Below are 57,671 nucleotides of genomic sequence, written 5' to 3'. Positions count from 1 at the left end.
GCCCTTCAGCAGAAGGGCACGGAGATCAGGCAGAACCTCTCCGCGGTTCTCGGCAAATTCGGACATGTGTTGCCGGACTATCTCGGCCACATGCAGGAGAAGCTCCGGATCGGCGTCGGCTCGGGCGGACTTTTGCTCGTTGTCGGTACGATCGTCGGGCTGTCGCTCGCTGGTGCGGTGCTTGAGTTTCTGTATCGCTTGGCGACCCGCTCCATGGTCGCGCGCTACGAGGCGGCCCCGATCGAAACCGTGCGCCAGAAGCTCACCCGCGCCCTCGGTCAGCTCGGTCACGGGTTGGGCGCGATCGCGGCTTTCGCGGTGGGCTATGCCGCTGCTTTCTTCGTGATCTGGCAAGGTGATGTCCCGCGACGCGACTTCGTGATCGTGGTTCTGCTCGCCATTCTGATCACGCGCGTGGCCGAGGCCGTCGTGCGTTTCGTGTTCCTGCCGAAGCATCCCGGCTGGCGGATCATGCCCGTCGACGACGAGGCGGCCGCCCATTTCGTCCGCGGCACCCGCCGGCAGGTGGCGCTTGGCATCGCGCTGCTCTTGTTCGGCACGCTGGGGCGCATGTGGGGCGTCGATCACGACACCTGGCGTCTTGGCGCGCTCCTGAGCGGTATCCTGTTCACGCTCTCCTATTGCTTCTTTCTCTGGCGCTATCGCCGCCACGCCGTGCGCTCCGTTCAGAATGCCATCGAGGACGGTTCCATGCCCCGCTGGGCGGAAGGGGCCGCAGGTTGGGCCTGGTACGCGTTCGCGGTCGCCTACGTGCTGGTGGCCTTCCTGGTCGGCATCTATGCCTTGCTCTTGAACCGGTCGTTCGATCCGCTCAGCGCGGCTCTGGGCTTCTTCGTGCTGTTCGTCTTCAATCCGTACCTGACAGCCGTCCTGAAGATGCTGTTCAAGGTCGACGATCACTCCGTGGTCGAGGAAGAGGGCCCGACCCCGATCTATGTCACCGACCACGACGATGGCGAGCAGGTCGAGGTGACAGAGACGGCGTCCGCCGGCGCGTCGTCCGCGGTCGTTCGCGACAAGCGCGTGCTCGGCCGGGTGATTTCGATCGCGGTTCTGGTCGTTTCCATTGCGTTGTTCGCCCTGACGATCGGCGTCGACGTGTTTTCCTCCAGTCGGGAATATCCGCTCGCCCAATACGTCCTGGGGGTGCTGATGGATATCGGCCTGATCCTTCTGGTCGGCTATGTCTGCTGGTCGTTCATCGCCGCCTGGATCGACCGCAAGCTCGCCAGCGAAAAGTCGGCAAGCGGGCACGACGACCATGGCGACGAGGGGCCGGCGCTTTCGGCTGGAACCCGGCTCCAGACGATCCTGCCGATCTTCCGCCGCGCGGTTCAGATCATGCTCGCGGTGATCGTGGTCATGGTGGCGCTTTCCTCCATGGGGGTGAACATCGCGCCGTTGATCGCTGGTGCCGGCGTGTTCGGCCTGGCCGTCGGGTTCGGCGCGCAGACGCTGGTGAAGGACCTGATCTCGGGCATGTTCTTCCTGATGGACGATGCCTTCCGCATCGGCGAGTACATCGACGCGGGCGGGACGGCCGGCGCGGTGGAGAAGTTTAACGCCCGCTCCATCGTGCTGCGCTCGACCCTCGGCGCGGTCTACACGATCCCCTACGGCGATATCGGTAAGGTCACCAACTTCAGTCGCGACTGGGTGATCATGAAGCTGCGCTTCCGGGTGCCGTACGACACCGACATCGATAAGGTGCGCAAGATCTTCAAGAAAATCGGCCAGGAGATGATGGACGACCCCGATCTCGGTCCCGACTTCATCCAGCCCTTCAAGTCCCAGGGTGTGGTGAAGATGGACGATTCCGCCTTCATCGTGTCCGGCAAGTTCATGGCCAAGCCGAACAAGCAGTGGGGCATCCGCAAGGCGGTCTATCAGAAGGTCCAGGAAGCCTTCCGGGCGAACGGGATCAATTTCGCGCCCAAGCGCGTGATCGTGGACGTTCCGAACTTCCACGACGATGACGAGGATGGCGAGGGCCATGGCCACAAGTCGCCCACGCGCGAGGAGGTGGCCAGGGCCGCGGCCGGCGCCGCCGTCGCATCGGAGGACGTTCCGCCGGAGAAGGGAAACTGAAGCAATTCCAGGAAAAGTGGGAACCGGTTTTCCGTCCGGAATTGCGTAGAAAAGATCCCCTCACGCCGAATTCGCTTCGCGAACCGGCTCCGGGTGGGCGGCCCCCGGCCGGCGCGCAGTCGCGCGCTGGTGGGAGAGCAATTCCAGGAAAAGTGGAAACCGGTTTTCCGGCCGGATTTGCGTAGAAAAGATCCCCCTCACGCCGAATTCGCTTCGCGAACCGGCTCCGGGTGGGCGGCCCCCGGCCGGCGCGCAGTCGCGCGCTGGTGGGAGAGCAATTCCAGGAAAAGTGGGAATCGGTCAGCCGGCGGCAAACGCGTCGAAACAATAACTTAGACCCGACAGATCTCGTTCAGAAAGTCGATGAAGGCCCGCGCTTTCGGGGACATCAGGCGCCGGCTCGGATAGACGACTGAAAGCACCGAGGCGGAGAGGTCGAAGCTCACCGGTTTCGCCACCTCCACTAGGCTGCCGTTGGCGATCTGTCGGCGGCAATAAAGTTCCGGCAGGAACGACACGCCGGCCCCGTTCAACACCGCCTGACGGACCGACAGCGGGTCGTTCACATGGGTCACGCCATGGGAGAGGTCGATGTCGGCGGCCTCGCCGCCATAGTGCACCGGCATGCGCTTGAGGCCGTAGCGGGTCTCGCACACCTGAATGTGGGCGACGAGGTTCGCCGGACTGTCGCCGAGCCGATTCGCGGCGAGGTAGTTGGGGCTGGCGACCCAGACAAGCCGGCCGGAATAGAGCGTCCTTGAAATCAGATCGGAATCGCTCTGCGGGCCGACGACGACGGCGATGTCGACCTGGTCGCGCAGGATGTCGATCCCCCGGCTTGTGATGATCAGCTCCAGTTCGATCGCCGGATAGGCATTTCTGAATGCCGCAAGCTGGGGGGCAACGATTTCCTGGCAGAGCGCGAGCGGAAGGGCGGCGACCAGCCGGCCGGACGGGACGGCCGTGAGCCCCGCCATCGTCGCGTCGGCCTCGCGGACCTGCTCCAGGATCAAGAGCGCCTGTCGGTAGAATGTCTCGCCTTCGCTGGTGATCCGGAGATTGCGGGAGTTGCGGTCGAGCAGGCGCAGGCCGAGGCCGTCTTCCAACCGGCGGACTGCCTGGCTGACGGTGGACTTCGGCATGCCGAGCGCGTCGGCGGCGGCGGTAAAGCCGTTGGCCTCCACCACTGCGACGAAGATCGGTACGTCGTCGACGTTCCAGTTCATGGCGACCAATCGTTCAGAAAACAGAACGATATGTCTATGTGTGTCTGATTGTCCAGAATGACGGATTAGCTATCGTCGCATCGGCACACGCCCCGGCGGCGACGGTCATCCGTCGGCCGAAGCAGCGGATGCGATCAACAGAATAAGGCGCAGCGCGCGACTGGAAGGAACCCACGGCATGGCACGCATCATTGGAGGCATCGGCGCCTCGCATTCGCCGACCATCGGCTTCGCCAAGGACACCCACAAGGAGAACGATCCGGCTTGGGCGCCGATCTTCGAGGGCTTTGCCCATGTACGCGACTGGGTGAAGGCCAAAGAGGTCGACGTCCTGTTCATGATCTACAACGATCACATCACGTCCTTCTTCTTCGACCATTATTCCGCGTTCGCGTTGGGTGTGGACGACACCTATGTGGCGGCCGACGAGGGCGGCGGGGCGCGCGATGTGCCGCCGGCCAGGGGCCACGCCGCGCTCGCTCGCCATATCGGGGCGGCGCTGGTTGCCGACGAGTTCGACATGTCCTTCTTCCAGGGCAAGCCGTTGGACCATGGCTGTCTGTCGCCGCTGTCCATGCTCGGCGATGAGACGGGGCCATGGCAAGGTGCGATCGTCCCGCTGCAGGTGGGCGTGCTGCAGCTTCCGATCCCCAATGCGCGCCGCTGCTACAAGCTCGGCAAGTCGTTGCGCAAGGCGATCCAGAGCTATCCCGACGAGGATCTCAAGGTCGCGGTCATGGCGACCGGCGGCCTCTCCCATCAGGTGCACGGCGAACGCGCCGGCTTCCTCAACGAGGAGTGGGACAACGAATTCCTGTCGCTTCTGGAGACGGCACCTCAGAAGCTGGTGGAAAAGCGGCTTGCGGAATACGCCACCCTCGGCGGCATGGAAGGGGCGGAGGTCATCATGTGGCTGATCATGCGCGGTGCGCTTTCCGACAGCGTGCGCAAGGTCCATTCCTCCACCTACGCGCCGTCGGTCACCAACATCGCGACCTTGATCTTCGAGGATCTGGGTGGCGATCCGGATCCGGCCGAGATGGACGCCTATCGCCGGCATATCGGCTACGAGTTGGAAGGGGCGGAGACGCTCGCCGGCACTTACCCGTTCACGCTGGAGCGCAGCCTCGACGCGTTCCGGATGAACGATTTCCTGCACCGTCTGATCGAGCCTGAGCACCGCGAGCGGTTTCTAACCGATTTCGATGCGCTGGCCGACGACTACGGCCTCACGGCAGAAGAGCGGGCGTTGATCCGCGAGCGGCGTTGGATCGAGATGATCCGCCGTGGGGTTAGCTTCTTCGTTTTGGAAAAGATGGCCGCCGTGGTCGGCGTGTCGAACCCGCAAGTCTATGCCAGCATGCGCGGCGAGAGTCTTGAGGACTTCCTGAAGACCCGCAAGGCGCCCATCAACTATTCCGTCGCCGGCGGCGAAAAGGCGATGGCAATGGACAGGACCTAACCGGCAGCGGGGCGCATCGGTTCACCCATTCGGTCCATAGCCGATCATCCGGATGCGGGCGCGCTCCAGATGGTTGCGCATGGCCCGCCGGGCGCCTTCGGAATCCTGGTCCCGGATCAGGCGCAGGATGTCGCGATGCTCGGCCAAAACGGCGCGGCCTCGGTCGCGCGGGTGGAAGTGCAGCCGGTGGCGCATGAGAAGCTCCGCCGGGCTGCGCTCGCTTTCCAGCGCGTCGAGCGCGACCACGAAGCGGGCGTTACCGGTGGCTTCGGCGATGGCGCGATGGAACATGCGGTCGAAATGGCGGGCAACCCGACCCTCCTCGAGGGCTGCGGCGAACGCGTCGAGGGCTTCCTCCATGGCTTTTAGATCGTCCTGGCCGCGGCGCTGGGCTGCGAGATAGGCGGTCTCCGCCTCGATTACCATGCGGAATTCCAGCTCCGCCAGCGCATCGCGCACGGCGGCGAGATCGAGCGCCTCGGGTGGCTCTACGTTCTCTTCCATCTCTGGCACCGTCTCGGCGACATAGGTGCCGGAGCCTCGGCGCGAAGCGACCAGCCCATCGGTCCTGAGCCGCCCGATCGCTTCGCGCACCACCGGCCGCGAGACCTGAAACACCCTGGCGAGTTTGATCTCGCCGGGCAGGTTTGCGCCCGGTGCGATCTCGCCTTGAAGGATGGAGCGGCGGAGCTGGCGATAGACTTGGTCGGCCAGCCGCGCCGGCCGTTCGGTGCCGTCGTTGAGCGTGCGAAGCAAATCGTCGGATGCGCGCCGTCCGGCCATGTCAGGGCAGCAGATCGACGAGCCCGACAGAGACCGCGGGCACGTAGGTGACGATCATCAGGCAGGTGATCACGATCAGGAGGAAGGGCAACAACCGTGGCACGATCCGTTCGAATCCGATTCCAGCGACCTGACAGGCGGCGAATAGATTGACGCCGAAGGGCGGCGTGATCATGCCCATTGCCAAGTTTACCACCATGATCAAGCCGAAATGAACCGGGTCGACCCCGAAACGCATCGCGACCGGCGCCAGGATCGGCGCGAGCACCACGATAGCCGCCGACGTTTCGATGAACATGCCCACGATGAAGAGCGCGATGTTGACGCCCAAGAGAAAGGCCCAGGGACTGTCGACGGCAGAGGCGATCCAGGCGCCGATCGCCGCCGGTACGCCGGCTCGGGTGAGCAGGAAGGAGAACAGGCCGGCAGCCGCGATCGTGAACATGATAACCGCCGACGAGATCACCGAGCGGCGCAGCACGGAGGCCAGCTCCTTGAACCCGATGGTGCGATAGAACACCACCCCGATCAGGAGCGCGTAGAAGACGGCGACCGCGCTCGCCTCCGTGGGCGTGAAGACGCCGGTGTAGATGCCGCCGATCACCACCACGGGCATCAGGAGTGCCAGCGCGGCGCGCTCGAACGCGCGCACGAAGCTGAGGCGTCCCCGGCCGTCTTCCCTGCCCCAGCCGTTGATCTTGCACATGACGTAGACGCCGAGCGTCAGTGCCCCCGCGATCAGGAGGCCGGGACCGATGCCGGCGATGAAGAGGTCGCCGATGGAGGTGTCGGCCGAGACGCCGTACAGGATCAGCGGGATCGACGGCGGCACCACGACGCCGAGTTCGGCGGAGGTCGCCTGCAGAGCGGCGGCGAAGGGACGGGGATAGCCGTGGGCCGCCATCGCCGGAATGATGATCGCGCCGATCGCGAACGTGGTGGCGATGCTGGAGCCGGAGACGGCGGCGAAGATCATGCAGGTCAGCACGCAGGAGCAGGCAAGCCCGCCCTGGATGTTGCCGAGGATCGATTTCGCGAAATCCACCAGCCGGGCCGATATCCCGCCGGATTCCATCAGATTGCCGGCGAGGATGAAGAAGGGAACCGCCATCAGCGGGAAGGAATCGATCGAGGTGACGAGCTTCTGTCCGACCACGATCAGCGGCGCGTCGTCGAACAGCACCAGTCCGCCGATCGAGGCGGCGGTGATCGCGATCGCGACTGGAACGGACAGCGCAAACAGCGCCACCAGGATCAGGAGCATTCCGCCGGCCATCACCGGGTCTCCTTGCGGGTGCGCGCCATCAGCTCGGCCGTGCGGGCGGCCAGCGCCACGATCGAAAGCACCGCGCCGATCGGCAGCGCCGCATAAAGCCAGGAGATCGAAACCCGCGCCCCGGTGAAGGGATCGACCAGACCGGCGATCTTCTGGAAGCGGACCCGGTGGGCGATCTCCCAGCCGGTCCAGGCCATCACCAGGAGCACGCCGAGCGAGAGGCCGGCGATCACCGCGGTGAGGACCAGCCGTCTGGTGCCGCGGCTTTTCTCAAACAGGAATTCCACGGTCATCAGCGCGCCGGTGCGCACGGCGACGGCGACGCCGAGATAGACCATCCAGACGATGAGCGTGCGTGCGGCGACTTCCGACCAGGTAGACGGGTCCTCGAGGGCGAAGCGGGTGATCACCTGCCACATCGAAACGCAGGCGGCGAGCGACAATAGCGTCGCCGCCATCACCAGGACCGCCTGCATCAAAAGGCGATCGGCGCGTTGCAGGAAAGATAGCATCCGCTCGGTCTCAATCGGGGCGGGATGGGACGCGGCGGGTCTGAACCGTCGCGACCCGTCGCGTTTGCATCTATCGGCCAGGATTTAGAGCGACTTGTTCGCGCGCGTTCAGACGCAGCCAGGTCGCTCTATGCGTCCCCTGGTGAGAAGGCTCTCGGATGGAAGCCTATTCCTGGTAGTTGCGGATGCGGTCGATGTTGTCCTTGCCGAACTGCTTGGCATATTCGGCGTAGGCCGGCTCGAGCGCCTCCTGGAAGGCCTCCACATCGACGTCTTCGACCACGGTCATGCCCTGCTCCTTGAGCTGGGCGACGCCGTCGGCGGCATCGGCTTCCGCCTTGTCGCGCATGGCCTGGGCGCCGACCTTGGCGGCTTCCTTGAACCAACCCTTCTCCTCGTCGGAGAGGTCGTTCCAGACCGCCGGCGACATGATGATCAGGGCCGGCGAATAGACGTGCTGGGTCAGGCTCAGATAGTCCTGCACCTCGGAGAATTTGGCGTTCAGGATCACGCCGATCGGGTTCTCCTGGCCGTCCACGGTGCCCTGCTGCAGCGCGGTGAAGAGCTCCGGAAAGGCCATTGGGGTCGGCAGGGCGCCGAGCGTCTCAAAAGCCTCCATGTGCACCGGGTTTTCCATCGTGCGGATCTTCAGGCCCTTGGCGTCCTCCGGCTCCTTCACCGGCCGCACCGAATTGGTCAGGTTGCGAAAGCCGTTCTCGCCCCAGGCCAGCGCAATCAGCCCGTTGTCGGGGAACTTGGCCAGGATCTCCTCGCCGATCGGACCGTCGAGCACGGCGTGGGCGTGGTCGTAGCTCTTGAACAGGAACGGAATGTCGGTGATCAGCGTCTCCGGCACGAAGTTGCCGATCGGGCCGGTGGAGGTGACCACCAGGTCGACGGTGCCGATCTGCGCGCCTTCGACCATCTCGCGTTCACCGCCGAGGGCGTTGGCCGGAAACTCCTTGATCGTCCACTTGCCGTCCGACAGCTCGGCGAGCTTGTCGGCCATGGCGTGGGCGGATTGGCCGTAGTGCGAATCCGGCCCGAGCGAATAGCCGAGCTTGAGCTCGTCGGCATTGGCGCCGGCGGCCGCGAGCGACAGGCCGAAGCCGAGCGCCGTAGCGGCAAGAAGCGTCTTGGTGGTCATGGATGTCCCTCCCTTTTGGATTGTAGCCGCCAGCAAAGGCTAGCGGTTTCGTTGAAATGTCTTTTTCTCAGACGCAGCGTCCGCCGTCGACCTCCAACGCGACGCCGGTGATGAAAGCGGCATCGTCTGAGGCGAGGTAGAGGGCGGCATTGGCGATGTCGCGAGGGGTGGAAAGCCGCCCGAGCGGAACCGAAGCGCGGAATTTTGCCCGGTTCTCCGGCGTGTCGGCGCCCATGAAGGTAGCAAGCAGGGGCGTTTCGCCGGCAACGGGGCAGAGCGCGTTGACGCGGATATTTTCCGGCGCGAACTCCACCGCCATCGATTTCGTCAACGTGATCGCCGCGCCCTTGGAGGCGTTGTAGACGGTGAGGCCCGGTCGCGGGCGCAGCCCGGCGGTGGAGGCGTTGTTGATGATGACGCCGCCACCGACCTTGCGCAAATGCGGGATCGCGTGGCGCGCGGCGATCCAGATCGCCTTCACGTTCACGTCGAAGATCTTGTCGACCATCTCCTCCGGCACGTCGAGCATCGGCATGTTGACGTGAGAGATGCCGGCATTGTTGACCAGAATGTCGAGCCTGCCGAACCGGTCCACCGCCGTCTCGACCATCGCCTTCACGGCCGCATCGTCGGTCACGTCCGCCTGCACGAAGATCGCGGTGCCGTCGCCGTGGTGCGCGTTCAGCGCGGCGGCGACCTTCTTTCCGTTCTCCGCGTTCACGTCGTTGACGACGACCTTGCAGCCTTCCTCGGCGAAGCGCTCCACAATGCCTTCGCCAAAGCCCGAACCCGCCCCGGTGACGATCGCCACCTTGTCCTTCAGTCGCATTCCAGGTCCCTAGATCTGAGTTGAATGTCGGTTTTAGCCGTGCCGATAGGCGATGGTCTTGGTGACGGAGAAGCCGTAAAGTGCTTCGAAGCCCTTCTCGCGGCCGTGGCCGCTGGCCTTCACGCCGCCGAACGGCAGCTCGATGCCGCCGCCTGCGCCGTAGTTGTTGATGAAGACCTGACCGACCCGGATCTTGCGGGCGAGCCGCATGGCGCGCCCGCCGTCGCGGGTCCATACCCCGGCGACGAGCCCGTAGGCGGTGCCGTTGGCGATCTCAAGCGCATGCGCTTCGTCGCGGGCGCGGATGACCGACAACACCGGGCCGAAGATCTCCTTCTGGGCAAGCTCATGCTCCGCCGGCACGTCGCCGACGACGGTCGGGGCGATATAGTAGCCTCCCTCCGGCAGGCCGTCGGGCAGGGCGGCCTCGGCCACGATCTGCAGACCGTCGGCGCGCGCCTGCTCCAGGAACCCCTTCACCATGGCGTGCTGCTTGGCGTTCACCAACGGGCCGACATCGGGATCGTCTGCGGCGGGCCCCACCTTCAGCGTCCCGAACGCCTCCGACAGACGGTTTACGACCTCTTCGTAGATCGCCTCTTCCACCACGATCCGGCTCCCGGCGGAGCAGGTCTGGCCGGCATTCTGGATCACGGCGTTGACCAGGAAGGGCAGCGCCTGATCGAGGTCGGCATCGGCGAACACGAGCTGGGGCGACTTGCCGCCAAGCTCCAGCGTCACCGGAATGGTGTTCTGGGCGCCGGCCGTCTGCACCAGTTTGCCGACCTGGTTGGAGCCGGTGAAGGAGATGTGGTCGATGCCGGGATGAGCGGCGAGCACGGCTCCCGCTTCCTCGCCGGTTCCGGTGACGACGTTGATGGCGCCGGCGGGAAATCCGGCCTCGACCGCAAGCTCCGCGACTTTGAGGGCCGTCAGCGAGGCGTCCTCGGCCGGCTTGACCACGCAGGCATTGCCCATGGCGAGCGCACCGGCGACGGAGCGCCCGATAATCTGCATGGGATAGTTCCAAGGCACGATGTGGCCGGTGACGCCGTGGGGCTCGCGCACGGTCATCACGGTGTAGCCGTCCTGGTAGGGAATGGTTTCCCCGTGCACCTTGTCGGCGGCCTCGCCGTAGAACTCGAAATAGCGCGCGCAAGCGAAGGCGTCAGCGCGGGCCTGGCGCACCGGCTTGCCGACGTCGCGGACTTCCAGCGCGGTCAGCTCCTCCGCGTGGTCGCGCACGAGGGCGGCGAGACGAATCATCAGCCGGCCGCGCTCAGTTGCGGTCAGCTTGCCCCACCCTCCCTCAAGCGCGGCGCGGGCGGCCGCCACCGCGGCGTCGATCTCCGCCCGTCCGCCGCGCGCGATCATCGCGAACGTTTCCCCGGTGCTCGGGTCGATGACGGGAAGGGTCGCGTCCGCCTGCGCAGGCACGAAATCCCGGCCGATGAGATGGCCGCACGGCTTGTTCACGAGGATCCTCCCCATCGATCGCGCGCTGGCACGATATCGATCGTGTGATTTTCCCGCATGGAACCGCGCTGTTGTCATGTGGTCAAGCAGCTATCGGCCTGAGTGCGCAGAAAATTCCGGCGTGGCCGTTGAAAAGTTGTCATAAAAATCGACAAATTCAGTTTTAGGGAAGGGTGCGGCGGTTTGGGCCCATGTGGCGGGCCTTGCGGCCGGGCCCGACGATTTTCCTGGCCTCGTTCTTGTATCCGCCCTTGTGTTGGTAAGGCGCGTTTGGCTACCACCCTTATGGACCGTCTCTCCGGACGGAATCTAAAGGGATTGATCTGGAGCTGGGTGGCGCAAAAGGGGGACCGGTTTTCCGCCGGCATCCCGCACCTTCTTATTGTGATTTGGGACGGACAGGCGGGACGAGAACATGGCAGCAGCGAAATCGACGGGCGTGCTTGCCCTTGCGCGCAAGGAAGGCCCCTTCTTCGCGGGCGTACTCACCACCGCCTTTTTCCTGCTCTATGGAAAGACCTGGCTCGCCGAACTCTCCAACCCGATCGTCGCGGCCGCTCTGTTCGCATGGATTTTTTTGGCGATGCTCTGGGCCGCGTTCGGGGTCGTGCGCCATGCCGACTGCCTGGCCGAGATCCTGGGGGAGCCCTACGGCACGTTGGTGCTGACGGTGTCGGTGATCACGATCGAGGTCGCGCTGATCTCGGCGATCATGCTGACCGGAAACGACAATCCGACGCTCGCCCGCGATACGATGCTGGCGGTGATCATGATCGTGCTCAATCTGGTCGCCGGTCTGTCGCTCTTGATCGGCGGCCTGCGCCACGGCGAGCAGGAATACAATCTGCAAGGTGCCCGCGCTTACATCAACGTGCTTCTGCCGTTGGCGACCATGTCGCTGATCCTGCCGCGCTTCACCACCTCCACCGAGGCGCCGACGCTGACGCCGCTTCAGGCGGCGCTGTTCGCGTTTCTGACGATCATGCTCTACGCGGTGTTCCTGGCGATCCAGACGAGACGGCACAGCAACTTCTTCGTCGAGCCGGGCAAGCTGCGCGAGGAGGAGCATGCCGAGGAAGGTCTCATCCACGAAGCGCATGAGACCGTTTCGGTGGGCTACCACGCGATCATGCTGGTGCTGACGCTGGTTCCGATCGTGATTCTCTCCAAGAAGCTCGCGATCATCGTGGATTTCGGCACCGAGAGTCTGGGCGTGCCGCCCGAGCTGGGCGGCATTCTGGTGGCGATCCTGGTGCTGGCGCCGGAGGGGCTTGCCGCGCTGGAGGCCGCCAGCCACAACCGGCTGCAGCGTGCGGTTAACATCTGTCTGGGATCGGCGCTCGCCACGATCAGCCTGACGGTGCCTGCCGTGCTTCTGGTCGGGCTGCTGGTCGGCGATTCCGTCGTGCTCGGCCTCGACCCGACCGAGATGGTGCTGCTCCTGCTCACCTTGATCATGAGCATGCTGACCTTCGGCGGTCTGCGCACCAGCATGCTGCAGGGCATGACGCACCTGGTCGTGTTCGTCGCCTATATGGTGCTGATCTTTAATCCATAACGCGTCAGTCTGTGGCGCGTGTCTTTCCCCGCCTCAGGGCGTCGGTCGGCATTGGCCGGTCGACAACCGAGCGCAACGCGAAGCTCGACTGCAGCCGTGCCACATGCGGCAGCCGGGAGAGTTCCACGGTGTGGATGCGCTCGTAGTCGGCGATGTCGCGAACCGACACGATGACGATATAGTCGTCCGCGGCCGCCATCAGGTAACATTTGAGCACCGAGGGGCACTTGGCGATCGCGGCCTCGAACGTCGTCAGCGCTTCTTCCGCCTGACTGTCGAGGGCAATGCGCACGATTACGGTGTTGCCGAGCCCAAGCGCCTTGAGGCCGACCGTCGCCCGGTACCCCTCGATGAAGCCGATATCTTCCAGATGGCGTTGGCGCCGGGCCACTGCGGACGGGGACAGACCGATCCGCTCGCCGAGCTCCACATGGCTCGCGCGCCCATCCTGGGCCAGCGCCTCGATCAGCTTCAGATCCAGTCGGTCCAGGGCGATGTTCATCATGATTCTGTCGTTATTGATCGAAAACGCGATGGTATCGCGCAAAATTCGCGACGGCAAAATCCAAAATTGCACGGAAAATGCGTGCTTTCGAGCCTAAATCGAAAGCATCCAGAAACGCTCGAAAGAGGGGAGCGAACTCATGCGTGTCGGGGTGCCGAAAGAGATCAAGCCACAGGAGTATCGGGTCGGCCTGACGCCTGCGGCGGTGCGCGAATATGTGGCGGCCGGTCACAGCGTTTTGGTGGAGACCGGGGCAGGCAATGGCATTCATGCCGATGACCTGGCCTACCAGGCGGCCGGAGCGGAGATCGCCGCGGATGCGGCAACGGTGTTCGCCGAGGCCGACATGATCGTGAAGGTGAAGGAGCCTCAGCCGTCCGAGTGGGTCCGGCTGCGCGAAGGCCAGATCCTGTTCACCTACCTTCACCTTGCCCCCGATCCGGAGCAGACCCAGGGTCTGCTTGCCTCCAAAGTCACCGGAATTGCCTACGAGACGGTGAGCGACGCCCATGGCGGATGTCCGCTGCTGGCGCCCATGAGCGAGGTCGCCGGACGGCTCGCGATCGAGGCGGCCTGCTCGTCGCTGCGGCGCAATTTGGGCGGCCGCGGGCTTCTGCTCGGCGGTGTGCCCGGCGTGGCGCCGGCGCGCGTGGTGGTGATCGGCGGCGGCGTTGTCGGCACCCATGCCGCGCGCATGGCCGTGGGGCTCGGGGCCGATGTGGCCATTCTCGATAAGTCGCTGCCGCGCCTACGCGACCTGGACGAGTTGTTCGAGGGGCGTGCGCGCACCCTGTTTGCGACCCGCGAAGCCCTCGAAGCGGAGGTGATGGAGGCCGATGTCGTGATCGGCGCGGTCCTCGTTCCGGGTGCGGCGGCGCCGAAGCTGGTCTCGCGGGCGATGTTGAAAGACATGAAGCCCGGCGCGGTGGTCGTCGACGTCGCGATCGACCAGGGCGGTTGCTTCGAAACTTCTCACGCCACCACCCACGAAGACCCGATTTACGAGGTAGACGGCGTGATCCACTATTGCGTCGCCAATATGCCGGGCGCGGTGCCGATCACGTCTGCGGCGGCCCTCAACCACGCGACGCTCCCGTTCGGCCTCGCGCTCGCCGGCAAGGGGCTGAAGGCACTCACCGACGATCCGCACCTGTTGAACGGGCTGAACGTCCACCGTGGGCAGGTCACCAACCGCGCCGTCGCCGACAGCCTCGGCCTGGCCTTCGTCGACCCGAAAGTGGCGTTGGGCTAGCAAAGCCAGGAAAAGTGGGAACCGGTTTTCCGTCCGGCTTTGCGGAGGGACAAACCAAGCCAGGAAAAGTGGGAACCGGTTTTCCGCCCGGCTTTGCGGAGGGACAAACCAAGCCAGGAAAAGTGGGAACCGGTTTGGCTTTCTCTCACGCCGAGTTCGCTTCGCTCACCGTCTCCGGGGGGCGGCCGGACCGGCCGGCGCGCGGTCGAGCACTGGCTTCGCAAAGTACGGGAAAAGTGGCAGGCTGCTTTCCCGGCCGGCTTTGAGGCTGGAAAATAGGCCTGTCTTCGACCTCCGCTCTCTCCCACGCACACGGGAGTCCATCGGGCGGCGATGCGTTTCCGGACAGCCACCAGCTTCCACTTGGCCTAAAGCCTTTTCCGCTCAGATGGAAACATCAGAGCGATAAGAAATGGATCCGGATCCAATAACTTGAGCAGGTCCCGTTCAAGGGACCTGGCAGTGTGGACAATGGGCTGCCAGGTTAGCCGTCCTGACCCTGCTTCTGGGCCGCGTCGATCGCGGCCCAGACCCGGTCCGGCGTCAGCGGCATATCCAGATGGCGGATGCCGAAAGGGGCCAGCGCGTCTGTCACCGCGCTGACCAGCGCCGGCAGCGAGCCCACCACGCCGGCCTCTCCGGCACCCTTGACGCCGAGCCGGTTCGTCTTGGTCGGCACCGGGTGACACGTTACGTCGAACATCGGGAACATATCGGCGCGCGGCATGGCGTAGTCGAGGAAGGAGGCCGTTAGCGGCTGGCCGCTTTCCCGGTCGTATACCATTCGCTCCACCAGGGCCTGACCGGCCCCCTGGACGATGCCGCCGTGAAGCTGGCCCTCGACCAGGCTCTGGTTCATCACCGTGCCGACATCGTCCACCACGGTGTAGCGGCGCAGTGCGATGTCTCCGGTCTCCGGATCCACCTCGACCTCGCAGACATGGCAGCCGTTCGGGAAGGTGGCGTTGTCTGCGGCGGAAAAGTCGTCGGCTTCTAGGTCGACACCGACGGTCCGGGCAACCTCGGGGATCGTCATGCGCCGGTCGGTGCCGACGACGGTGAAGGCCCCGTCGACGAATTCAAGGTCGGCGGCCGCGACCTCCAGCGCATCGGCGGCATGGGCACGGGTTCGCTCCACCAGAAGGTCGAACGCGCGCAGCATCACCGTGGAGGCCGCCGCCGACGTGCGCGAGCCGAACGATCCGACGCCACGGGCAACCGTGTCGGTGTCGCCCGAAAGAAAGCGGATCTTATCCGGGGCCACCTTGATGCGATCGGCGAGAAGGCGGGCATAGGTGGTGCGATGGCCCATTCCAGTGTCGCCGGCGCCGAGACCGAGCGTCACCGCTCCATCGGAGGCTACGGAGATGGCGGCATATTCCGGGCCCGGCGTCGGTTGCGGACCGCCGGCGATCTCGATCGCATAGGCGAGGCCGATGCCGGCAAGCCGGCCACGGGCCTCCGCGTCGGCGCGGCGCTTCGAAAACCCGGCCCAGTCGGCCCGCGTCAGGGCCTCGTCGAGGATCGCCGGGAAGTCGCCGCTGTCGTAGGTGAAGACGAAGCCGGTATCGTAGGGCATGTCCTCGGGGCGGATCATGTTCTTGCGCCGGATCTCGGCCGGATCCATTCTCAGTTCGCGCGCCGCGATATCGACGATCCGCTCGATGATATAGATCGCTTCCGGCCGGCCGGCGCCACGATAGGGCGACATGTTCTGGGTATTGGTGAACATGCCGTCGACGGTCGCGGAGATCGCCGGCGTGCGGTAGACGCCCGCGATCGAGCCGATGTTGGCAGCCATCGGGTGCGGCGTCATCGGCGCCAGATAGGCGCCGAGGGCAGCCGTGACCTCGACGTCGAGGGCCAGGAAATGGCCGTCCGCATCCAGGGCGAGGGCCGTCTCCACCACCTGCTCGCGGCAATGGCTGTCGGCGAGCAGAGATTCCGTGCGCGCCGGCTCCCAGCGTACCGGCCGGCCGATGAGCCGCGCGGCAAGCAGCGCCACCGGGTATTCCGGGTAGGGGCTGTTCTTCATGCCGAACGAGCCGCCGGTGTCCCGGCTGATTACATGGACCCGGCCGGGTTCGATGCCCATGATGTTGGCCACACCTTCACCGAGCCGGTGGGCGGCCTGGGTGCCGACCCGCAGCGTATAGCGGTCGCTTTCGGGATCGAAACTGGCGAGCGCGCCGCGCACCTCCATCGGGGCGGCGGTCACGCGGGTGATCTCGAACCGGTCGCGGACCACGACGGGCGCGTTGGCAATCCTGGCGCGGACGTCCTCGTGGTCGCCTTTCACCACCCGGAAGCAGATATTGTCCGGGCAATCGGGCCAGACCGGCGGCCCGCTTTGGTCTTTGGCGGCGAGCGGATCGATCAGCGCGTCCTCTGCATCGATATCGAGCTCGATCAGCTCCAGCGCATTTTCTGCGTCCGCGAGGGTCTCCGCGATGACGGCGGCGACCATGTCGCCGACATAGCGAACCCGGTCGCCGGTCAGCACCGGGTAGGGCGGCACGTGCATGTCGCGCCCGTCCGGTCCGGGATGGACGAGGGCTGGGACGATCGGGCCGAACTCCGGCGGAAGGTCCGCCGCCGTCAGCACCGCGAGCACGCCGGGCGCTTCGCGTGCCGCGGACACGTCGAGGGTCTGGATCGTCCCGCTCGCGATCGGCGAGCGCAGGATCGCCATGGCGGTTTCGTTCGCGAGCCGGTCGTCGGCGGTGTAGGAGCCTGCGCCCGTAATCAGCGGCTGGTCTTCCAGGCGCACTTCCGAACGGCCGATATTGATCGACATGCTCGTCTCCCCTCGCTCAGTCAATTGGAATTCAGCTCTTGCGGCGGAGCTCCACGATCCGCTGCAGGCTGCCGGCGAAATCCTCTGCGTCGACATCTTCCATCGGCAGGTCGCCCATCATCTGCTGAATGTCCGCGACCGCTTCGCCGAGCGCGCCGTGCAGGCCGAGCTCACGCACGGTGGCGGCACTCTCGCGCATTTCGGCGGCGCGGCGGACGCCGTGCTTCAGCGTCCGTTCGAAGTGGTAGGGCGCAAGCTTGGGAAGATCGAGCCCCGGATAGGAGGCCGACAGGGATTTCATGACGTAGTCTAGGCAACCACTGGCGGATGCCGCAAGCAGAGCTTCGACGGTGATTGCCTCCAGCCCCTTCACGAACTGGCTGCGGACCATCTTGATCGCCGTCGCCGCGCCGATCTCGTCGCCGACGATTTCGTAGGAAAAGCCAAGCCGATCGACCGTCTCGATGAACGCCGGGGCGAGGGCACCGGCCAAGAGCACCGGGGTCTTGTGGCCGCGCGGGTGCACCGGCGCCATCACCGCCATGTCGGCATAGGCCGCCCCTTTGGCCGCAAGCAGGGCGGCCGTCGCCTGCTTGCGGCCGGGCGAGACGGAGTTGATGTCGACGAAGGTCTGTCCCGGCTGGATGGCGTCGACCACCTCCTCCGCCGCCGCCAAGCTGGAGCTGGCGGTCACGGCCGAGACGATCCAGTCGGCACCCTTGATGGCGTCGGCCGGATCGGCTTGTGGTGCGACGGACGCGGCGCGGGCTGTCTCTGCCGTCTTTCCTTCCATCCCTTCGCTGTCGAACAGGATGTCGTAGGTGGAAAAGCGCAGGCTCGGATCGCTCTCCGCGAGGCTCGCCCGGAAGGCTCGAGCGGCCTCGCCAAAGCCGATAAAAGCGATCTTCATAGGGATTACTCCGCCGCCTCCCCGATCGGCGGGGTGCCGTGGGTGTGGAAGCTCTCGATGGTCTTCAGCCCCCAGGCCTGACCCTTCTTGCGCTCCGCTTCCGTCCAGGTGACCGGCGTCCAATCGGGATCGAGGATCAGCCGGGCGCCCGCGTTCGCCACCTCGACGCGGTTTCCGGCCGGCTCGTAGACATAGAGGAAGAACGTTCCCTGGATCGCGTGCTTGTGCGGCCCGGTTTCGATGAAGACGCCGTTCTCCAGGAAGATATCGGCGGCCCGCAGGATGTCGTCGCGGTGGTCGGCGGCGTAGGTGATGTGGTGGAAGCGGCCACGGGCGCCGGAATGGTCTTCCGTGCAGGCCATGTCGTAGCCCTTGTTGTTGACCGTGAACCAGCAGCCGCCGAGCCGGCCGTTATCGAGCTGGATCTGCTCGGTGACGCGGCTGCCCATGGCTTCCACCATGAAGTCGCGGATCTTGGAAACGTCGCTGGCGAGCAGGTTGAAGTGATCGATCCGACGCGGCGCCACCCCGCGGGCATGATAGCGCTGGGCAATGTTTTTCAGCGCGGGGCGCTCGCTTTCCGGCGCCTGATATTTGTTGGTTTCCCAGTAGAGTTCGAAGACGTGCCCGTCCGGGCTGTTGAAGCGATAGGAGGGCCCGTGGCCCATGTCGCCGTCGGTCCAGCCGATGCCGAGCCCCATTTTCTCGATCACCTTGACCCGGCGCTCCAGCGCCTCGCGCGAGGAGGTGCGGTAGCCGCAATGGGCCATGCCGGTGGTGTCGGAGGCGGTCAGCTTCAGCGAATGGAACTCGTAGTCGTCCCAAGCGCGCAGGTAGATGGACTCACCTTCACGACCGCTCTCGGTAAGGCCGTAGACGTTGACGAAGAAGTCGAGGCTTTCCTCCGGCTTGTTCGTCAAAAGCTCCACGTGGCCGAGATGCGCGACATCGAAACACGGTTCGCTCATGGCAGATCTCCCTGTGGTGCGTCAAAACAATGATTTAGAGCCGGTCTGCGATTCAGCGAGAAGCGGAGCGGCTCCAACATAAAGAGGAGAACCGGCATGCACCCGTTCTCCTCCCGCTTTTGTCTATCGTGGTGGTGATCACGGTGATTTCGAGCCTCAGAGGCCCGAAATCCGGAAATGTGACTAGCCGATCATGGAATCGGGCAGGAACAGCGCGATTTGCGGGAACATGATCAAAAGCACCAGCGCCACCACCATCATGGCCCAGAACGGCAGCACGCCGACGAAGACGTCGGAGAGCTTCACGTTCGGTGCGACGGACTTCACGATGAAGCAGTTCACCCCGACCGGCGGGCTGATAAGCCCCATTTCCAGGCTAAGCACCACCAGCACGCCGAACCAGATCGGGTCGAAGCCGAGCTGAGTGATCACGGGAAAGAAGATCGGCATGGTGAGGACCAGCATCGCGAAGCCCTCGAGGAAGCAGCCGAGCACGATGTAGCACAACAGGATCAGCGCGAGCACGCCGTAGGGGCCGACATCGAGACCGGTCAGGAAGTCGCCGACGAGCTGAGGGATGTGGCTCAACGCCAGGAACGGATTCAGCAGATGCGCGGCGATCAGGATCAGCATCACTGTCGCCGTCGTCGTCACCGAATCTCGAACCGCGATCCAGAAGTCCCCAAGCGACAGCGTACGGCTGATGAGGCCGGAGAGGATCACCAGCGCCGCGCCGACGGCCGCGGCCTCCACCGGCGAGAAGATGCCGCCATAAATGCCGCCGATGGTGATCAGAATGATCAGAATGATCGGCAGTGCGCCCACCAGCGCGCCGACCTTCTCTGACATCGTGGTCGAGGGACCGGCAGGCCCCATGCTCGGTCGGAACGTGCAGACGATCGTGATCAACAAGATGAACAAGAGCGACAGCAGGATGCCCGGCAGGACGCCCGCCAGGAACAGCCGGCCTATCGATTGCTGAGTCAGGATGGCGTAGACCACGAAGCCGGTTGACGGCGGGATCAGGATGCCGAGCGTGCCGCCGGCCGCGACCGATCCGGTCGACAGGCGTGGCGAGTAGGAGAAGCGCTCCATCTCCGCCAGCGACACCTTGCCCATGGTCAGCGCGGAGGCGACGGAGGAGCCGCACAGCGCGGCGAAACCGCCGCAGCCGACGACGGTGGCCGAGGCCAGCCCGCCGCGAACCTGGCCGACGATGGCGTAGGCGGCGTCGTAGAGCTTGCGCGAGAGGCCGGTCACCGTGGCGATGTTGCCCATCAGGATGAACAGCGGGACCACGACGAGCTCGGCGCTCGACGACAGGGTGAAGGTCTCGCTCGCGAGCAGGCTGGTCGCGGAACTCAGGCTTCCGAGAGACCACACGCCAACGAAGCCGACGGCGAACATGGAAAAGGCGACCGGTACGCGCAGAACAAGCAAAATGACGAGGGCGACGAGGCCCAGGGCGCCAGTGAGCTCAGGGCTCATAGGACCTCCTCGGTGTGCTCAGGGGCCTCGTCGGCAGGTGCGAGCGCAAGCCGGATCGACCGCAGGAGCATCGACACCGCCGTCAGTGCGGCGAACGCCGAAAGCGCCCATTGGAAATAGGCCTTGGGAAGCTGGATGATGTTGGTCGCGAGGTTCAGCATCAACGAAAGCTTGGACGACTCGTAGACCGTCCACGCAATGCCGGCGAAGATCACCGCGCCGATCAGGGCGGAGATCGCATCGAGCCAGGCATTCATGCGCTTGGGGAACCAGGGCTCGAACACGTCCATGGAAACGTGTCCGCCGTGGCGGTCGCACAGCGCCATGCCGCCGAACACGATCAGCACCATCAGCATCTGGGAAATGTCCTGCGCACCGGCAAGCGGCGCGCCGAACAGGCGTCCGATCACGTCGGTCAGGATGTTGAGCGCGACCAGCACCAGGGCTGCGGCGCCGAACGCCGTGGACAGGCGGATCAGCCCGTCCACGACCTTTTGGAGGAGTGTCATTGGCGGGGGCCTGGCGCGGCGACTAGTTGCCGCCCTTCATAGCGGCGTAGACGTCTTCCGCCCCCATGTCCTCGATCAGGGCGTCACGGGTCTGCGTGGCGACCTTGTCGAACGGTGCGATCTCTTCCTCGGTCAGATAGATGACCGTGTTGTTGGGGTCGGCCTCGACCTTCTCCAGCGTTTCCTCCGCGCGGGCGTTCCAGCCTTCCTCGCCCTTCTGGGAAAGGCCGCGGCCGGAATTCTTGTCGAGCGCCGCCTTCTGCGCGTCGGAGAGGCTGTCATAGGAATTCTGGTTCATCACCAGATAGAACATGATGTGGCCGAGCGGCGCGCCCACCGTGTAGGAGTTCGCGACCTCGTCGAGCTTGAAGTCGTTGACCGCGCTCATGCCCGTCACGACGCCGTCGATCAGCCCGGTCTGCAGCGCGTTGTAGATCTCGCCGGCCGGCATCTGCACCGGCGTGGCGCCAAGTGCGGTCATCAGCTTGCCGGGCACGGTTCCGGACACGCGCACCTTCAGGCCCTTCAGGTCGTCCGGCGAGCGGATCTCGTGATCCTTCATGATGAACACGCTCGGCTCCGACGCCCAGATCGCGAGCGGCTTGGTGCCGGGGAACTCGTTGCTCAGCTTGCCGGCGTCATAGGCGTTCCAGAGCATGTCGTAGCCGGTCATTCCGTCGGGAATGGCGTTCGGCATTTCCACGATCATCGACTTCGGGAACTGCGACGAGGTGTAGCCCGGCAGACCCCAGGTGATGTCGGCGACGCCCTGCAGCGCGCGGACATATTGCTCCATCGGGCCGGCGCCCAGCTCGCCGCCGGGATAGACCTGGATGGTGAGATCGCCGTCGGAATCGGCAGCGACGCCCTCCACCAGCGGCTCCACGACCGAGCTGGTGACCACGTGCGCAGGCGGCACGAAGTGGGCGAGCTTCAGCGTTTCGGCAAGGCTCGGAGCGGCGGTCGCCGCGACGAGGGCACAAGCAGCACCGGCGACCAGCGCCGGCTTTTTCAATCCAAGCATAGGTGTCCTCCCTTCAGACAATTCCGCGGTTCGGACCCACCCCACGATGGTTCGTGTCGATTGGCCGATGCGGCATCACCATTTACGCACTCGCATGTATACACAAGCGGTTCAATTCGTCACGTGGTCCAACGACGGACGAGACGAAATTTCGCGGTTAAAGTGCGCGCTCCGCAGGGGAGGGCGCCCGCGATCCGCTGGCAAGGCGGTATACAATCGCAGCGCAACCCAAAAGGCCAGCGATTCGTGCCGCCAGGCTCGCAGGGTCCGTGGCGACCACGTCGCTCGGCCAGAGAACCAGGAGTGACGCCAAGATCAAGCCCATCCGTTCGGCGAAAGCCAAAGATCGGACGCACCAGCCGGCAAAGCCAATGGTAATGCCGACCACGCCGATCGATCCGAACAGGATGGACAGGGTGATCTGCAGCGAGCTGCCGATCATCAACAGCCCCGGCATGGTGACGAACAGGAACGGCACCAGCAGCTTCACGAAACCGAGCCGGACGGCTTCCACGGCTGTCTTGTTGGCGTCGCCGCCGGAAATCGAGGCGGCGGCGTAGGCGGCGAGCGCGACCGGTGGCGTGATCGCGGAGACCAGGCCGTAATAGAAGATGAACATGTGGGCGGAGATCACCGGCAGGCCGAGCTCGGTCAGCGCGGGGGCGACCAGGACGGCCAGCAGCAGATAGGCGGCCGAAGTCGGTAGGCCCATGCCGAGCACGAAGGAGGCAAGCGCCGTCAGAAGCAGGATCGCCCAGATCTGGTTGTTGCCGGTCTCCACGATCAGGCTCGACAGCATCAGTCCGAGACCGGTCAGGTTGAGAACGCCGATCACCGTTCCCGCGGCCGCCACCGCCGCCACGATCGGCAAGGTCGCGACGAAGGTGTCGCGACACACCGTGATCAGCGCGATCGGACCGACCCGGGTAACCCGACGCCAAGGCGAGATCGCCAGTGCGAACACGATGCAGATGACGGCGGCCTGGGTGGGCGTGTAGCCGGATGCGAGAAAGCCGATCAGCGCGATCAACGGGATCAGCAGGTAGCCGCGTTTCACCAGCGTCTCGCGCAGAAGGCCGAGGCCCGCTTCGGTGTCGCGGGCGAGGCCCAGCTTGCCGGCCTCCAGACGAACCGCGACCATGAGCGCCACCACATAGAGGACGCCCGGGACCAGGGCGGCAAGCGCGATCTGCCCGTAAGGCACGCCGATGATCTCCGCCATCAGGAAGGCGGCCGCCCCCATTACCGGCGGCAGGATCTGGCCGGCCGAGGAGGCCGCCGCTTCGATCGCGCCCGCCAGGGTCGGTGTGTAGCCGACGCGCTTCATCAGTGGGATGGTAAAGGTGCCGGTGGTCACCACGTTTGCAACGGCGCTGCCGTTGATGGTGCCGAGCAGGGACGAGGACAGCGCGGCGGAGAGCCCGGGGCCGCCCTGGACGCGGCCGGTGAGGCCGCGGGCGAGATCCACGAACACCTCGCCGGTGCCGATCCGCATCAAGAGGCCGCCCAACAGCGCGAACAGGAAGATATATTCGACCGCCACTCCCATCGGCAGGCCGTAGATCCCCTCGGTGGAAAGCATCAGCGTGGAGGTAAGCCGGCGGAGATCGTAGCCGCCGTGGCCGTATTTGCCGGGGATCAGGTCGCCGAACCAGGCATAGGCGAGGGCGACCAGAACCAGGATCACCAGCGTCCAGCCGAGCGTGAGCCGGGTGAGAATGAGGATCACGGCCATCAGGCCGACGAAGATCCAAAGATCGGGCGGCGTGGCCATCGCCCCGCGCATGATGATGTCGATATAGGATTGCCACAGATGGGCGCCCGGCACGACGGCGACGATGGCGAGGGCATAACAAAGCGCGCGCAGCAGGCCGGACTGGGCCTTGAGGCCGACATAGAGCAGACCTGCCGACGCGATCAGCGAAAAGAACAGCGAGCGCAGCAGAAGGGCGGTGATCAGCCCGAAATAGGCGCCGTAGATCACAAGGGCCGTCGCCGCGACGGAGAGCGCGGCGACGAGGGTGGACACGATCACAATCTCCGCCCCCGATCGGTCGACCGGAGGCTGGATGCGGAGTTGGCTCAGGGCTTTGAGCATGCGAGGCGTGTCCGTCCGTGTTGGGGTCGCTTCGAGGCGTTATTTCGTTTCGTCGAAATAGCGCTGGGCGCCGGGATGCAGCGCGATCGGCGTGTTGGTGGCGGTTTCTTTGTTGATCGCCTTGGCCTGGGGATGGACCTTGCCGAGTTCGTCGAGGTTGTCGAACAGCGTCTTGGTGATCAGGTAGATCTCTTCCTCGTCCGCATCCTCCTTGGTGAAGAGCGTCGCGGGATCATTGATCACGGCCACCGGCTCGCTTTGATCGGGATAGGTGCCCGCCGGGATCTCGTAGATCTGATAGAAGGGGTAGGTCTCCAGCATGCCGGCGACTTTTTCCTCCTCCAGCGGGAGCAGGACCATGTCGCGCTGGGCGTCGAGATCGATCAGGGCGGCGGTCGGCGCGCCGGCCAGCACCACGGTGGCGTCGACGGTGCCGTTCATGAGCGCGTTGGTGCCTTCCGTGTAGGACAGGAACTCCACGTTGCCCGGATCGAACACGTCGTAGGCCTCCAGCAGCCGGCGCGACAGCACCGAGGCGTTGGAGCCGGGCGGGCCGAGATTGACGCGTTTGCCCTTGAGGTCCGCGATCGAGGTTATGCCGGTATCCTCGGTGGTCGCAAGCTGCAGCACCGCCGGATAGAGGTAGGCCATCGCGGCCACCGGCTGGGCATCGCCGTCAAAGGCGCCTTCGCCGTTCTTCGCCTCGTAGAGGGTCGAGGACGACGAGAAGCCGAAATTCATCTGGTCGGCCGAGACACGGCGGATATTCTCCACCGAGGCGCCCGTCACCTCTGCGCGGGCGGTGCTGTTGTCCATGTGCTTGTTCAGCACGTCGGCCATGCCGGCGCCGATGACATAGAACAGGCCGCCGGTGCCGCCGGTGCCGATGGCGATGCGCTCCTGCGCGGCGGCCGGCGCCGCCGAGGCGACGACTGCGGCCACTGCGGCGGCCGTAAAGGCGTGGATCAGCTTCATCACTTTGCCTCCCTTGCTGTTTCGCTGCCGCGGGTGCGGTCAGGCGGTTTGAAAAGTCGTGGATTCGGAGTGCCGGACCGGACCGGCCAGCGCGCGCAGGCTCGCGACAAAGGCGGCGACGAGCTCGTCGATGGCGCGCTCGTGATCGTCGCCTTGCGAGCGCCCGTCGGACAGGCGCGTGATCCGTTCCGGATTGATCAGGGTGTAGTAGAGCGACCCCAGCAGGAACTGCGAGCGCCAGACGATGGTGTCCCGGTCCGCGCCGGGCAGGCAGTCCGCGATTGCGTCGATGAAGGCGCGGGTCGTCGTGTCGAACGCCCTGGCGATGATCTGGCGCGCTTCTGCGTTGCCTTCCGCCGACAAAACCGCCCGCATGCGCGTGAAACGGGCGCCGCCGCCGGCCTCGGCATGGGATGAGGTGAAGGCGGGCAGCACGTAGGCGCGCAGCACGGCAACGAGCCGCTGCTCGTCGTCGCGGATCCGCATGGCTTCGCCGATCAGCTCCAGACGGCGGGCGTTCATGGGCTGCGTATGGGTGGTGTAGATCGCCTCCAGCACGCCGAGCTTGTCGCCGAAATGATAGCTGACACTGCCGACATGAACGCCGGCGACCCGGGCGATTTCCCGCAGCGGCACGGAGCCGAATCCGCGCTCGGCAAACAGCGCCTCGGCGGTTTCCAGAATGGTCTGGCGCGTGTCGTTTCGCGACAAGACGGGGTCCCCCGATGGTTCCGCTCCGACTGGGCAGCGTGGGGTTACCTATCGCGATCTAGAAAGGTTGTCCACGCGATTTGGACGGTTGTCGAAATTTCTCGGTCGAGCCGTCCGATCCGCTTGTTGACGCGGGCGTGAGCGTCGGCTGACTGCGAAAAACCGGAATCTGCGCAAATTCACCGCATTTGTTGTGTTGCAACGAAAGGGCCTGCGCGGACCGTTTGCGCAGAGTGCGCAAACGGTCCGCGCAACGGGGTGCGCGAACGTGCGCAAGCAACGCGTGCACAGCGGCCATGCGCAGGACGGCGAACCGACATCGGAAAGCAAGGGTGAGCTCATGACGACTGGTGGTGTGGGACTGAACCGACGGCATGTTCTGAGTGGGGCCACGGCATTGCTGGCGGCTCTGGGCGCGCCGCCGCTGGCCCGGATGGCCTTGGCCGCCGACGGCGAACTGCCGTTGGGAACGCCGGCATCCTACAGTTTCGAGGCTCTTCAGACTCGCGCCCGGCGCCTGGCCGCCCAGCCCTATGTGGCCGAGACCGTGGCCCACGCCGACCTGTTGGAAACGGTCGACTTCGACGCCTACCAGTCGATCACCTTCAAGCCGGAAAACACGCTCGGCTCGGAGGGCGAAACCACCGTACCGGTCCGTCTGTTCCATCTCGGGCGCTACTTCAAGCAGCCGGTCGACCTCTACCTGGTGGACCAGGGCCAGGCCCGGAAGATCGGCTACGAGCACGACGTCTTCGCCTATAAGGACAAGACGCTGGAGGCGAAGCTTCCCGACGATCTCGGCTACGCCGGCTTCCGCCTGATGAACCCGGACTCCGAGACCGACTGGCTCGCCTTTCTGGGCGCGAGCTATTTCCGCTCGTCCGGTCCGGATGGGCAGTACGGCCTGTCGGCGCGCGGGCTCGCCATCGACACCGGACTGACCAAGCCGGAAGAGTTTCCGCGCTTTTCCGCCTTCTGGCTGCATGGCAAGGCCGACGATCCGGACGCGATGATCATCGATGCGCTGCTGGAGAGCGAAAGCTGCACCGGCGCCTATCGGTTTGTGATCACCCGCCCGGATGCGATCGTGATGGACATCGACGCCCATATCTACGTCCGCAAGCCGATCGAGCGGCTTGGCATTGCGCCGCTGACCTCCATGTTCTGGTATTCCGAAACCAATCGGCATCAGTCGACAGACTGGCGCCCGGAGGTTCACGACAGCGACGGCCTCGCCCTTTGGACCGGTTCAGGCGAGCGCATCTGGCGGCCCCTCAACAATCCGCGCGCAGTGCGCACCAGCGCCTTTCTTGACGACAATCCGCGCGGGTTCGGCCTTTTGCAACGCGATCGCGACTTCGAGAACTACGAGGACGACGGCGCGTTCTACGACAAGCGGCCCGGCGTGTGGATCGAGCCGCGGTCCGACTGGGGCGAGGGCGAGGTCCAGCTCGTCGAGATCCCGACAGACGACGAGATCTACGACAACATCGCGGCCTATTGGAAACCGACGAAGCCGGTGCGCGCCGGCGACGCGCTGCATTTCCCCTATCGTCTCTATTGGGTGTCGGAGGAGCCGTTCCCGCCGAAATCGGTGGCGCGCGTGGTCTCCACCCGGATCGGTCGCGCGGGCGTTCCCGGCCAGCACCGGGCGAGCGACGGCAAGAAATTCGTCATCGACTTTTCCGGCGGGCCACTGGCCGATCTGGAGCAGCGCTACGACATCGAGCCGGTCGTGGATGCCTCCCGCGGAAAGGTGTCGGGCCGCTACGTCGTCAAGGTCGTCGGCACCGATCGCTGGCGCGCTGTCTTCGATCTGGACGTCGATGGCCAGGAGCCGGTCGAACTCAGGTGCTATCTCAAGCTCGGCGACAGCGTTCTGAGCGAGACCTGGATGCAGCAATATCTGCCGTTCGACTATCCGTCATAATCGGGGCGAAGGCCTGGTTTCTGCGACAAGTCGGCTTTGCGGCGGCCGAAGTTCGGCCGCCGGAGCCCGACCGCCCTCGGCTGCGTGGCCACCAGCGCCTTCCCCTGAAAATTTGGGGAGGCCGGACCTTGTTTCCGGTCCTATTGTTGCGCCGCAATGTCGTCATAATTCGGATCGGCACAGGGTGTGTTCGACCCTGGCGATTGGGGTGGCTTCGGAGGGGCAGGAAAAAAATCACCACCTGAAAAGCATTTAACCGCCATAAGACGGTCACGATGGCCCCGCCAATATTCGACCGGTGGTAGGGAACCCGATCGTCCCTGGTCGGTTAGACCCGTGTGCCATGAATCGCGGTGTGGGGAGATATGGCGGTGCACAATAAGGCGGGCGCGGAACGCCCGGCGGCGCGATGCTGACACGTCGAACAATGCTTGGGGGGCTTTCGGGCCTTGTTGCCACGAGCACGATGGTCCGGTCAGCATCGGCACAAGAGCAGGATGCGGCAACGCAAGGCGAAGCCGATGCGGCAGGCGGGGCGGAGCCCGCGCCTTTTTCTTTCGAGGCGTTGACCGAGCGGATGCGGGCAAAGGCCGGCGAGCCGTTCGAACAACCGTCCTTCGACGTTCCCGAGCCGGTACGTCAGCTCGATTACGAAGCCTACAAGCAGATCGCCTTTCGGCCCGACCGGGCGGTTTGGCGCGACACGGATTCGCCGTTTCGCATCCATGCCTTCCATCTGGGTTGGCTCTTCAACGAGCCGGTGAAGATTTTCGAGCTGGTCGACGGCCAGCCGCACGAACTGACCTTCTCGCCTGGGGATTTCGATTATCGCGACCCGCTGAACCCGGCCGATTTCGAGTCCCTCCCGATGCCGGGCGTGGCGGGCTTTCGCCTGCATTTTCCGCTCAATCGGCCGGACGTCTTCGACGAAGTGATCGCGTTCCAGGGAGCAAGCTATTTTCGTGCCGTCGGTTACGGCAACGTCTACGGCATCAGCGCGCGGGGACTGGCGATCGACACGGCCGCCGGGCGCGAGGAGGAGTTTCCGCGCTTCACGGAATTCTATCTGGAACGTCCCGGCCCGCGGGCGACGGAGATTCGCGTCTATGCGGCGCTGGAAAGCGCAAGCGTGACCGGGGCCTATGCCTTCACCATCCGGCCGGGGCTCTCCACCGTCACCGACATCGTCGCCAATCTCTTCTTCCGCGAGGACGTGCGCCGTCTCGGGATCGCCCCGATGACGTCGATGTTCCTGTTCGGGGAGAACAATCGGGCGGTGTTCGACGATTTTCGCGCGCGGGTGCACGACAGCGAAGGCCTGCGGATCATCCGCCAGAATGGGGACGAGGTCTGGCGCCATCTCAACAATCCGAGTGTGCTGGCGAACTCCTTTTTCGGCGAGGACAGCCCCTTGTCGTTCGCGCTCAATCAGCGCCATCGGGCGTTCGCCGACTACGAGGATGCCGAGGCGCACTACGAAAAGCGCCCCTCGCTGAGGGTGGAACCCCACGCCGGCTTCGGGAAGGGTCACATCCAGCTCGTCGAGATTCCCGCCGATGCCGATCATATGGACAATGTGGTGGCGTTCTGGACCCCGGAAGAGCCGGTTCAGGCCGGGACGGAACGTCATCTCGACTATCGGATGGTGTGGGGCGTGCCCGGCTCGGAAGAAAGCGTTCTCGGTCTTGCCGTGACCACCCGAACCGGCGCCGGCGGTCCGCCCGGATCGCGTCGCGACGATGGCCTGCGCAAATTCGTGGTCGATTTCGGCGGTGGCATGCTGCGCGGCTTGCCGGCGGACTCGCCGCTGAGCGCGGATTTTTCGGTCAACGGAGGGCAGACCGAAGCGACGGCGCTGTTCCGGATCGAGGATGGCCTGTGGCGATTTGCGTTCGATGTGCTTCCCGATGGGGAACGTCCTGTCGAGCTAACCGTTCGTCTCATGTTGGCCGACCGGCCTTTGACGGAAACCTGGCTTTATCAATGGAGACCTGGCGATGAGACACGACGTGTCTAATCCGGATGCGCTCGAGACGATCGACGCGCATTCGTCCGGAGCGGCTTCGATCGAAGCGTTCGCCCCTCCGCGCGCCCCGATGGCGATGCCGGTTCAAGTGCTGGAGGTGAGCTGGTCGGAGCGACTGGGGCTTGCATCCCTGTTCGCACCGCTCGCGGCTCGCCGTTAGCCGCTTGCCGCCTAGCCCTATCGCCAATCCGGCGGGAAGCTGATCTATGGTCTACTACTACCGCGTGTTGACGATCGCGGCGAGCTTGATCCTGACGTTCGTCGCCACGTCGTTGTTTTTCGATTTTGTGGCCTCGGACGATCTCGACGCGCTCGATCTCTTCCGCGTGGGGCTGCTCGCGATCACCTCCTTCGGCATCTCGCTGGGTGCGACGCTCGCCTTTACGGGACTGTTCGTGCCCGACCGCAAGCGGCCGCCGAGCGCGGAGCCGGCATCGTCGCGACGGACAGCGATCCTCGTGCCGATCTACAACGAAGATCCGGTGGCGACCTTCTCTCGCGTTTCGGCGATGCATCAGAGCCTGGAGGCGACCGGCGCAGCGCAGAATTTCCATTTCGTGATCCTGTCGGACACCCGCGACGAGACCATTGCGGAGGACGAAGAGCGCTGGTTCCTGCGCATGGTGGAGGAGAGCGGCCAAGACGGGCGCATGTTCTACCGCCGTCGCTCGGTCAATCACGGCCGCAAGGCGGGCAATGTGGCCGACTTCGTCCGTCGCTCCGGCGGCCACTACGACTTTCTCCTCATTCTCGATGCCGACAGTTTGATGGACGGCGAGACCATCGTGGAAATGGCGCGGCGCATGGAGGCGGATCCGAAGCTCGGCCTTCTGCAGACGTTGCCGAAGGTGATCAACGCCAAGTCCTGGTTCGGACGGTCGATGCAGTTCGCGTCGTGGTTTTTCGCGCCGTCGTTCGCGCGCGGCCTGGCGGCCGTGCAGGGCAGCTACGGCACCTTCTGGGGCCACAACGCGATGCTGCGCACGGAGGCGTTCGCGGCGTGTTGTGGCCTGCCGAAACTGTCCGGCAAGCCTCCGTTCGGCGGTGATATTCTGAGCCACGACTATGTTGAGGCGGCCTTGCTGGCCCGCGGTGGCTGGCGCCTGCGGCTCGATACCGATCTGGAAGGCTCGTTCGAGGAGGCGCCCGACGACCTGATGGCCTATGCCAAGCGCGACCGGCGCTGGTGCCAGGGCAATCTGCAGCATACGCGGCTTCTGTTCTCTCCGGGATTCTCGCCCTGGGCCCGGTTCAGCCTGGTGCAGGGGATCATGGCCTACCTGGCCTCCCCGCTCTGGCTCGCCTTCCTGGTGACCAGTCTGATGGCGCCGATCTTCGCGACCGACCCGGTCTATTTCCCCGAGCCAGGGATGCTGTTTCCGCGCTTTCCGCACGTGGACACCACCAAGGCGCTGATCCTGCTGGCAACGGTGGCGGCTCTCCTGGTGCTGCCCCGGCTTCTCATTCTGGCGAGGGTCTCCGGCAAGGCCTCTGATCGCGGCTTTTCCAGCGCGGCGGCGGTTGCCGGCTCCACCATCGTGGAGGTGCTGTGGTCGAGCGTGATGGCGCCGATCATGCTGCTGTTCCAGAGCCGGGCGGTGTTCCAGATCGTCACCGGTGCCGATGGCGGCTGGCCCGTCTCCAACCGCGACGAGGGCGTTTCGGCGACCGAGGCCTGGGCCGGAAGCTGGTGGATGTCGGTCGTGGGCATCCTGGCACTCGGCGTGACCGTGGCGTTTTCGCCGGACCTGTTGCCCTGGCTGCTTCCGGTCGGTGTGCCGATGATGCTGGCGCCGATCGTGATCTATCTGAGCTCGACCCCGGCTAGCGGGCGGGCGGGCCGACGGCTGGGCCTGTTCGTGACGCCGGTGGAACGGCGGGCGCCGTCGGTGGTGCGTCAGTTCCGCGGCGTGCTTGGCCGCTGGCGTGGCGAGCCGGTTCTGCCCGACGCTTTGGACGAGACCGCCGGGCCGGTGCGGGCCGAAGCCGACGTCGTTGGCTGAACGACTGCCGGGAGCCGGAACCGTTCGACCGCTCCGGCATTATTTTGCCGTCGCCGCAAAAGGCGCTCCCATGGCCGCTCATTCCGGTGCAAGCCGGGGTGAGCGGGGCGGAGACATAGCAAAGTTCCCAGCCTTCCCGACGGTGCGTCACATATCGAAGCGGGCGGAGAGCGGGGCGTGCAGCGAGCCGAGAAAGCCCGCCGGCACCCGCAGATCGTCCACCACCGCCTCGTTGTCCAGGCGCACATCGATCAACCGATCGGCAAGCGCGCGGCTCGCCAGAATATGGTCGGGCAGGTGCCGGCGCGCGCCGTGCCTGGCGCTGAAGCGAAGCGGTTCGGGCAACCGCTCCTCCAAGGCGTGGAGGGCGTAAGGTGCCAGCGCGTCCGTCTCCGTGTCTTCGGGAAGGGCCATCAGCATGCGCAGCGGCGTCTCGATCAGATCGGCGTTGAGATCGCCGGCCACTGCGATCAGCGCGTCAGGGTCGGCATCCAGAAGCTGATCGGCGGCATGGCGGATCTCCAGCGCCTGCCCAAGCCGCTTGGCGGCGGCGAGATAGAGGCCGGACGCCCAGCCGGAGGCAGTGCGCCAGGTGCTGCCTGTGAGTTTTTCCCCGGCGACCGGAGCCGCCAGCGGTGCGCGCAAATGGGCGTTGAACAGCGCAATGTTTCGCCCGGACGGGTGCGCGATGGTCGCCTGCAGCACCGCCCGGTCGAACCGGGCTTCCAGCGGCGCCTCGGGCGAGGCCGGTACGGGGATCTGAGCCGGCGGTACGCGGTCGTGGAGCAGGCGCTTGACGTCGATGATCTCGTAGCGCGACAGGATCACCAGATTGTGCCGGTCGCCCAGCGAGGTCTCCGAGCCGGCGCTTGCGCGGTCGAAGCCGGCGAGCGGCGTGTCGGCGATCAGATGGTCGAGATCGGCGAGCGTGCGCGAGCCTCCCCGTGGATCGCGCTGGCCGTTCACCTCCTGCAGGCAGAGAATGTCGGCTTCGATCGCCGTCAACCGGGCCCGCAAGAGCGCGATCCGTGCGAGCGTCGCCGCTTCGCCGGGCTTGTCCCCGCCAAAGGATTCCAGGTTGAAGGTGGCAAGCCGCATGGGCGGGGCGTCCTCGTGTGCGGGGGGTGGTCGCGCTCTGCAGGTCTTCTCGTGTCGCAATCTCGGACGGAGAACGGCGCCTCCGCTTTGCCGAAATTGCCGGGCTCAGCCATCGTCGGTCGATCGATCCGCTTCGGCCTCTTGGCGCACCCGGTCGCGAAAGGCGCGGCGGATCACCTTGCCGGTGGTGGTCAGCGGCATCTCGTCCACGAACGTGATTTCTCTCGGATATTCGTGGGCGGACAGGCGCCTGCGCACATGCGCCTGGATTTCGGCGGCGAGCGCGTCGTCCGGCACGAGGTCCGGCGTAACCTGAACGAAGGCCTTGACGATCTCGGTGCGCACGGGATCGGGCTTGCCGACCACGGCCGCGAGCTGCACCGCCGGATGGCCGATCAGGCAATCCTCGATTTCGCTCGGTCCGATCCGGTAGCCGGCGGAGGTGATGACATCGTCGTCGCGGCCGACGAAGGTGACATAGCCCTCCTCGTCCATCACGCCCTGATCGCCGGTCAGGAGCCAGTCGCCGCGATATTTTTCGCGCGTGGCGGCCGGACTGCCCCAATAATGCAGGAACATCACCGGATCGGGCGCTTGCACCGCGATGGTGCCCTGAGCGCCACGGGCGACTTCCACGCCGTCGTCGTCCACGATCGCCACCCGGTGCCCCGGCACCGCCCGTCCGATGGCGCCGGCCCGGTTGACGCCGATCGCGGCACAGGACGACAGCACGAGATTGCACTCCGTCTGGCCGTAGAACTCGTTGATGGTGAGACCCAGCACCTCGCGGCCCCAGTCGAAGGTGCCGCGCCCGAGGCTTTCGCCGCCGGAGCCCACGGAACGCAGCGCGAGGCCGGCGGGTGGCGGCACGGCTTTCAGCATGCGCAGCGCTGTCGGCGGGATGAAGGCGTTGCGGACCTCCTGGTCGACCATCAGACGCCACGCCTCCTCCGGGTCGAACCGGTCGAAGCGCCGCGCGACCACCGGCACGCCCAGCTTCAAGGCCGGCAGCAGCACGTTCAGAAGGCCGCCGGCCCAGGCCCAGTCGGCCGGAGTCCAGATCCGGTCTCCGGGCTGGGGTAGGAAATCGTGGTGCATCTGCACGCCGGGGATGTGGCCGAGCAGCACCCGGTGGCCATGGATCGCGCCTTTGGGCGGTCCGGTGGTGCCGGAGGTGTAGATCATCATCGCCGGCTCGTCGGCGCCGGTATCGACGGTCTCGAACCGGTCCGAGGCGCGGGCGACGAGGGCGTGATAGTCCCGCGCGTCCGGCCCGGCTCCGTCGGTGGAGAGCACCAGGGAGAGGTCCGGCACCCGGTCGCGGATCTCGGCGACCTTCGCCGCACCCGCGGCGTTGGTGAGGATCGCGCGCGCACCGGCATTGGCGAGCCGGTAGGCGATCGCCTCCGGTCCGAACACGTTGGCAAGCGGCAGGGCGATGGCGCCGAGCTTATAGACGGCGAGATGGCCGACCAGGGTTTCCAGGCACTGGGGCAGAAAGATCGCCACCCGATCGCCGCGGCCGATCCCGAGCGCTAGGAGTGCGTTGGCGAGCCTGTCGGTGGCTTGGCGCAGGCGGAGATAGGAGATCTCCCGTCGGCTGCCGTCGGCGGTGATCTCGATCAGCGCGGTGCGATCCGGCGTCCGGGCGGCCCAGACGTCGCAAACGTCGGCGGCAATGTTGTAGCGCTCCGGCACCTGCCAGCGGAACCCGGCGATCAGGGTGTCGTAGTCCGGGGCGGGGGAGAGGATCGTCAAGGTGCGCTCTTCTTATCTTTGTCGCGGGCTCTGGAGCATTTCGGGTTCGGGTCGAAACGATCCGAACGAGAGCGAATTGCTCAACCTAGGCCCCTTTATGAGAACGTCGGCCGCTCCTTGCAAATCGTCCCTTGACCGAGGAGGCCGGCTATTCGGCCGGCGCCGCGAAGATCGCAGCCCAGAACACCTTATATTTGCTGCCGGGCGCGTAGGCGGTGGCGATCCCGAACCGAGTCGCATCCGGCTTCAGCATGTTGGCGTTGTGGGTCTTGAGCTCTCGCCAACCGGAAAAGGCTTCCGCCACGGTCCGGTAGCCGGCGCTGACATTCTCCACCGCGGAGGCGGCATGATAGCCGGCGGCGTCGAGCCGGGCGTCGAGCTTGCGCTCGCCGGCGAGCGAGAGCTGTACGCTGTCGCGGGCGGCCAAAAGGTCGGCCTGCTCCTGGGCAACGCCGGTCAGCGCGGGATCGAGCGTCAGCGTCGGCAGGCCGTTGTTGGCGCGGTAGCTGTTGATCAGGTTAAGCGCGGATTGTGCGTCGATATGGGCGCTTGCGCCGCCGAGATCGCGATAGAAGGCCGGCTGTTCCGGCGCCTTGGCGCAGGCGGCAAGCAGGGCCAGCGGCAGGAGGAGGAGAAGGTGACGGGCGCGAAGCCGGACCATGCAGGATATCCTTGCTGACGCAAATTCGAGGTCAAAGTGGGGATCGACTTTGCCTGACGTTGCTCTCGTTCTTTTCCATGGCGCTCCGGTTTGGCAAAAAAAGCGGATTCCGTTTTTCACCCCGGCGCAACCTAATCCTCAATAGGCCTCAAATCACGCGTCGCCGCCATCGCCTCCCCCGTCGGCGTCCGGAACCTCGAGCGGTTCGGCCGGTCCGCTGGTTGTCCCCTTGCCGCTGGCGCGCTTGCGCGGACGGCTCGGTCGGTTGGCGCCGGCATTGGCGAAGCGTTCGAGCGTGTCGAGATCGACCATGTGGAGGTCGCGGCGGGTATAGGGGATCTCGATCCCATTGGCCTTCAAGGTCCGGTAGACGGCGAAGCGCAGCTCCGAACGGGCGCTGAGCACATAGTCCACGTTGCCGAGATAGCAGAAGATCTGAAACTCCAACGCCGATTCGCCGAAGTTGGAGAGATAGACCTTTGCTTCCGGATAGGCGAGCACGTTCGGATGGTCCTGCGCCACCTCCAGGAGGAGATCGTGGACCTTGTCGGGATCGGCGTCGAAGGGAACGCGCACGTCGATGATCACGCGTCCGGTGGTGTCGGTGTGCATCCAGTTCTTGACGACGCCCGAAATCAGGTCGGAGTTCGGCACGATCACGCTGGAGCGGTCGAAGGTCTCGATCTCGGTGGAACGCACGTTGATGCGTTTGACGTAGCCCTGCTCGGCGCCGACGACGATCCAGTCGCCCACCTTGATCGGCCGTTCGGCCAGCAGGATGAGGCCGGAGACGAAGTTGTTGACGATAGACTGCAGGCCGAAACCGACGCCGACAGAGAGCGCGCCGGCGATCAGCGCGACATTCTGGAGATTGAAGCCGGCAACGGAGAACGCCACCACGCCGGCCGTGATCACGCCGAGATAGCCGAGCCCGGTGCGCACCGAGGTCTTCAGTCCGACGTCCATGCGCGTGTGGGGCAGAAAGCGGGTATCGAGCCAGCGCTGGAAGGCGCGCGTGGCGAGCATTCCGATCGCGAACACGATCAGGGCGCCGAGGAAGGCGGCCGGAGAGAGCGTGACCGACCCGATCGACACGTTGGTGACGGAGCGGCGCAGGGCGGTGAAAAGATCGTCGCCTGTAAAGCCGAACGGTGCCAGCAAGGTTACGAAGGCGAACGCGATCAAGAGGAGGCGGCCGAGCCCGGACAACAGGACGCCGGTCTGCTCCACTGTCGCCGGTCGGAAGCGGAGGTCGCGCAGGAGGATATCGCCGACGGTGGTGCCGCCGCGGAAGGTCGCAGTCATCACCTCGTCGGCGAGGATTAGGATCAGATAGAGGATCGACAGAACGAGCCCGGTCCAGACCATCTGGCCGATCATGAACCAGCCCAGCGTGAGGTAGCCGGCGAGGGGGGCGAAGCCAGCGACGATGGCCGCAAGCCAGGCCGGCGGCAACACCCATCGCCAGATCGCGATCGAGCCGCCGTCCGGGCTGTCGGAATCCTCATTGAGCCCGCGCGCGATCGCCCTGAGCGATCCCATCCAGGCCGCAGCGGTGGCGAGCGCGAAGACCCCCTGGATCCCCTCGATCGTCGGTAGCGGCAGGGCCATGACATTGGCCATACGGGCGAAGAACAGGCCGAGGCTGTAGATGCCGCCGGACAGAATGACCCAACGCATGATCGTGCCTGCGCCGGAATCGGCGACGGACAGATAGCGCCAGCCGGGCCGGTTCGGAGCCACGATCGCCACGGCGAGCCCGCGGATCGAGGCGAACAGCCCAAGCGCGATCAGCAACGAGACCAGGCTTTTTTCGATCCGGTGCGGCAACAGGTTGAACGCGTCCAGCGTGCCGATCAACGCCATCATGACGGCGGCCACCAGCCCCACATTGAGTGAGGCAATGGCGACGGCGCGACTGGCCTTGGTCAGGGAAGGGACGTTGGTGGCAGACGGATCGCGGCTGATTCGCCGATAGATGTGGCGGCGCACGGGCCCGAACAGGAGGTACGCGAGACCCGCGATCGCCAGCAGGCTACCCCACGTCGACCACTCGCTGCGCAGGCTGACGACGCCGCGCCAGTCGTTGATCAGGGACCGGACGCGGCGCATCACCTCCGGAATCTCGGAGATGAAGTCCCGCCATAATCCGGGATCGAGGATGGAGCGCCGACGCTCGCCGATCTCCTGGGCGAACAGCCGGCGCCGCTTATCTTCGATGGTGGTAACCACCTCGTCGGCCCGCAGCGCCGTCGCGTGCGCCTGTTTAAGGACCGCTTCCAGAGCCACCAGGTTGCGGGTCTGGGTTTCGCGCTCCCGTTTCAGGGCTTCCGGCTCCAGCGCGCTCTGCTCTTTCGGCAGGCTCAACTCCTGGAGACGGGCGCGCAGGGCATCGGCGCGCGGCTGCAGCCGCTCGATCATTGGTTGGATCTGGTTGTGGATCTCCGAGACCGAGCGCCTGAGATCGATCATCTCTTCGTCGCTGAGGTCGGTGTTGACGAGCCGTTCGGAGATCCGGTCGAGCCTGGCGCGCCAGGCATCGAGCTGGCCCTGATCGGCGGGATCGACGGTCGCGGGAATGACCGGTTCGGAAGGGGCAGCTTCAAGCGGGGTGGTGCCCGAAGGAGCGTCCGGGTTGTCTTCCGGCGGTTGCGCGTCTTGCGCGACCGCACCGGCGATCGCTGGCACCAGAATGGCGACGATCAGGAGGCTGCAGCAGAGAGATCGCCAGAACCAGCGCATAGGACATCCGTTGGCGAGGCCAAAAGGCAGGGTCGAACGGACCGGACGCGACGGCGACCGGCTCGCCAGCCAACCTGCAACAGAACGCGGCAGTGGTGTGGCGAAGCGCGGCCATCGTCGGTTCCACCATGCGCGAAACGGACGCGAAAATTAAGTCGGGAGCGAATTTGCAGGATTTGGCATGCGCGAACTGGGGGCGGATCACACACGGGTGATCCAACCTCTTCCGGCACGGACATCATCGCTCTGAGGACAAGGCGCTCCGCCTTGGGGGCGGAGCGCCGGTGCGGCCTGTCGGTTTTCGGAGGTCAGAGCTTGCGGGTCGAGAAGTACCAGTCGACCGTGTTGTAGCCCTCGGACCCGCGGGTCGCGGCGGCGGCTGCGGTCGCCGGCGGAGGCACGATCACGTCGTCGCCGGGCTGCCAGGCTTCCGGCGTTGCGATCTTTTCGACATCGGAGGTCTGGAGCGCCTTCACGAGGCGGAGGATTTCCTCAACCGAGCGGCCGTTGCTCATCGGATAGTAGAGCATGGCCCGCAGGACGCCGTTCGGGTCGATCACGAACGTCGCGCGCACGGCGGACGTGTCGGATGCTCCCGGCTGGATCATGCCGTAGGCTTTGGCGACCTTCATATCGAGGTCGGCGATGATCGGAAAACCGATCTCCACGTCGAAGCTCTCCTTGATCGCGCGCATCCAGGCGATGTGGGCGTAGTGGCTGTCGATAGAGAGGCCCAGGAGCTCCACGTTGAGCGCGGCGAACGCGTCCTGGCGCTTGGCGAATGCCATGAACTCCGTGGTGCAGACCGGCGTGAAGTCCGCCGGGTGGGAGAACAGCACGAGCCACTTGCCGCGATAGTCGGCGAGGCTCTTGGTGCCGTCGGTCGTCAGCGCTTGGAAGTCGGGTGCGGGCTCGTTCAGACGGGGCAGCGAGACAGCTTGGTCGGACATGGTCGGCTCCTTCGGGGTTGCGATTTCGATGACCCAGAGGTAGGCCGAGGCTTCCAATCTTGGAAATTGATTATTCGATTGTCATTTATTGAGTATGTCTATGACGGAGTCCGCTCTCACCCTTCGCCAGTTGCGTTTCCTCGTGGCCCTTGCCGACGAGCTGAATTTCTCGCGGGCCGCCGAGACCTGTCTGGTCACGCAGCCCACGCTCAGCTCGGCCCTGAAAGAAATGGAGGATGTGCTCGGCGTGACGCTCGCCGAACGGACGAAGCGCTCGGTTCTGTTGACGCCGATCGGCCAGGAGATCGCGCGTCGCGCTCGCACGATCCTGGCCGACGTGAAGGAGATCGACGAGCTTGCCGCCCGTCAGCGGGGCCATTTGCGAGGCGACCTGCGCCTGGGGGCGATCCCGACGGTTGGCCCGTTCCTGATTCCGAAGGCGCTGCCGTTGCTGAGGAGAACCCATCCGGAGCTGCGCCTCTATCTACGCGAAGAGCTGACGGAATCGCTTTTGGCCGGGCTGGCGGCCGGACGGCTGGACCTGGTGCTGATCGCACTGCCGCATGAGATCGGATCGGTCGAGACCGAACCGCTGTTCGAGGACGGCTATCAGCTCGCGACGCCGAACGATCATCCGCTGGCCCATCGAACCAACGTCGCCGGATCGGATCTCGCCGGCGCCGAGCTCCTGCTTCTGGAAAAGGGGCATTGCCTGCAGCGCCACGCGCTTTCCGCTTTCCCGGACGTTGCCGTTGCCCAGGACGACAGCTTTGCCGCCACCAGCCTGGCCACGCTGGCGGCGATGGTGGCGGAGGGAATGGGGATCACCCTGTTGCCGCAGCTCGCGGTGGACGCTGGGGGCATGCAAGCAAGCGGGGTCGCGCTGACGCCCTTGCCCGGGGCGCGGCCGCGCGAGGTCGTGCTTGCCTGGCGCAAGACGTCTCCTCACGGCGACGATTTCCGCGCGCTGGCAGAGGTGTTTCGGGCCGCACGAGCGGAACTCTCGGCGGGAGCGGTGCCTGCCGCCGCGGAATAGGTCGATCGCTTGCGCCGGGTCAGCTCGCCTTGCGCCCGGTCTCCTCCGCGCCCGCGGCGGCGTTCGGCGGTGTCGTCTCGTTCGCCGGTGGGGCGAGCACATCCGACATGGTTTCAGACGACACCACGCCGCGCAGCCGGCCATCGGCGTCGACGACGGCCACCGGATAGTCGGAACCGAGCGTTGCGGGCAGTGCGACTTCGAGTGGGTCGGAGGTGGCGACCACAGGCCGATTCTCCACCACGTCCCAGGTGGTTTTGGCGCCATTCGGTTCGGCGATCGCTGCCTCCACGGCGTTTTGCGTGACCAGACCGCGATAGGCGTCGCCGTCGACGGCATAGCCGTAAGCTGCACCGAGCTGGCGCATCTCGGCCAAGGCGCGCTCCAGATTTTCCTCCGTGACGCGATGTTGCGGGGGCTTCATCACCACGTCGACGGTGAGAACCCGCGCCCGGTTCACGTCGCGCACGAAGGCGCGGACATAGTCGTCGGCTGGGCGGAGCAGGATTTCCGGTGGGGTGCCGACCTGGGACAGGCGTCCATCCTTCAGGATCGCGATCCGGTCGCCGATCTTCAGCGCCTCGTCGAGATCGTGGGTGATGAACACGATGGTCTTGTTGAGCTCGGCCTGCAGCGCAATGAGCTGGTCCTGCATCTGGCTGCGGATCAAGGGGTCGAGGGCGGAGAAAGCCTCGTCCATCAGCAGGATGTCGGCGTCGGTGGCGAGCGCGCGCGCCAGGCCGACACGCTGTTGCATGCCGCCGGAAAGCTGGCTCGGATACTGGTTCTCGAAGCCGGAGAGGCCGACGGCTTCCACCCATTTCGCCGCCGTCGCCCGGCGCGCCCGCCGCGAAACGCTGCGCACCTCCAGCCCGTAGGCGACATTCTCTAAAACCGTGCGATGGGGCATGAGCCCGAAGCGTTGGAACACCATGCTCATGCGCGCGCGCCGGAAGGCTTCGAGCGCGCGCGGCTTCAGCGTCATCACGTCCGCGCCATCGACCAGGATGCGACCGTCGGTGGGGTCGATCAGGCGGTTGAAGTGGCGGATCAGCGTCGATTTGCCGGAGCCGGAAAGGCCCATCACGACGAAGATCTCGCCCTTTGCGATGGAAAGGGAGACATCGTCGAGGGCAAGCGTGTGGCCGCTCTCGGCCAAGAGCGCGTCTTTGTCGAAGCCCTGGCGAACGCGCGTGAGCGCGGCCTTCGGGTCGGGGCCGAAGATCTTCGTGATGTGCTCGACTTCGATCAACGCCATCGCGGCGGTCTCCCGATCGGTGCTGGGCCAGGAATTAGCGCTGGCCGGCGCGGCGATAGGCCTGGGCTCTGGCGCCGATCGACTGGCTGATGCGATCGAACACGACAGCCAGCACCACGATGGCGATGCCGCCGACCAGGCCTTGTCCGGCATCGTTGCGTTGAAGACCGACCAGCACGGTCTCGCCGACGCCGCGTGCGCCGATCATCGAGGCAATCACCACCATGGCAAGCGCCATCATGGTGGTCTGGTTGATGCCCTGCATGATGGAGGGCAGCGCCAGCGGGATCTGCACGCCTTTCAGAAGCTGCCAGCGGCTGGCGCCGAAGGCGCGGCTTGCCTCCACCACATCGGCGGCGACCTCGCGGATGCCGAGATCGGTGAGGCGGATCAGCGGTGGGGTGGCGTAGATCACGGTTGCCAGGATTGCCGGCACCTTGCCCAGCCCGAACAGCATGGCCGCCGGGATCAGGTAGACGAAGCTCGGGATTGTCTGCATCAGGTCGAGCACCGGCGAAATGATGGTGCGCAGCAGGTCGGACCGGGAGGACAAGACGCCGATCGGCACTCCGATGAGGATCGACAGCGCGACGGAGACGAGCAAAATCGCCACCGTCTGCATCGCTTGCTCCCAGAGGCCGAGCGTGCCGACGAACCACATCGCTACCATCATGGAAAGCGCGAGCCCGATCCGGCGGCTGGCGCCGAAGGCGAGCAGGCCGACGGCGAGGATGATCACCCAGGCGGGCGCATCGCGCAGGCCGCGCTCCAGCGCGACGAGAACGGTCAAGAGTGCCCGGGAGATCGCCTCGAACACGTCGCCGTAGTTCACCACGAGAAAGCGCACGGCGTCGTTGGTCGCCGTGCGGATCGCCTGGCCGACATGTTCGCCGAGGAAGAGGGTGTCCTGGTTCATGCGGGGTTCCGTGGCGGCTTCGGACAGGCAGTGGGCCCGGGACCTATCGAAAACCAGGTGCGCGCGCAAATCCAGGAAAAGTGCGAAGCGGTTTTCCGTCCGGATTTGCGCGAAGGGACGCGAAATCCAGGAAAAGTGCGAAGCGGTTTTCCGTCCGGATTTGCGTGAAAGGACGCGAAATCCAGGAAAAGTGCGAAGTGTTTTTTGTCCTCACGCTGTCGCGGTTTTGCCACTTCGACCCGGACGGGGCGGGTCGAAGTGAAGCCAGCGCTCGGTTCGTCAGCTCGCCGTCAGGGCGGCTTTCACACTCTCGGTCACTTCGTCAGGCACCCATCCGGTCCAGATGTCCGGATTTTCCTTCAGGAAGTGGACGGCAGCCTCTTCGGCCGTGGCGTTTTTGGCCTGCATGTAGGCGAGCGCGTCGGAGATCAGCGCGTTGCTGGTCTCGTACCTGTCCAGGAAGCGGATGATGTCGGGCGCCATTTCCGCAAACGCGGTGTTCACGGCGATGGAGACGGCGGTGAGGGGATAGGCCGTGGCCTCTTTCACGTCGCTCGGATTGGTCTGCGAGGTGAGCGCGGCCCAGGTCTCCTCGTTATAGGGAGGCTCCTCAAGCGCCACGATCTGGTCGCCGATCTGGCCCAGAAGCCGGCTCGGCCCCCAATAATAGAACAGGATCGGCTCCTTGCGGCGAATGTGGGTCTCGATCGTCGCGGCAAGTGCTGCGCCGGTTCCCGGCCGAAAGTTGGTGTAGCTGTCGGTCAGGCCATAGGCGTAGAGCTTCTTGGTGTTGATGACCTCGCAGCCCCAGCCGAGGATGCAGTTGTAGAAGCGGCCCATGCCGGGCTTGTCCGGATCGGCGAAGACATCCTTGACGTTCGGCAGATCGGAGACCGACGCGAGCCCTTTGGCCGGCGCGTCGTCGCCGTCGACGGTGTATTTCGGGACGTACCAGTTCTGGGTGGCGTCGGGATAGTTGACCCCGATCGCCTCGACCTTGCCGTTCTCGGCGACCCTGGCCCAGGCATCGGGAATGTCGGGGATCCAGGTCTCCATGGAGATGTCGACCTCGCCACGGGCCATGCTGTTGAGCAGCGGAATTGTCGAGCCCGCGACGATCGACGTATCGCAGCCGTAGCCATGCTTCAGAATGAAGCTGACAACACCGTTGTGGAAGGCGCTGGAATCCCAATCGAGACCCGCGAGCGCAACGGGGCGGTCGACCTCGCAGACCGGCACCTCCTGCGCGGATACGGACGATCCGGCCAAAGTCGCGGGAAGTGCGACCGCAATGGCAGCGACGGCGTATTTCAGCACGGCAATCCTCCCCGGCGCGGCGGGAACCCGCGTACGGAAGCCGCGGCCCCGACTTTGTCGAGCCAGTATAGATTGCTGTTGCCGGTTGTGAACCCGCCTCCACTGCCTTTGCGGAGGCGCTCGGCTTCGCGGATGTGTTGTGACGAAGGGGTTCGAAGTCGTCGCCGAGCTTCCCGGTCTCCATGCCTGCGACATCGTCTGTCTTGTAGGCGGGAAAGCTGCGATATGACCTAGACTCTAGGATCGAGCCTGATAGTGCAGTAGGTCATAGCGCCTGGAATGATAAGAATATGCTAAAAGACCTGCGATGGGCAGGGCTCCCTCTCCATCTGAGTAAGTCTATTTGTCCGCCCGAAGTGTTGCAAGATCTTACTCTTCGAAGAGATGGAAACAAAAAAATCTCCAAAATTGCGCGCGCCTTTTCTGGGATTCGATCGAATTGTTCCCACCAATGACCTCGGGATTCGATCGAATTGTTCCCACCAATGACCTCGGGATTTATCGCTTCTGACCCTCAGGCGCGGCAATGGCGTCGTATGATCTGAACATTGGTCGCAATAAAATAGCTACTCCCGAAAGAGAGGCCAGCTCCAACGTCGTTCTGTCAGGTTGAGCTCACATGGGTCTGATAATTGGTGAGTTTGGGCATAGTCTGCTATGCGTCGCCTATAATCTTCACCAAACGCACCTTTTAGGAACCAACCATTAGGCAAGTAGCTTGCGTGCCCATTTATTGTCGGTAGATTAATTTCTGATGCGACAATCATGGCCATTACGTCGCCGTTGATCCACGTCAAGGAGTCCTGATCATAGACGCGTCCAGGCCAGAAGGGCGATATTGCGGGCGGATCAATAATGTAGAAGGATTTGCAGTTCTCTGGTGGAGATGGGATCGAATCGATAAATCGGGCAATGGATCCTGTTTCCATCCGCGCCATATCTAGGGTAGAGTATTGCTCAAGAATCACTGATAAGCCTAGCAAAAATGCGATAATGATTGAATATTTTGCTACTCTGAGCTGAAGCCACAATGCAATAACGCAGGCGGCCGGAAGTGCAAGTAGAAGGCTTATGCGATTAACAACCCGAATAGCTGCGGCGCCAGGTACAATTTGGTAGATAATTTCCCAAGGAGAGACGCTTCCAAAGCGCATTTGAGCGATATATAGAGTTGATATTGCAATGACAGCGCAAATGATTGCTGCGCGAAGGCTTCGCGAGAGTCCGCGTGTCCACCAGTTAACGGAGATGGCGGCTGCGACAAAGCAAATGGTCATTAAGGGCGTGAATGCTGAATATCCGGATATCTCTAAGAATGTACCTTGCGAGGGGGCGTATATGGTGGCGTTTATTAAATCTGACCATAGCCAATTCTCGCCGGCCAGCCCAAGGAAACCGCCTGGAAATGGCAAAAGAAAGCGGACTATCTCGCTGAATGGTTGCCCTCCGGTTTCAGCGAGTTTCGGAGCGTAGAGCCATAAGAAGCAATAAAGAAAGGGCGAGGCTACTAAAACGGCGGCGATGGGCGTCAACCACATGCGGTTTGTGCAAAATTTCGCTGTGGTGCTCGCTAGGAGTCGTCGGTCGAATAGCGCCAGAGCGATCACGCCGACAATAATAAAAACACCAGTAAACCAGGCCATGTAGAAAGCAGTCATAAGCCAACTGCCGAACAAGAGGCCGATTCCACCTCCGATTAAAATGCCTTTGAGGAGGGCGCCTTCCTCGGCGGAACGAAGCAGTTCGGCAAGTAGAATGAGTTCAAAAGGCGTCAAGCCAACCAGCGAAAGTTGTGTGTTCGAAACTGCATAGGCAGCCGAGTGCAGAACTACCGTCAATGTGGCTGCAAAGGCTGCAGAAAATACTGATCCACTTAAATATCTCCTGAAAAATATCCACGTACATAAGAATCCAATTATTCGAAAAATTATATGTGAAAGCTCTTGTGCTATCAATGCATCCAGGCCGAGGCTTCTTATGCCGGAAAATGTAAGACCGAGAAGGAGATATGTATCGTTGTATCCCATTGTACGTTCGATGGGGTAAAAAAATTGGCAGTATGCCAAGGAGAAGCGCCGTGAATCACGTTTCTCCAATGTTCGAGTAGGGCGAGTTGAAGCGCTCCATCTTGGTCATCTGCGCTGACTCGAGTAAATTCTGAAAAAATTACATCATTCATTAAAAATGAAATAGAAAAAATTGCCAGTACGAATAGAAGTATGGCCTCTAATATGATATGCTTGCGCAGCATGCAGTCGGTCTCCTTTTTCAAGGGGTGTTGGTTTGTTCCAGGACAATTATCGCTGATGGCGTTGGTGATCAAAGGAGCGGATATAATTTTGATGTAGATCTTCCGTGAAAGCTGGTAGCGGAAGCGCATTGCGCATATAACGATAATATAACCTAGGGTGTCTATAGTGAGAAGTTGATCAATCTTGGAGTGAGGTGAGGGCTGCGAGGGCGATAGCGTATAGGAAGTCATTCAGCCTGGCTTGGCGTGGCGGGGGTGACTGACGTTGAGAATGCACGCCGACTCTGTTCATCAAAGCGTCGAGGACGTGTCTTCAGAGCTGCCGGGGATCGATGCCTGAAGTGGTTGGTGGAGGAGGCGTGTTCGGCCAAGCAGTTCTGCTCGTCGGTCGCCTGTCTTCAGCACATGCAGGATATTGCTGACAACGTGCCGGTCATCAACCCTGCGTCGGGCCGCCTCTTTGGAAGGCGCGGCTCGATTAACGCCCGTGCTTTATCGTCCAATCAGAGAAGCTCTGCTCATCAGAGCCTCTATCCCAAAAGACGAAAGCGAAGCTGAGTTACCAAAACGTTACCAGCCCGATAGGGTTTTGATCTCAAGCGAAACCTGGTCCGCTCGCTTCGAACGGAACAAGACGGCCCGAACGGTTTCTAGAGCATGCCCCGTTCAAATTGAATCAATTTGAGCGAAAAGGACTTGACCAACCTATTGAAGCTCGAGCCATTTCTTGTCGCTCAGATGTTTTCATCTGATCGGAAAAGGCTCTAGTCTAGTCCGCCTCTCCGACCTGTTCAATCCGCGCAGAGAGCTTGCCGCTGCGCGTGAGCGGATCGATGCTGCCGTCGATCCGGCCCAGACGGATCAGGCCGCGCGAATAGCCGAAATCGCGGTAGAACAGGGCGAGGTTGCCCCATGGGGCGAAGTAGGTGATGTCGCCCACGTCGGGATCCATGCCGTCCGGCATTCCCTCGGTCGACAGGCGCTTGGGCAGGTCAGCCACCTTCTCGGTGTTGTGGTAGTCCGAAAGCGTTAGCTCCAGCGGCAGCAAGGTCGCGAATTCCCGTCCAGCGGGCGTGTCGTCGAGCGTCCCGTTGAGCTCGACGCCATCGATGATAATGCGAATTTTCATGTCGTCCTCCGCCGCGATGGCATCGTCTGCCCTCCCCATCGAAGCCAGGCCGGCCATGGCGGCGGCGGCGAAAGCGATCGCCAAGTACACTGGACTCCGCTTCATCGTGCTCATGCCTTTGTGCTGATGGGCCGAGGCTGCCCTTGCTCCCAAATCATATGGGAAATCCTCCATTTCGGGCCAGCGCGGCAGATCTGCAAACACTGATGAGCAGGGCTCATCGATCTCGCGCGACGGCGACGACGACGGCGCCGAGGATCGAAAAGCCGGCCGTTGCGAGCACGGTCTCGTTCCAACCGGTCAGAAGTCCCGGCAGGCCACCAACGTCGGCCCCGTGGGCAATCAGAACGGCGCCGAGGGTTATCCCAATGGCCGAGCCCAGATAGCGGGCGGTGTTGTTGGCGCCGCTTCCCATGGCCGTGCGATCCTGCGGCACGGTGGCGACCGCCTGCCGGCCGAGGGCGGCGTTGAGGACCCCGTTGGCCGCGCCCGCCAGGAACAAGCTCGGCAGGACTTGAAGCACGCTGCCCTCGGCCGACGGGGCGTAGAGCATGAGCTGCGCGATGGCGCAGGCGGCAAGACCCGCCACCAAAAGCAAGCGCGGCGTGATTCGTTCCGGGATCCAACGCGCGCCGAGCGCGGTGACGACGCTGGTCGCCGACCACGCGCACAGAACGAACGCCGCCGTCAGCGCTGAACTCTCCAGCGTACGGGTCAGCAATGTCGGCACCAGCGACATCGTCGCCAGGACGCCCGCGCCCGAGGCGAACGCGGCAAAGGTGGCGCCGGCGAAATCGGCATGGCGAAACAAGGCCAGGTCGATGATCGGATCGCGGTGTCGCACCTCGACCAGGATAAAGACGAGGATGGCGAGAAGGCCGCCGGCGAAAAGCAGGAGGACGGTCGGACGTACCAGGCCAAGCCGCATTTCGGTGAGGCTCGACATGAACATCGCAAGGCCGGCCATCAACAACGCGGTTCCGAGCCAGTCCACCCGCCGGGGCGCGTTCTCGTCTTCATGGGGTACCACGGCATGGCCGGCGAGGAGCAGCGCGAACGCCAGCAGGCCCGTGCTCCAATAGGCCGCGCGCCATCCGCCGAACGCGGTGCACAGCGCCGCCAGGATCGGGCCGATGGCGACGCCGGCGCCGAGCGCGGCGGCCCAAATCCCAGTCGCGCGGACACGGGGCCGTCCCGCCGGAAACACCACGCCGAGAAGCCCGAGACCGCAGGCAATCACGGCAGCACCGCCGAGGCCTTGGGCAATGCGCGCCAGAATGACGACCAGCGCAGTCGGCGCGGCGGCCGCGATCATCGAGGCCACAGCCATGACGCCCAGTCCCCACAGGAAAACGATGCGCCGTCCGCGATCGTCGCCAAGCGCGCCGGCGCCGAGCAGGCCGGTTGCCGCGCCCATGGGCATGGCGGCAAGCAGCCAGGCTTCCTGGCCGGCACTTGCGCCGAGCGCCTGAGTCGTCGGCACGATCGTGGCGAGCGGCGTGGTGAAAATGATCAGAACCAGCGCCGTGGCCACGGCGACGACGGCAAGGGTTGCCGTATCGCCGCGGTCGCGGCGCGGCGGGTGCTGGCGCAAGGCGGATGCATTGGACATGAGGTGATCCCTAGGGGCGGACGGGCGTCACGCGTCCAAATCTGCGATGGCGCCAAGCGATTGCTCGAAAAAAGTGTGCCGGAGCGGCCGGATGGCCGCTCCGGTGTCTGGACGTGCGGTGTGCCGGAAGGCGGGCGAACGGGGCGTTGCCTTGATCCGCCGGGCCGGCTCTTTGGGTGCGGCGATCGCGGCGATCTACTCGGCGGGGGCGCCGTACTGAGCGTCGGTAACCGGTTCCATCCAGACCACGTTCTCGCCGTCCTCGAACTGTTGGATGGCATAGTGGGTGACGGCCGTTCCGTCGGTCGCGCCGTGCCAGTGCTTCACGTCCGGCGGACACCAGACCACGTCGCCGGCCTGCATGACCTGCTTCTCCTGGCCCTCTTCCTGGACCCAGCCTGTTCCGTCGGTGACGATCAGCACTTGGCCGGCCGGGTGCGTGTGCCAGTGGGAGCGCGCCCCGGGCAGAAAGGTCACCTTGCCGCCGTTGACCACGAACGGATCCTGATTGGAGAATACCGGCTCCACATAGGCGGTGCCGGTAAAGGTGTCGGACGACGCGATCATGCCGTCGCGACTGCCGCTCTTGGTGATTTCCATATTCTGGGCGAAGGCACCGGATGCCAGGAGGACGGTGGCCAATGCGGTGGTGGTCGATCTCAGCATGGTCAATCTCCTTCGATGATTGGTGTTTCGCGTCGGTCGGCTGCGCTCAGCCGTGCACGACTTCGTGGCGCAGCCAGACCACGCCGCCGTCCAGCGCCTCGCAGGTGGTCAGGCACAAATGTTGTCCGGCTGCCGGCCGGCTGTCGGGCGGCCCCTGGTGCTCGAAAATGGTGGGAACGCCGGAAAGGCCGTCGATCGCCGGGCAGATCAGGGTGCTCACCTCATCGATGAGGCCGGCGGCCAGGAAGGCGCCGTTGGTGATGCTTCCGCCTTCCAGCAGCAGGTGCGTGACCGCGAACATGTCGGCCACCGCCTTCAGGGCCGTGCCGAGCTCGCGTCCGTCGGCACCGGCGAAGACATAGGAGACGCCGGTCTCGCGCAGGCCGGCGAGATAGGCGTCGGAAACCCGCTCCGACAGGATAGCGACCGCGTGGTCGCCTTCGATCTCATCGGCGGCGTAACCAATCCGCCCGGAGGGATCGATCGCAACGGCAAGGTCGCGCCCGTTGCGGTTCGCGCGGTGAGGTGGGCGGACTTGCGGCGTGTCGAGAAGGTCCGGCGGCGCGCCTTCGCCGGCGATCTCGGCCATGGTCTTGCGGCCCACGATCCAGCCCTCCGCCCCGAAACGGTCGGCGATGGTGTCATAGTGACGATGGATTAGGCCGGTGATGGTGCCGTCGACCGGATCGCTCCATCGGGAAGGATGAAGCCTTCCGTCGAGCGACGTGATCATGTGGCACGTGATCTTCGGGCGCATGGTGCCTCGCTCAACCTATTGAATCTGGAACCATTTCTTGAGGAGCAGAACGGGTCGAGAGCGTGGGCGAACACACGGGGAGCCGGATGGTCGCACGATCCAGCGTGAACACCCTTCTAACGCTCCGGAACAGAGAAACGCCTTTCCCGTCCGGTGCCGCGAGACGGCGGCACCGGTGCGGACGGGCGCTCTTCTGCAAGAGGTCAGGTCAGCCGGCGTAGTCCGCGTCGCTGACCTTTTCCAGCCAAGTCACGGTCGAACCGTCCAGGCTCTCCTGGATTGCAATGTGCGTCATCGCCACCTCCGGCGAGGCACCATGCCAATGCTTTTCACCGGCCGGAAACCAGACGACGTCGCCGGGGTGGATTTCCTCGACGGGTCCGCCTGCGCGCTGAACGCGCCCGACGCCCTGGGTGACGATCAGCGTCTGACCGAGAGGATGGGTGTGCCAGGCCGTCCGTGCCCCCGGCTCGAACGTGACCGACGCGCCGGCAACGCGGCCGGGCTCTTCGGCGGCGAACAGGGGATCGATGCGGACGCGGCCGGTGAACCAGTCATCCGGGCCAGGATTGGACGGTTTCGAACCAACGCGAGTGATGTTCATCGGAGAACCCTTTCTGTTTGTCTCCTTGCACGGGAAAAGTAGGTCGCCAGGAGATCTGGATAATGGGGCGCGATGCGCTGGCACTTATGAATCACATTCACGAACCGCCGTCTCAGCGAAGGTGCTCGAAGCGATAGATCAGCTTCGGTCCGCCCGGCTGCTCGTAGGCGAGCTCCGCCGTCACCATCGCAAACGGCTCGACGAAGCGTGCGCTGCGCAAGGGGCCGGTATCGAGCGGCTCGTATCCGGCATCGCTGATAAGCGTGCGTGCGAGCTGTTTCGCGGACCTATCGTCGCCGTAATAGAGAAGCTGTGGCCGTGGCGATGTCTGGCGCATCTCGAAGACGTCGAACAGTGCTTCGCTCGGGCTCGTGTTGAAGGCACAGACCAGGCGCGCCTGGGGAAGCTTGCGGGCCAGTTCTTCGGCCCCTGACGTCGTCGTTCCGACCACCAGATCCTGGTTGCGAAGATCGAGCGGCACGCAACAGTTGACCACGACCTTGTCCGCCAGGTTTCCCGCTTGCGCCAAAACATCGTCGACGCGGGACCAGTGCACCGCGAGAAGCACGGCATCCGCCTCTCGCGCAGCATCCGCCGGAGAGCCGGCGCGGGCTTTGGCCTGGCGCGCCAGGCGATCGAGCTTGTCGGAACTGCGGGAATAGCTGAAGGCGACGTCGTGTCCGGCGCGCGCCCAGATGGTTCCGAGCTTGCCGCCCATAAGGCCTGAGCCGAGGATGCCGATCTTCATGGTCGTTCTCCGAGCGAAGCGGATTGGCAGCGATATCACATCCTTGCCGGTCGGAAATGTCGCTATATTTGCAGAAGTTTCATGAAGGCTATTCACCAATGCTCCGAGAGAACATTGTCGACCTGATGTCCTTGATCGTGGTCGCGCGCGAGGGGAGTTTCACGCGCGCGGCCGCGCAAATCGGCGTTTCGCAGTCCGCACTCAGCCATTCCATCCGCGGGCTCGAAGAGCGGCTGGGCCTTCGCCTGCTGACCCGGACGACCCGCAACGTGACGCCGACGCCGGAGGGCGAACGCGTGCTGGAGCGCATCGCGCCCCATCTGGCCGAGGTGGAAGCCGAACTCGAAGCGCTGATTGAGATGCGGGACCGTCCGGCCGGCATCATCCGCATCACGGCCGACGGCTACGCCGCCGAAACCCTGCTATGGCCGAAGCTCGCTCCCGTGCTCAAACACTATCCCGACCTCAAGGTCGAGGTGGTGATGGACTACGGCCTGACGGATATCGTGGCGGAAAAATTCGATGCCGGCGTGCGCCTGGGCGAGCAACTGTCGGAGGGCATGATCGCCGTCCGGATCGGCCCGGACTTCCGGATGTTGGCCGTGGCCTCTCCTGCCTATCTGGAGGGGCGCGAGCCGCCTCAGTCGCCGCAGGATCTGACCGGCCACGTCTGCATCAATCTCAGGCTGCCCACCCATGGCGGCCTGTATGCGTGGGAGTTCGAAAAGGACGGCCGCGAACTGCGCGTGCGGGTGGAGGGGCAACTCACCTTCAACACCATCGGTGCGGTGGTCGAAGCCGCACTTGAGGGCTACGGGATCGGCTTCGTGCCGGAAAGCCTGGTGCGCGGCCATGTCGACGCCGGACGGCTGGTAACGGTGCTGGAGGATTGGTGCCCTCCGTTTCCGGGCCATTATCTCTACTATCCCCACCGCCGCCAGACCTCGCCGGCCTTCCGCGTGATCATCGACGCCTTGCGCCATAGGGAGTAAGGGGCGCGACGCGATCCGCAAGACGACGGTTGCCGGTAACAGGCCCGCGCATCTGCGCGAGACCTGGAACGAGCACGCGGCGGAATGCGGGCGTGCCGGTCAGCCTTCGCGGCTTTCAAACACGTCTTTCGCCACCGGCATGGCGGAGAACACGTTCGGCCAACCGGCATAGAAGGCCAGATGCGACAGCATCGCCGATGCTTCGTCCTTGCTGAGCCCGTTGTCCATGGCACGGTTGAGGTGGAACGTGATCTGCTCCACGTGGCCGGACGCGATCAGGGCCGCCACCGTCACGAGGCTGCGATCGCGCGGCTCCAGCCCGGGCCGGAGCCAGAGGTCGAGGAAGAGAAGCTGTTCGGTGTTGTCGACCACGCCCTGCGAGACGTTCCCGTAGGTCTCTTGCACGAAGGACTGACGGGAGGCCTCGGCCTCTTCGTCGAGCGGCAGCATGGTGTCGGGATCGACGGCGGGGAGCTGATTGGCGGAGACGTTGCGATCCTCGAACACGTCGGCGGCCTCATCGACGGCGGCCATCGCGTTTTCCCAGCCAGCATAGAAGGCGAGGTGGGTGATCGTCTCCGAAATCTCCGCCGGGGTTACGCCGTTTTCGAGGGCGAGGCGGATATAGTCGGACAGCTCGTCCGTCTGGTTGCGGGCGATGAGCGCGGCGACCGTTACCAGTCCACGGTCGCGCTTGGACAGGGCAGGGTCCTGCCAGACGCGGCCGAACAGATCGTCCTTGGTGTAGGCCTGGAGGACGGGGGAGACCCTGGCGAGTTCCTCCTGGTCGATTGGAAGGCGGTCCTGGGCGAGGGCGGCCGAGGTGGCCAGCGACAGGCTGCAGGCGATTGAAGCGATCTTAAGCATGGTCACTCCTGTTCGTTCAGACTAGGTCATCCGAACGGGACGTGCTGCAGAGCAGACTGGAAAATCGGTCCCGGCCTGCGCTCGCATCCCGCTCAAATCCATCCAAAGCGATCACGTTCCATGGTTTCGGGCCGTTGAGACCCCAAATCCTTGTGATCGAGAGGCCGCGGCCGCCAGGATCGGCGTGGCGTAGCGCTTGCCGCCACTACAAATGGCGCTTGGACGGCGATGGATTAGCGGCCCGTGGCCGATAGAACTCATGAGAAGGATTCATGACCTGATAGGTCAGGGATTTGGTCTTCATTTCGCGCCCTGGATCTTGCCGGTAGGCGAAAGCGTTCGCGCGCGAAGAAGAAGCGCCGAGATTGGTTCCCGCCATACTCATGAGCGCGCCTCATCGGTCATATGATCCGAAGGCCAATTCAGACCGCACTTGCGTCTCCTAATTTTCAGACCTTGGAATGTTTCGAATTTTCCACGGCCTGTCGACCAGCCGAAGGAGCGCCATATGAGCCCGCCGATCGAATACGAACTCCGCCGACGGACCTTTCTGGCCGGTGCTGCCACTCTGACGGCTTCTACGGCCCTTCCGTGGACGGCAAACGCGAAGGAAAGCGGTATGCAGACTGCAAACGCCGAGCCGGTCGGTCCCGAAACGTCACGCATTTCCCTGCGTGTGAACGGCGAAAGCCGTACGCTCGAGCTGGATAACCGGACCTCGCTCCTGGATGCGCTGCGCGAGCACATGGGTCTGACGGGCACCAAGAAAGGGTGCGACCACGGCCAGTGCGGCGCCTGCACCGTCTCGGTCAACGGGCAACGCATCAACTCCTGCCTGAGCCTGGCGGTGATGCACGAGGGCGACGAGGTGACGACGATCGAAGGCCTTGGCACGCCCGACGACCTCCATCCGATGCAGGCGGCTTTCGCAGAGCATGATGGGTTCCAGTGCGGCTACTGCACACCCGGTCAGATCTGCTCCGCGACGGCGGTGCTTGAAGAGATCAAGGCCGGCGTTCCGAGCTATGTGACCGGCGATCTGACGGGTCCGATCGAGATGTCCGACGCAGAGATCCGCGAGCGCATGAGCGGCAACATCTGCCGCTGCGGGGCGTATTCCAACATTCTCGCGGCGATCAACGACGTGGCGGAGAGCTGAGCCATGAGAGCCTTTTCCTACGAGCGGGCAAACGATCCAGCGCACGCCGCGACCCGCGCCGCAGCGGTCTCCGGCGCCAAGTTCATCGCCGGCGGTACCAACCTTCTCGACTTGATGAAGCTTGAGATCGAAACGCCGGCTCACCTCATCGACGTGAGCGGGACCGGACTTGAGCGCATCGAGGAGACGGCGGACGGCGGGCTTCGCATCGGTGCCTTCGTCAGCAATACCGATCTGGCGGCTGACAGTCGCGTACGGCGGGACTATCCGGTGCTGACCCGCGCCCTCGTCGCCGGCGCTTCCGGCCAGCTTCGCAACAAGGCGACCACGGGCGGCAACCTCCTGCAGCGCACGCGCTGCCCGTATTTCTACGACACGGCTCAACCCTGCAACAAACGCGACCCCGGCGCTGGCTGCGGTGCCCTCACCGAAGGTGCCTTCTCGCGCCAGCTCGGGATCATCGGCACGTCTGATGCCTGTATCGCGACCCACCCTTCCGACATGGCTGTTGCCATGCGGGCGCTCGACGCGAGCGTGGAAACGGTGACCTCGACAGGGGCCACGCGGCGGATTTCGTTGGACGAGTTCCATCGCCTGCCCGGCGAGACGCCCGAGATCGAAACCGTTCTCGATGCCGGCGAGATGATCACCGCGGTGACGTTGCCGGCCCCGATCGGCGGACGCCAAGCCTATCAGAAGGTACGCGACCGCGCGTCCTATGCCTTCGCGCTCGTGTCCGTTGCGCTTGTTCGCCAGCCGGACGGAACCGGCCGTGTGGCGCTGGGCGGTGTCGCACCGAAGCCCTGGCGCCGCGCCGACGCCGACGCGGAACTGCCCAACGGCGCCCATGCCGTGATGGCAAAGCTTCTCGCCGGCGCCCGGCCGACGGAGGAGAACGCCTTCAAGGTCGCGCTCGCCGAGCGCACGCTTGCCGCCATGCTCGCGGAGGACTGAGACCATGGAATTCAATCGACCGGCAGGACAGAACCTCTTCGACAAGGCCCGGATCGTCGGCAAGCCGCACACGCGGGTCGACGCGCCATTGAAGGTTACCGGCACCGCGCCCTACGCTTATGAGCGCAACGATGTGGTGCGCAGCCATCTGGTCGGGTATCCGATCGGCTCGGAGATCGCCAAAGGCAAGATCACGGCGATCGACGCTGGCGCGGCACGCAAGGCGCCGGGCGTCAGGGTCGTCATCACCACGCTGGAGATCGAGCCGCTCGGCATCTGGAACTACAATGTCGCGCGGCTTTTCGGCGGCAATGTCGTGGAGCACTACCAGCAGGCGATCGCGGTCGTCGTGGCGGACACGTTCGAGCAGGCGCGCGCCGCCGCGCATCTCGTCAACGTGACCTACGAGATCGACGAGGACGCGGAGTTCGATCTCGACGCCGCCTTTGCGCGCCTGGAAGGCACCGGCGAGCCGAGCACGAATGTCGGCGACTTCGACGCCGCTTTCGCGGATGCGCCGGTCACGCTCGATGAGATGTACCGGACGCCGTCCCAGACCCATGCCATGATGGAACCGCATGCCTCGATCGTCGACTGGTCGGACGGCGGCGAGATGACCGTCTGGACCTCCAACCAGATGATCGAGTGGAACCGCCAGGCGCTCGCCACCACCTTCAGCATCGACCCCGACACGATCCGGGTGGAAAGCCCCTATATCGGCGGTGGCTTTGGCGGCAAGCTGTGGCTGCGCGCCGATGCGGTGCTCGCCGCGCTTGGGTCACGCGCGACCGGACAGCCCGTCAAGCTCGCCTTGCCGCGGCCGTTTATGATGAACAACACCACTCATCGCTCGGCGACGGTGCAGCGCATCCGTCTTGGCGCGACCCGGGACGGCAAGCTGACGGCGATCGGCCATGAGGCCGCCTCGCACACCCTGCCGGGCGGCCGCGGCGAGAATGCGACCGCCCAGACGCCCTATTTCTATGCGGGCGAGAACCGGCGCGTGATGCATCATCTGGTCGATATGCATCTGCCGGAAGCCTCCGACATGCGTGCGCCCGGCGAAGCGTCGGGCCTTATGGCGCTCGAAATCGCCATGGACGAGATGGCGGAGAAGCTCGGCATCGATCCGGTCGAGTTCCGCATCCTCAACGACACCCAGGTCAATCCGAGCAAGCCGTCGGTTCCCTTCTCCGAACGACACTTCGTGGAATGTCTCCGGCGAGGGGCGGAGAAGTTCGGCTGGGCCGATCGCAACATGACGCCCGGCGGCCGGCGCGAAGGTCAATGGTTGATCGGGCACGGCATGGCCGGCGCCTATCGCGGGAACCTGACGTTGCCGTCCGGCGCCCGGGCGAGGCTTTCCGACGGCAAGCTCATCATCGAAACCGATATGACCGATATCGGCACGGGTTCTTACACGATCATCGCGGAGACGGCGGCCGAGACCATGGGCTTGTCGATGGACGCCGTCGAGGTGCGTCTCGGCAACAGCGCTTGGCCTGTTTCCTCCGGTTCAGGCGGGCAGTTCGGCGCCTCGAGCTCGACCGCCGGCGTTTATGCGGCCTGCCTGGCGCTGCGCGACGAGATCGCGGAGCGGATCGGGGCCCAGGAGGCGGAGTTCCGGGATGGCAATGTCGTTGCCGGAAACACCGCCACGCCGCTTTCCGAGATCGACGGCGAGCTTGTGGGCGAAGACACCATGACCTTCGGCAAGTTCCACACCGAAGAATATCTGATGGCAACGTTCGGCGCCCATTTCGTCGAGGTCGGGGTGCATATCGGCACCGGCGAGACGCGCCTGCGCCGCATGCTCGCGGTTTGCGATTCCGGCCGTATCCTCAACCCGGTGACCGCGCGCAGCCAGGTGCTCGGCGGCATGGTGATGGGCATCGGTGCGGCGTTGTCGGAGCATCTCGCGACCGACACCGGCCGCGGCTTCTTCGTCAATCACGACCTCGCCGGTTACGAGGTCGCCGTCCATGCCGACATTCCGGAGCAGGAGGTCGTGTTCCTGGACACGCTCGATCCGGTCGCAACACCGCTCAAGTCGAAGGGTGTCGGGGAGCTTGGGATTTGCGGCGTCGCCGCCGCGATCGCCAACGCGGCCTATAACGCCTCCGGCGTTCGGGTGCGGGACTATCCCATCACGCTCGATCGGATGATCGATCGCCTCCCGGCGATTTGAACGGAAAGGGCTTGCTCCGGAGCGTTTTCAGGCCAACCCGGCTTCCACTGGCCTGGGAACGATCCAGAGCGGCTCCATTTCGCCGCGAAACGCTTTCGTCAGCGCCAGCCCAGGCCCGGAGCGACATATTTCAAGATAGCTTCGAGGACATGGACGTTGTAGTCGACGCCGAGCTGGTTCGGCACGGTGAGAAGCAGCGTGTCGGCTTCGGCGATCGCCTCGTCCTGCTTGAGCTGGTCGACGAGTTTGTCGGGCTCGGCGGCATAGGACCGGCCGAACACCGCGCGCATATTGTCGATGATGCCGACGTGGTCGCCCCCCTGGCCCCGGCCGAAGAAGGCTTGGTCGCGTTCGTCCACCAGCGCGAAGATGGAGCGCGAAACGGAAACGCGCGGCGCGCGGTCGTGGCCGGCTTCGGCCCATGCCTCCCTGTA

At 64.5% G+C, this 57,671-nt stretch carries 47 protein-coding genes (2 of these 47 running past the window's edge); 13 read left to right on the top strand and 34 right to left on the bottom strand.

The genetic code is table 11. The features are described from left to right. Positions 1 to 2,109 carry the 3' portion of a mechanosensitive ion channel family protein gene (locus tag HNS03_RS07545; RefSeq protein WP_367194194.1) on the top strand. It extends 315 nt beyond the left edge of the window, so 2,109 of the gene's 2,424 nt are visible here — the last part of the coding sequence; its start codon lies off the left edge, out of view; the stop codon is at positions 2,107 to 2,109. Positions 2,110 to 2,441: 332 nt separating this feature from the next. Here the strand turns inward: HNS03_RS07545 and HNS03_RS07540 are convergent, their stop codons facing one another. After that, entirely contained in the window at positions 2,442 to 3,335 is an 894-nt protein-coding gene (locus tag HNS03_RS07540) for a LysR family transcriptional regulator (RefSeq protein ID WP_367194192.1), read from the bottom strand. A 178-nt stretch (positions 3,336 to 3,513) separates the two neighbouring features. Between HNS03_RS07540 and HNS03_RS07535 the strand changes: the two genes are divergently transcribed. Then, a complete protein-coding gene (locus HNS03_RS07535; RefSeq protein WP_367194190.1) occupies positions 3,514 to 4,797 on the top strand; it encodes a gallate dioxygenase in 1,284 nt (427 codons plus the stop codon). Positions 4,798 to 4,818: 21 nt separating this feature from the next. Here HNS03_RS07535 and HNS03_RS07530 read toward each other — a convergent pair whose 3' ends face one another. From HNS03_RS07530 to HNS03_RS07505, 6 genes are all read right to left on the bottom strand, one after another. Continuing rightward, complete coding sequence (locus tag HNS03_RS07530; RefSeq protein ID WP_367194188.1) at positions 4,819 to 5,580, bottom strand: FadR/GntR family transcriptional regulator; 762 nt, start codon at positions 5,578 to 5,580, stop codon at positions 4,819 to 4,821. A gap of 1 nt (position 5,581) precedes the next feature. Then, positions 5,582 to 6,856 carry a TRAP transporter large permease gene (locus HNS03_RS07525; RefSeq protein ID WP_367194187.1) on the bottom strand — a complete coding sequence of 425 codons (1,275 nt, stop codon included), beginning with the start codon at positions 6,854 to 6,856 and terminating at the stop codon, positions 5,582 to 5,584. Then, positions 6,856 to 7,368, bottom strand: coding sequence for a TRAP transporter small permease (locus HNS03_RS07520; protein WP_367194185.1), 513 nt, complete (start codon positions 7,366 to 7,368; stop codon positions 6,856 to 6,858). The genes HNS03_RS07525 and HNS03_RS07520 overlap by 1 nt, the downstream gene beginning before the upstream one ends. Before the next feature lie 166 nt (positions 7,369 to 7,534). Next, the gene (locus HNS03_RS07515; RefSeq protein WP_367194184.1) at positions 7,535 to 8,515 is read right to left on the bottom strand and encodes a TRAP transporter substrate-binding protein; all 981 of its coding nucleotides are present in this window, start codon (positions 8,513 to 8,515) and stop codon (positions 7,535 to 7,537) included. 67 nt (positions 8,516 to 8,582) lie between these two features. Continuing rightward, entirely contained in the window at positions 8,583 to 9,344 is a 762-nt protein-coding gene (locus tag HNS03_RS07510; RefSeq protein WP_367194183.1) for a glucose 1-dehydrogenase, read from the bottom strand. Positions 9,345 to 9,377: 33 nt separating this feature from the next. Continuing rightward, complete coding sequence (locus HNS03_RS07505; RefSeq protein ID WP_367194181.1) at positions 9,378 to 10,835, bottom strand: aldehyde dehydrogenase family protein; 1,458 nt, start codon at positions 10,833 to 10,835, stop codon at positions 9,378 to 9,380. 400 nt (positions 10,836 to 11,235) lie between these two features. Between HNS03_RS07505 and HNS03_RS07500 the strand changes: the two genes are divergently transcribed. After that, a complete protein-coding gene (locus tag HNS03_RS07500; protein ID WP_367194179.1) occupies positions 11,236 to 12,378 on the top strand; it encodes a calcium:proton antiporter in 1,143 nt (380 codons plus the stop codon). A 4-nt stretch (positions 12,379 to 12,382) separates the two neighbouring features. Here the strand turns inward: HNS03_RS07500 and HNS03_RS07495 are convergent, their stop codons facing one another. After that, positions 12,383 to 12,874, bottom strand: coding sequence for an Lrp/AsnC family transcriptional regulator (locus tag HNS03_RS07495; RefSeq protein WP_367194201.1), 492 nt, complete (start codon positions 12,872 to 12,874; stop codon positions 12,383 to 12,385). A gap of 148 nt (positions 12,875 to 13,022) precedes the next feature. Between HNS03_RS07495 and ald the strand changes: the two genes are divergently transcribed. Beyond that, positions 13,023 to 14,135: an alanine dehydrogenase gene (ald, locus tag HNS03_RS07490; protein WP_367194178.1), complete on the top strand. Its 1,113-nt coding sequence runs from the start codon at positions 13,023 to 13,025 to the stop codon at positions 14,133 to 14,135. A 484-nt stretch (positions 14,136 to 14,619) separates the two neighbouring features. Here the strand turns inward: ald and HNS03_RS07485 are convergent, their stop codons facing one another. From HNS03_RS07485 to HNS03_RS07445, 9 genes are all read right to left on the bottom strand, one after another. Then, positions 14,620 to 16,932: a xanthine dehydrogenase family protein molybdopterin-binding subunit gene (locus tag HNS03_RS07485; RefSeq protein WP_367194176.1), complete on the bottom strand. Its 2,313-nt coding sequence runs from the start codon at positions 16,930 to 16,932 to the stop codon at positions 14,620 to 14,622. Between the two features lie 31 nt (positions 16,933 to 16,963). Continuing rightward, positions 16,964 to 17,842, bottom strand: a complete 879-nt coding sequence (locus HNS03_RS07480) for a DUF1932 domain-containing protein (protein WP_367194174.1) — start codon at positions 17,840 to 17,842, stop codon at positions 16,964 to 16,966. Between the two features lie 5 nt (positions 17,843 to 17,847). Further along, the gene (locus HNS03_RS07475; RefSeq protein WP_367194172.1) at positions 17,848 to 18,810 is read right to left on the bottom strand and encodes a catechol 2,3-dioxygenase; all 963 of its coding nucleotides are present in this window, start codon (positions 18,808 to 18,810) and stop codon (positions 17,848 to 17,850) included. A gap of 183 nt (positions 18,811 to 18,993) precedes the next feature. Further along, complete coding sequence (locus HNS03_RS07470) at positions 18,994 to 20,298, bottom strand: TRAP transporter large permease (protein ID WP_367194170.1); 1,305 nt, start codon at positions 20,296 to 20,298, stop codon at positions 18,994 to 18,996. Then, positions 20,295 to 20,807 carry a TRAP transporter small permease gene (locus HNS03_RS07465; RefSeq protein WP_367194168.1) on the bottom strand — a complete coding sequence of 171 codons (513 nt, stop codon included), beginning with the start codon at positions 20,805 to 20,807 and terminating at the stop codon, positions 20,295 to 20,297. Before HNS03_RS07465 ends, HNS03_RS07470 begins: the two co-directional genes overlap by 4 nt. Before the next feature lie 22 nt (positions 20,808 to 20,829). Beyond that, the gene (locus HNS03_RS07460) at positions 20,830 to 21,831 is read right to left on the bottom strand and encodes a TRAP transporter substrate-binding protein (RefSeq protein ID WP_367194166.1); all 1,002 of its coding nucleotides are present in this window, start codon (positions 21,829 to 21,831) and stop codon (positions 20,830 to 20,832) included. Positions 21,832 to 21,988: 157 nt separating this feature from the next. Then, entirely contained in the window at positions 21,989 to 23,929 is a 1,941-nt protein-coding gene (locus tag HNS03_RS07455; protein ID WP_367194164.1) for a TRAP transporter permease, read from the bottom strand. Positions 23,930 to 23,968: 39 nt separating this feature from the next. Beyond that, on the bottom strand, positions 23,969 to 24,904 hold the full coding sequence (locus HNS03_RS07450) for a TAXI family TRAP transporter solute-binding subunit (RefSeq protein WP_367194162.1): 936 nt from the start codon (positions 24,902 to 24,904) through the stop codon (positions 23,969 to 23,971). Between the two features lie 39 nt (positions 24,905 to 24,943). Beyond that, positions 24,944 to 25,615, bottom strand: a complete 672-nt coding sequence (locus HNS03_RS07445) for a TetR/AcrR family transcriptional regulator (RefSeq protein WP_367194161.1) — start codon at positions 25,613 to 25,615, stop codon at positions 24,944 to 24,946. 268 nt (positions 25,616 to 25,883) lie between these two features. Here HNS03_RS07445 and HNS03_RS07440 point away from each other — a divergent pair, with 268 nt between their 5' ends. From HNS03_RS07440 to mdoH, 4 genes are all read left to right on the top strand, one after another. Next, complete coding sequence (locus HNS03_RS07440) at positions 25,884 to 27,545, top strand: glucan biosynthesis protein (protein ID WP_367194159.1); 1,662 nt, start codon at positions 25,884 to 25,886, stop codon at positions 27,543 to 27,545. Positions 27,546 to 28,011: 466 nt separating this feature from the next. Beyond that, entirely contained in the window at positions 28,012 to 29,562 is a 1,551-nt protein-coding gene (locus tag HNS03_RS07435) for a glucan biosynthesis protein (protein ID WP_367194157.1), read from the top strand. Continuing rightward, positions 29,543 to 29,731, top strand: a complete 189-nt coding sequence (locus HNS03_RS07430; RefSeq protein WP_367194156.1) for a hypothetical protein — start codon at positions 29,543 to 29,545, stop codon at positions 29,729 to 29,731. Before HNS03_RS07435 ends, HNS03_RS07430 begins: the two co-directional genes overlap by 20 nt. Before the next feature lie 46 nt (positions 29,732 to 29,777). Continuing rightward, the gene (gene mdoH / locus HNS03_RS07425) at positions 29,778 to 31,574 is read left to right on the top strand and encodes a glucans biosynthesis glucosyltransferase MdoH (RefSeq protein WP_367194154.1); all 1,797 of its coding nucleotides are present in this window, start codon (positions 29,778 to 29,780) and stop codon (positions 31,572 to 31,574) included. Between the two features lie 147 nt (positions 31,575 to 31,721). Here the strand turns inward: mdoH and HNS03_RS07420 are convergent, their stop codons facing one another. The 5 genes from HNS03_RS07420 to HNS03_RS07400 all read right to left on the bottom strand — a co-directional run bounded on the left by HNS03_RS07420 (position 31,722) and on the right by HNS03_RS07400 (position 38,783). Next, complete coding sequence (locus HNS03_RS07420; RefSeq protein ID WP_367194152.1) at positions 31,722 to 32,672, bottom strand: endonuclease/exonuclease/phosphatase family protein; 951 nt, start codon at positions 32,670 to 32,672, stop codon at positions 31,722 to 31,724. Positions 32,673 to 32,777: 105 nt separating this feature from the next. Further along, positions 32,778 to 34,430, bottom strand: a complete 1,653-nt coding sequence (locus tag HNS03_RS07415) for an AMP-binding protein (RefSeq protein ID WP_367194151.1) — start codon at positions 34,428 to 34,430, stop codon at positions 32,778 to 32,780. Between the two features lie 148 nt (positions 34,431 to 34,578). Next, the gene (locus tag HNS03_RS07410; protein WP_367194149.1) at positions 34,579 to 35,091 is read right to left on the bottom strand and encodes a CAP domain-containing protein; all 513 of its coding nucleotides are present in this window, start codon (positions 35,089 to 35,091) and stop codon (positions 34,579 to 34,581) included. A gap of 153 nt (positions 35,092 to 35,244) precedes the next feature. Then, positions 35,245 to 37,833, bottom strand: a complete 2,589-nt coding sequence (locus tag HNS03_RS07405) for a DUF3772 domain-containing protein (protein ID WP_367194148.1) — start codon at positions 37,831 to 37,833, stop codon at positions 35,245 to 35,247. A gap of 308 nt (positions 37,834 to 38,141) precedes the next feature. Beyond that, positions 38,142 to 38,783: a peroxiredoxin gene (locus tag HNS03_RS07400; protein ID WP_367194146.1), complete on the bottom strand. Its 642-nt coding sequence runs from the start codon at positions 38,781 to 38,783 to the stop codon at positions 38,142 to 38,144. A 100-nt stretch (positions 38,784 to 38,883) separates the two neighbouring features. Between HNS03_RS07400 and HNS03_RS07395 the strand changes: the two genes are divergently transcribed. Then, positions 38,884 to 39,819: a LysR substrate-binding domain-containing protein gene (locus HNS03_RS07395; RefSeq protein WP_367194144.1), complete on the top strand. Its 936-nt coding sequence runs from the start codon at positions 38,884 to 38,886 to the stop codon at positions 39,817 to 39,819. A gap of 19 nt (positions 39,820 to 39,838) precedes the next feature. On the opposite strand, the gene HNS03_RS07390 is transcribed toward HNS03_RS07395, so the two are convergent. The 10 genes from HNS03_RS07390 to HNS03_RS07345 all read right to left on the bottom strand — a co-directional run bounded on the left by HNS03_RS07390 (position 39,839) and on the right by HNS03_RS07345 (position 51,077). After that, complete coding sequence (locus HNS03_RS07390) at positions 39,839 to 41,077, bottom strand: glycine betaine/L-proline ABC transporter ATP-binding protein (protein WP_367194142.1); 1,239 nt, start codon at positions 41,075 to 41,077, stop codon at positions 39,839 to 39,841. A gap of 34 nt (positions 41,078 to 41,111) precedes the next feature. Next, positions 41,112 to 41,993, bottom strand: coding sequence for an ABC transporter permease (locus HNS03_RS07385; protein ID WP_367194140.1), 882 nt, complete (start codon positions 41,991 to 41,993; stop codon positions 41,112 to 41,114). A gap of 279 nt (positions 41,994 to 42,272) precedes the next feature. Next, the gene (locus tag HNS03_RS07380; RefSeq protein ID WP_367194138.1) at positions 42,273 to 43,310 is read right to left on the bottom strand and encodes an ABC transporter substrate-binding protein; all 1,038 of its coding nucleotides are present in this window, start codon (positions 43,308 to 43,310) and stop codon (positions 42,273 to 42,275) included. 566 nt (positions 43,311 to 43,876) lie between these two features. Further along, a complete protein-coding gene (locus HNS03_RS07375) occupies positions 43,877 to 45,337 on the bottom strand; it encodes a hypothetical protein (RefSeq protein ID WP_367194137.1) in 1,461 nt (486 codons plus the stop codon). Between the two features lie 993 nt (positions 45,338 to 46,330). Then, complete coding sequence (locus HNS03_RS07370; protein WP_367194135.1) at positions 46,331 to 46,894, bottom strand: cyclophilin-like fold protein; 564 nt, start codon at positions 46,892 to 46,894, stop codon at positions 46,331 to 46,333. Positions 46,895 to 46,907: 13 nt separating this feature from the next. Beyond that, positions 46,908 to 48,302: an MFS transporter gene (locus HNS03_RS07365; RefSeq protein ID WP_367194134.1), complete on the bottom strand. Its 1,395-nt coding sequence runs from the start codon at positions 48,300 to 48,302 to the stop codon at positions 46,908 to 46,910. A 195-nt stretch (positions 48,303 to 48,497) separates the two neighbouring features. Next, a complete protein-coding gene (locus HNS03_RS07360) occupies positions 48,498 to 48,968 on the bottom strand; it encodes a cupin domain-containing protein (RefSeq protein ID WP_367194132.1) in 471 nt (156 codons plus the stop codon). 46 nt (positions 48,969 to 49,014) lie between these two features. Then, a complete protein-coding gene (locus tag HNS03_RS07355; protein WP_367194130.1) occupies positions 49,015 to 49,725 on the bottom strand; it encodes a dihydrofolate reductase family protein in 711 nt (236 codons plus the stop codon). A gap of 208 nt (positions 49,726 to 49,933) precedes the next feature. Further along, complete coding sequence (locus HNS03_RS07350) at positions 49,934 to 50,329, bottom strand: cupin domain-containing protein (RefSeq protein WP_367194129.1); 396 nt, start codon at positions 50,327 to 50,329, stop codon at positions 49,934 to 49,936. A 112-nt stretch (positions 50,330 to 50,441) separates the two neighbouring features. Further along, a complete protein-coding gene (locus HNS03_RS07345) occupies positions 50,442 to 51,077 on the bottom strand; it encodes an NADPH-dependent F420 reductase (protein ID WP_367194127.1) in 636 nt (211 codons plus the stop codon). Between the two features lie 98 nt (positions 51,078 to 51,175). On the opposite strand from HNS03_RS07345, the gene HNS03_RS07340 reads away from it, so the two are divergent. Beyond that, positions 51,176 to 52,069 (top strand): LysR family transcriptional regulator, encoded by an 894-nt coding sequence (locus HNS03_RS07340; RefSeq protein ID WP_367194125.1) that lies wholly within the window; start codon positions 51,176 to 51,178, stop codon positions 52,067 to 52,069. A gap of 99 nt (positions 52,070 to 52,168) precedes the next feature. On the opposite strand, the gene HNS03_RS07335 is transcribed toward HNS03_RS07340, so the two are convergent. Then, entirely contained in the window at positions 52,169 to 52,936 is a 768-nt protein-coding gene (locus HNS03_RS07335; protein WP_367194123.1) for a carboxymuconolactone decarboxylase family protein, read from the bottom strand. A 508-nt stretch (positions 52,937 to 53,444) separates the two neighbouring features. Between HNS03_RS07335 and paoA the strand changes: the two genes are divergently transcribed. The 3 genes from paoA to paoC are packed head-to-tail and all read left to right on the top strand — an operon-like array spanning position 53,445 to position 57,237. After that, complete coding sequence (gene paoA / locus HNS03_RS07330; protein ID WP_367194122.1) at positions 53,445 to 54,095, top strand: aldehyde dehydrogenase iron-sulfur subunit PaoA; 651 nt, start codon at positions 53,445 to 53,447, stop codon at positions 54,093 to 54,095. Positions 54,096 to 54,098: 3 nt separating this feature from the next. After that, entirely contained in the window at positions 54,099 to 55,049 is a 951-nt protein-coding gene (locus HNS03_RS07325) for a xanthine dehydrogenase family protein subunit M (protein WP_367194120.1), read from the top strand. Positions 55,050 to 55,053: 4 nt separating this feature from the next. Further along, positions 55,054 to 57,237, top strand: a complete 2,184-nt coding sequence (gene paoC, locus HNS03_RS07320; protein WP_367194119.1) for an aldehyde oxidoreductase molybdenum-binding subunit PaoC — start codon at positions 55,054 to 55,056, stop codon at positions 57,235 to 57,237. Between the two features lie 98 nt (positions 57,238 to 57,335). On the opposite strand, the gene HNS03_RS07315 is transcribed toward paoC, so the two are convergent. After that, on the bottom strand, positions 57,336 to 57,671 hold the end of the coding sequence (locus HNS03_RS07315; protein ID WP_367194118.1) for an LLM class flavin-dependent oxidoreductase. Its footprint extends 681 nt past the window's final position; the window shows 336 of its 1,017 coding nt (coding positions 682-1,017); the start codon falls outside the window, past its right edge; its stop codon occupies positions 57,336 to 57,338.

The sequence above is a fragment of the Amorphus sp. 3PC139-8 genome (genome assembly GCF_040750475.1).
Lineage (GTDB): Bacteria > Pseudomonadota > Alphaproteobacteria > Rhizobiales > Amorphaceae > Amorphus.
This window is presented reverse-complemented; position numbering and strand designations above follow the sequence as displayed.

What these genes read in the sequence shown, in the direction of transcription:
- HNS03_RS07375 (WP_367194137.1), bottom strand. Translation starts at nt 45,337, where the DNA reads ATGGGATACAACGATACATATCTCCTTCTCGGTCTTACATTTTCCGGC.
- HNS03_RS07520 (WP_367194185.1), bottom strand. Translation starts at nt 7,368, where the DNA reads ATGCTATCTTTCCTGCAACGCGCCGATCGCCTTTTGATGCAGGCGGTC.
- ald (WP_367194178.1), top strand. Translation starts at nt 13,023, where the DNA reads ATGCGTGTCGGGGTGCCGAAAGAGATCAAGCCACAGGAGTATCGGGTC.
- HNS03_RS07420 (WP_367194152.1), bottom strand. Translation starts at nt 32,672, where the DNA reads ATGCGGCTTGCCACCTTCAACCTGGAATCCTTTGGCGGGGACAAGCCC.
- HNS03_RS07455 (WP_367194164.1), bottom strand. Translation starts at nt 23,929, where the DNA reads ATGCTCAAAGCCCTGAGCCAACTCCGCATCCAGCCTCCGGTCGACCGA.
- HNS03_RS07515 (WP_367194184.1), bottom strand. Translation starts at nt 8,515, where the DNA reads ATGACCACCAAGACGCTTCTTGCCGCTACGGCGCTCGGCTTCGGCCTG.
- HNS03_RS07395 (WP_367194144.1), top strand. Translation starts at nt 38,884, where the DNA reads ATGACGGAGTCCGCTCTCACCCTTCGCCAGTTGCGTTTCCTCGTGGCC.
- HNS03_RS07350 (WP_367194129.1), bottom strand. Translation starts at nt 50,329, where the DNA reads ATGAACATCACTCGCGTTGGTTCGAAACCGTCCAATCCTGGCCCGGAT.
- HNS03_RS07325 (WP_367194120.1), top strand. Translation starts at nt 54,099, where the DNA reads ATGAGAGCCTTTTCCTACGAGCGGGCAAACGATCCAGCGCACGCCGCG.
- HNS03_RS07500 (WP_367194179.1), top strand. Translation starts at nt 11,236, where the DNA reads ATGGCAGCAGCGAAATCGACGGGCGTGCTTGCCCTTGCGCGCAAGGAA.
- HNS03_RS07460 (WP_367194166.1), bottom strand. Translation starts at nt 21,831, where the DNA reads ATGCTTGGATTGAAAAAGCCGGCGCTGGTCGCCGGTGCTGCTTGTGCC.
- HNS03_RS07510 (WP_367194183.1), bottom strand. Translation starts at nt 9,344, where the DNA reads ATGCGACTGAAGGACAAGGTGGCGATCGTCACCGGGGCGGGTTCGGGC.
- HNS03_RS07390 (WP_367194142.1), bottom strand. Translation starts at nt 41,077, where the DNA reads ATGGCGTTGATCGAAGTCGAGCACATCACGAAGATCTTCGGCCCCGAC.
- HNS03_RS07430 (WP_367194156.1), top strand. Translation starts at nt 29,543, where the DNA reads ATGAGACACGACGTGTCTAATCCGGATGCGCTCGAGACGATCGACGCG.
- HNS03_RS07505 (WP_367194181.1), bottom strand. Translation starts at nt 10,835, where the DNA reads ATGGGGAGGATCCTCGTGAACAAGCCGTGCGGCCATCTCATCGGCCGG.
- HNS03_RS07525 (WP_367194187.1), bottom strand. Translation starts at nt 6,856, where the DNA reads ATGGCCGGCGGAATGCTCCTGATCCTGGTGGCGCTGTTTGCGCTGTCC.
- HNS03_RS07410 (WP_367194149.1), bottom strand. Translation starts at nt 35,091, where the DNA reads ATGGTCCGGCTTCGCGCCCGTCACCTTCTCCTCCTCCTGCCGCTGGCC.
- HNS03_RS07435 (WP_367194157.1), top strand. Translation starts at nt 28,012, where the DNA reads ATGGTCCGGTCAGCATCGGCACAAGAGCAGGATGCGGCAACGCAAGGC.
- HNS03_RS07480 (WP_367194174.1), bottom strand. Translation starts at nt 17,842, where the DNA reads ATGAAGATCGCTTTTATCGGCTTTGGCGAGGCCGCTCGAGCCTTCCGG.
- HNS03_RS07535 (WP_367194190.1), top strand. Translation starts at nt 3,514, where the DNA reads ATGGCACGCATCATTGGAGGCATCGGCGCCTCGCATTCGCCGACCATC.
- HNS03_RS07530 (WP_367194188.1), bottom strand. Translation starts at nt 5,580, where the DNA reads ATGGCCGGACGGCGCGCATCCGACGATTTGCTTCGCACGCTCAACGAC.
- HNS03_RS07485 (WP_367194176.1), bottom strand. Translation starts at nt 16,932, where the DNA reads ATGTCGATCAATATCGGCCGTTCGGAAGTGCGCCTGGAAGACCAGCCG.
- HNS03_RS07360 (WP_367194132.1), bottom strand. Translation starts at nt 48,968, where the DNA reads ATGCTGAGATCGACCACCACCGCATTGGCCACCGTCCTCCTGGCATCC.
- HNS03_RS07400 (WP_367194146.1), bottom strand. Translation starts at nt 38,783, where the DNA reads ATGTCCGACCAAGCTGTCTCGCTGCCCCGTCTGAACGAGCCCGCACCC.
- HNS03_RS07540 (WP_367194192.1), bottom strand. Translation starts at nt 3,335, where the DNA reads ATGAACTGGAACGTCGACGACGTACCGATCTTCGTCGCAGTGGTGGAG.
- HNS03_RS07385 (WP_367194140.1), bottom strand. Translation starts at nt 41,993, where the DNA reads ATGAACCAGGACACCCTCTTCCTCGGCGAACATGTCGGCCAGGCGATC.
- paoA (WP_367194122.1), top strand. Translation starts at nt 53,445, where the DNA reads ATGAGCCCGCCGATCGAATACGAACTCCGCCGACGGACCTTTCTGGCC.
- mdoH (WP_367194154.1), top strand. Translation starts at nt 29,778, where the DNA reads ATGGTCTACTACTACCGCGTGTTGACGATCGCGGCGAGCTTGATCCTG.
- HNS03_RS07475 (WP_367194172.1), bottom strand. Translation starts at nt 18,810, where the DNA reads ATGAGCGAACCGTGTTTCGATGTCGCGCATCTCGGCCACGTGGAGCTT.
- HNS03_RS07345 (WP_367194127.1), bottom strand. Translation starts at nt 51,077, where the DNA reads ATGAAGATCGGCATCCTCGGCTCAGGCCTTATGGGCGGCAAGCTCGGA.
- HNS03_RS07465 (WP_367194168.1), bottom strand. Translation starts at nt 20,807, where the DNA reads ATGACACTCCTCCAAAAGGTCGTGGACGGGCTGATCCGCCTGTCCACG.
- HNS03_RS07450 (WP_367194162.1), bottom strand. Translation starts at nt 24,904, where the DNA reads ATGAAGCTGATCCACGCCTTTACGGCCGCCGCAGTGGCCGCAGTCGTC.
- HNS03_RS07355 (WP_367194130.1), bottom strand. Translation starts at nt 49,725, where the DNA reads ATGCGCCCGAAGATCACGTGCCACATGATCACGTCGCTCGACGGAAGG.
- HNS03_RS07470 (WP_367194170.1), bottom strand. Translation starts at nt 20,298, where the DNA reads ATGAGCCCTGAGCTCACTGGCGCCCTGGGCCTCGTCGCCCTCGTCATT.
- HNS03_RS07365 (WP_367194134.1), bottom strand. Translation starts at nt 48,302, where the DNA reads ATGTCCAATGCATCCGCCTTGCGCCAGCACCCGCCGCGCCGCGACCGC.
- HNS03_RS07405 (WP_367194148.1), bottom strand. Translation starts at nt 37,833, where the DNA reads ATGCGCTGGTTCTGGCGATCTCTCTGCTGCAGCCTCCTGATCGTCGCC.
- HNS03_RS07340 (WP_367194125.1), top strand. Translation starts at nt 51,176, where the DNA reads ATGCTCCGAGAGAACATTGTCGACCTGATGTCCTTGATCGTGGTCGCG.
- HNS03_RS07335 (WP_367194123.1), bottom strand. Translation starts at nt 52,936, where the DNA reads ATGCTTAAGATCGCTTCAATCGCCTGCAGCCTGTCGCTGGCCACCTCG.
- paoC (WP_367194119.1), top strand. Translation starts at nt 55,054, where the DNA reads ATGGAATTCAATCGACCGGCAGGACAGAACCTCTTCGACAAGGCCCGG.